This window comes from Micromonospora sp. DT229 (assembly GCF_049844505.1).
Classification (GTDB): Bacteria; Actinomycetota; Actinomycetes; order Mycobacteriales; family Micromonosporaceae; genus Micromonospora.
In genome coordinates this window covers 113,590-170,912 of sequence record NZ_JBNCLD010000010.1, presented here as the reverse complement: position 1 = coordinate 170,912, position 57,323 = coordinate 113,590, and the positions used below count along the sequence as shown (strand labels likewise).

The 57,323-nt window shown below is 69.9% G+C and carries 50 protein-coding genes and 1 pseudogene (2 of these 51 only partly in view); 33 read left to right on the top strand and 18 right to left on the bottom strand.

Annotation, left to right across the window (positions count from 1 at the left end; translation table 11 throughout):
* Positions 1-103: the 5' end (the start) of a GNAT family N-acetyltransferase gene (locus tag ACLQ2T_RS18140; RefSeq protein WP_425767530.1), read on the bottom strand. 353 nt of this gene lie to the left of the window's left edge; the window shows 103 of its 456 coding nt (coding positions 1-103); its start codon is at positions 101-103; its stop codon lies beyond the left edge, outside the window.
* 82 nt (positions 104-185) lie between these two features.
* Between ACLQ2T_RS18140 and ACLQ2T_RS18135 the strand changes: the two genes are divergently transcribed.
* From ACLQ2T_RS18135 to ACLQ2T_RS18125, 3 genes are all read left to right on the top strand, one after another.
* Positions 186-764 (top strand): TetR/AcrR family transcriptional regulator, encoded by a 579-nt coding sequence (locus ACLQ2T_RS18135; protein WP_425767529.1) that lies wholly within the window; start codon positions 186-188, stop codon positions 762-764.
* 321 nt (positions 765-1,085) lie between these two features.
* The gene (locus tag ACLQ2T_RS18130; protein ID WP_425767528.1) at positions 1,086-2,588 is read left to right on the top strand and encodes a magnesium chelatase; all 1,503 of its coding nucleotides are present in this window, start codon (positions 1,086-1,088) and stop codon (positions 2,586-2,588) included.
* A 2-nt stretch (positions 2,589-2,590) separates the two neighbouring features.
* Entirely contained in the window at positions 2,591-4,543 is a 1,953-nt protein-coding gene (locus ACLQ2T_RS18125; protein WP_425767527.1) for a vWA domain-containing protein, read from the top strand.
* A 13-nt stretch (positions 4,544-4,556) separates the two neighbouring features.
* On the opposite strand, the gene ACLQ2T_RS18120 is transcribed toward ACLQ2T_RS18125, so the two are convergent.
* Positions 4,557-5,249: an RICIN domain-containing protein gene (locus ACLQ2T_RS18120; protein WP_425767526.1), complete on the bottom strand. Its 693-nt coding sequence runs from the start codon at positions 5,247-5,249 to the stop codon at positions 4,557-4,559.
* Positions 5,250-5,306: 57 nt separating this feature from the next.
* Positions 5,307-5,536 (bottom strand): annotated as a pseudogene (locus ACLQ2T_RS18115) (DUF427 domain-containing protein).
* A gap of 106 nt (positions 5,537-5,642) precedes the next feature.
* Between ACLQ2T_RS18115 and ACLQ2T_RS18110 the strand changes: the two are divergent.
* From ACLQ2T_RS18110 to ACLQ2T_RS18070, 9 genes are all read left to right on the top strand, one after another.
* Positions 5,643-7,025 carry an FAD-binding oxidoreductase gene (locus tag ACLQ2T_RS18110; protein WP_425767525.1) on the top strand — a complete coding sequence of 461 codons (1,383 nt, stop codon included), beginning with the start codon at positions 5,643-5,645 and terminating at the stop codon, positions 7,023-7,025.
* A 52-nt stretch (positions 7,026-7,077) separates the two neighbouring features.
* Positions 7,078-8,421, top strand: coding sequence for a class I SAM-dependent methyltransferase (locus ACLQ2T_RS18105; protein ID WP_425767524.1), 1,344 nt, complete (start codon positions 7,078-7,080; stop codon positions 8,419-8,421).
* A gap of 127 nt (positions 8,422-8,548) precedes the next feature.
* A complete protein-coding gene (locus ACLQ2T_RS18100) occupies positions 8,549-9,106 on the top strand; it encodes a helix-turn-helix domain-containing protein (RefSeq protein ID WP_425767523.1) in 558 nt (185 codons plus the stop codon).
* Positions 9,099-9,938, top strand: coding sequence for an SRPBCC domain-containing protein (locus ACLQ2T_RS18095; RefSeq protein WP_425767522.1), 840 nt, complete (start codon positions 9,099-9,101; stop codon positions 9,936-9,938). Before ACLQ2T_RS18100 ends, ACLQ2T_RS18095 begins: the two co-directional genes overlap by 8 nt.
* Before the next feature lie 224 nt (positions 9,939-10,162).
* Positions 10,163-11,434, top strand: a complete 1,272-nt coding sequence (locus ACLQ2T_RS18090) for a hypothetical protein (protein WP_425767521.1) — start codon at positions 10,163-10,165, stop codon at positions 11,432-11,434.
* Positions 11,431-12,945 carry a hypothetical protein gene (locus tag ACLQ2T_RS18085; RefSeq protein WP_425767520.1) on the top strand — a complete coding sequence of 505 codons (1,515 nt, stop codon included), beginning with the start codon at positions 11,431-11,433 and terminating at the stop codon, positions 12,943-12,945. Before ACLQ2T_RS18090 ends, ACLQ2T_RS18085 begins: the two co-directional genes overlap by 4 nt.
* 201 nt (positions 12,946-13,146) lie before the next feature.
* Entirely contained in the window at positions 13,147-15,471 is a 2,325-nt protein-coding gene (locus tag ACLQ2T_RS18080; RefSeq protein WP_425767519.1) for a putative bifunctional diguanylate cyclase/phosphodiesterase, read from the top strand.
* 38 nt (positions 15,472-15,509) lie between these two features.
* Positions 15,510-16,268, top strand: coding sequence for a MerR family transcriptional regulator (locus ACLQ2T_RS18075; RefSeq protein ID WP_425767518.1), 759 nt, complete (start codon positions 15,510-15,512; stop codon positions 16,266-16,268).
* Positions 16,269-16,331: 63 nt separating this feature from the next.
* The gene (locus tag ACLQ2T_RS18070) at positions 16,332-16,649 is read left to right on the top strand and encodes a putative quinol monooxygenase (RefSeq protein WP_425767517.1); all 318 of its coding nucleotides are present in this window, start codon (positions 16,332-16,334) and stop codon (positions 16,647-16,649) included.
* Here the strand turns inward: ACLQ2T_RS18070 and ACLQ2T_RS18065 are convergent.
* A complete protein-coding gene (locus ACLQ2T_RS18065) occupies positions 16,641-16,877 on the bottom strand; it encodes a hypothetical protein (protein WP_425767516.1) in 237 nt (78 codons plus the stop codon). The two genes, ACLQ2T_RS18070 and ACLQ2T_RS18065, sit on opposite strands and share 9 nt — an antisense overlap.
* A gap of 275 nt (positions 16,878-17,152) precedes the next feature.
* Between ACLQ2T_RS18065 and ACLQ2T_RS18060 the strand changes: the two genes are divergently transcribed.
* Complete coding sequence (locus tag ACLQ2T_RS18060; protein ID WP_425767515.1) at positions 17,153-18,256, top strand: hypothetical protein; 1,104 nt, start codon at positions 17,153-17,155, stop codon at positions 18,254-18,256.
* A gap of 22 nt (positions 18,257-18,278) precedes the next feature.
* On the opposite strand, the gene ACLQ2T_RS18055 is transcribed toward ACLQ2T_RS18060, so the two are convergent.
* The gene (locus ACLQ2T_RS18055) at positions 18,279-18,647 is read right to left on the bottom strand and encodes a VOC family protein (RefSeq protein WP_425767514.1); all 369 of its coding nucleotides are present in this window, start codon (positions 18,645-18,647) and stop codon (positions 18,279-18,281) included.
* A gap of 135 nt (positions 18,648-18,782) precedes the next feature.
* Here ACLQ2T_RS18055 and ACLQ2T_RS18050 point away from each other — a divergent pair, with 135 nt between their 5' ends.
* Entirely contained in the window at positions 18,783-20,057 is a 1,275-nt protein-coding gene (locus ACLQ2T_RS18050) for an RNA polymerase sigma factor (RefSeq protein WP_425767513.1), read from the top strand.
* Positions 20,058-20,177: 120 nt separating this feature from the next.
* Positions 20,178-20,558 carry a YciI family protein gene (locus ACLQ2T_RS18045; protein ID WP_425767512.1) on the top strand — a complete coding sequence of 127 codons (381 nt, stop codon included), beginning with the start codon at positions 20,178-20,180 and terminating at the stop codon, positions 20,556-20,558.
* A 40-nt stretch (positions 20,559-20,598) separates the two neighbouring features.
* On the opposite strand, the gene ACLQ2T_RS18040 is transcribed toward ACLQ2T_RS18045, so the two are convergent.
* The gene (locus ACLQ2T_RS18040) at positions 20,599-21,042 is read right to left on the bottom strand and encodes a MarR family winged helix-turn-helix transcriptional regulator (protein WP_425767511.1); all 444 of its coding nucleotides are present in this window, start codon (positions 21,040-21,042) and stop codon (positions 20,599-20,601) included.
* Between the two features lie 54 nt (positions 21,043-21,096).
* Here ACLQ2T_RS18040 and ACLQ2T_RS18035 point away from each other — a divergent pair, with 54 nt between their 5' ends.
* Entirely contained in the window at positions 21,097-22,323 is a 1,227-nt protein-coding gene (locus ACLQ2T_RS18035; protein WP_425767510.1) for a multidrug effflux MFS transporter, read from the top strand.
* Between the two features lie 51 nt (positions 22,324-22,374).
* Here the strand turns inward: ACLQ2T_RS18035 and ACLQ2T_RS18030 are convergent, their stop codons facing one another.
* The 3 genes from ACLQ2T_RS18030 to ACLQ2T_RS18020 form a co-directional block, all read right to left on the bottom strand.
* Positions 22,375-22,728, bottom strand: a complete 354-nt coding sequence (locus ACLQ2T_RS18030; protein ID WP_425767509.1) for a nitroreductase/quinone reductase family protein — start codon at positions 22,726-22,728, stop codon at positions 22,375-22,377.
* Between the two features lie 150 nt (positions 22,729-22,878).
* Positions 22,879-25,098 (bottom strand): choice-of-anchor J domain-containing protein, encoded by a 2,220-nt coding sequence (locus ACLQ2T_RS18025; RefSeq protein ID WP_425767508.1) that lies wholly within the window; start codon positions 25,096-25,098, stop codon positions 22,879-22,881.
* A 231-nt stretch (positions 25,099-25,329) separates the two neighbouring features.
* Positions 25,330-26,016, bottom strand: coding sequence for a lytic polysaccharide monooxygenase auxiliary activity family 9 protein (locus tag ACLQ2T_RS18020; protein ID WP_393337448.1), 687 nt, complete (start codon positions 26,014-26,016; stop codon positions 25,330-25,332).
* Between the two features lie 274 nt (positions 26,017-26,290).
* On the opposite strand from ACLQ2T_RS18020, the gene ACLQ2T_RS18015 reads away from it, so the two are divergent.
* On the top strand, positions 26,291-26,893 hold the full coding sequence (locus ACLQ2T_RS18015) for a type IV toxin-antitoxin system AbiEi family antitoxin domain-containing protein (RefSeq protein WP_393337445.1): 603 nt from the start codon (positions 26,291-26,293) through the stop codon (positions 26,891-26,893).
* The gene (locus ACLQ2T_RS18010; protein ID WP_425767507.1) at positions 26,890-27,792 is read left to right on the top strand and encodes a nucleotidyl transferase AbiEii/AbiGii toxin family protein; all 903 of its coding nucleotides are present in this window, start codon (positions 26,890-26,892) and stop codon (positions 27,790-27,792) included. Before ACLQ2T_RS18015 ends, ACLQ2T_RS18010 begins: the two co-directional genes overlap by 4 nt.
* Before the next feature lie 35 nt (positions 27,793-27,827).
* Here ACLQ2T_RS18010 and ACLQ2T_RS18005 read toward each other — a convergent pair whose 3' ends face one another.
* A complete protein-coding gene (locus ACLQ2T_RS18005; RefSeq protein ID WP_425767506.1) occupies positions 27,828-30,902 on the bottom strand; it encodes a DUF3427 domain-containing protein in 3,075 nt (1,024 codons plus the stop codon).
* 266 nt (positions 30,903-31,168) lie between these two features.
* Here ACLQ2T_RS18005 and ACLQ2T_RS18000 point away from each other — a divergent pair.
* A protein-coding gene (locus tag ACLQ2T_RS18000) for an IS5 family transposase (protein ID WP_425767569.1) occupies positions 31,169-31,974 on the top strand; the annotation gives its coding sequence in 2 pieces (ribosomal slippage) (positions 31,169-31,510 and positions 31,513-31,974; 804 coding nt in all).
* Positions 31,975-32,577: 603 nt separating this feature from the next.
* Here the strand turns inward: ACLQ2T_RS18000 and ACLQ2T_RS17995 are convergent.
* From ACLQ2T_RS17995 to ACLQ2T_RS17985, 3 genes are all read right to left on the bottom strand, one after another.
* Positions 32,578-33,072, bottom strand: coding sequence for a flavoprotein (locus ACLQ2T_RS17995; RefSeq protein ID WP_425767505.1), 495 nt, complete (start codon positions 33,070-33,072; stop codon positions 32,578-32,580).
* Positions 33,073-33,151: 79 nt separating this feature from the next.
* Positions 33,152-33,973, bottom strand: a complete 822-nt coding sequence (locus ACLQ2T_RS17990) for an inositol monophosphatase family protein (RefSeq protein WP_425767504.1) — start codon at positions 33,971-33,973, stop codon at positions 33,152-33,154.
* On the bottom strand, positions 33,970-34,989 hold the full coding sequence (locus ACLQ2T_RS17985; RefSeq protein ID WP_425767503.1) for a DUF5919 domain-containing protein: 1,020 nt from the start codon (positions 34,987-34,989) through the stop codon (positions 33,970-33,972). The genes ACLQ2T_RS17990 and ACLQ2T_RS17985 overlap by 4 nt, the downstream gene beginning before the upstream one ends.
* A 239-nt stretch (positions 34,990-35,228) precedes the next feature.
* Between ACLQ2T_RS17985 and ACLQ2T_RS17980 the strand changes: the two genes are divergently transcribed.
* The 3 genes from ACLQ2T_RS17980 to ACLQ2T_RS17970 are packed head-to-tail and all read left to right on the top strand — an operon-like array spanning position 35,229 to position 36,921.
* Positions 35,229-35,474 carry a hypothetical protein gene (locus ACLQ2T_RS17980; protein ID WP_393337431.1) on the top strand — a complete coding sequence of 82 codons (246 nt, stop codon included), beginning with the start codon at positions 35,229-35,231 and terminating at the stop codon, positions 35,472-35,474.
* Positions 35,471-36,667, top strand: coding sequence for an FAD-binding oxidoreductase (locus ACLQ2T_RS17975; protein WP_393337428.1), 1,197 nt, complete (start codon positions 35,471-35,473; stop codon positions 36,665-36,667). Before ACLQ2T_RS17980 ends, ACLQ2T_RS17975 begins: the two co-directional genes overlap by 4 nt.
* Positions 36,664-36,921 carry a DivIVA domain-containing protein gene (locus ACLQ2T_RS17970; RefSeq protein WP_393337425.1) on the top strand — a complete coding sequence of 86 codons (258 nt, stop codon included), beginning with the start codon at positions 36,664-36,666 and terminating at the stop codon, positions 36,919-36,921. Before ACLQ2T_RS17975 ends, ACLQ2T_RS17970 begins: the two co-directional genes overlap by 4 nt.
* Before the next feature lie 386 nt (positions 36,922-37,307).
* Here ACLQ2T_RS17970 and ACLQ2T_RS17965 read toward each other — a convergent pair whose 3' ends face one another.
* From ACLQ2T_RS17965 to ACLQ2T_RS17945, 5 genes are all read right to left on the bottom strand, one after another.
* Positions 37,308-38,213, bottom strand: a complete 906-nt coding sequence (locus ACLQ2T_RS17965; RefSeq protein WP_393337423.1) for a cellulose binding domain-containing protein — start codon at positions 38,211-38,213, stop codon at positions 37,308-37,310.
* 33 nt (positions 38,214-38,246) lie between these two features.
* Complete coding sequence (locus tag ACLQ2T_RS17960) at positions 38,247-38,915, bottom strand: hypothetical protein (protein WP_425767502.1); 669 nt, start codon at positions 38,913-38,915, stop codon at positions 38,247-38,249.
* Between the two features lie 134 nt (positions 38,916-39,049).
* Entirely contained in the window at positions 39,050-39,370 is a 321-nt protein-coding gene (locus ACLQ2T_RS17955; RefSeq protein WP_425767501.1) for a GYD domain-containing protein, read from the bottom strand.
* Positions 39,371-39,492: 122 nt separating this feature from the next.
* Positions 39,493-41,043 (bottom strand): vWA domain-containing protein, encoded by a 1,551-nt coding sequence (locus ACLQ2T_RS17950; RefSeq protein ID WP_425767500.1) that lies wholly within the window; start codon positions 41,041-41,043, stop codon positions 39,493-39,495.
* A complete protein-coding gene (locus tag ACLQ2T_RS17945; RefSeq protein WP_425767499.1) occupies positions 41,040-42,557 on the bottom strand; it encodes a hypothetical protein in 1,518 nt (505 codons plus the stop codon). Before ACLQ2T_RS17945 ends, ACLQ2T_RS17950 begins: the two co-directional genes overlap by 4 nt.
* A 481-nt stretch (positions 42,558-43,038) precedes the next feature.
* Between ACLQ2T_RS17945 and ACLQ2T_RS17940 the strand changes: the two genes are divergently transcribed.
* The 11 genes from ACLQ2T_RS17940 to ACLQ2T_RS17890 form a co-directional block, all read left to right on the top strand.
* On the top strand, positions 43,039-43,410 hold the full coding sequence (locus ACLQ2T_RS17940; RefSeq protein WP_425767498.1) for a hypothetical protein: 372 nt from the start codon (positions 43,039-43,041) through the stop codon (positions 43,408-43,410).
* Entirely contained in the window at positions 43,407-44,108 is a 702-nt protein-coding gene (gene grpE / locus ACLQ2T_RS17935; protein ID WP_425767497.1) for a nucleotide exchange factor GrpE, read from the top strand. Before ACLQ2T_RS17940 ends, grpE begins: the two co-directional genes overlap by 4 nt.
* Positions 44,109-44,155: 47 nt before the next feature.
* Positions 44,156-45,835, top strand: coding sequence for an Hsp70 family protein (locus ACLQ2T_RS17930; protein WP_425767496.1), 1,680 nt, complete (start codon positions 44,156-44,158; stop codon positions 45,833-45,835).
* 3 nt (positions 45,836-45,838) lie between these two features.
* On the top strand, positions 45,839-48,523 hold the full coding sequence (locus ACLQ2T_RS17925; RefSeq protein ID WP_425767495.1) for a hypothetical protein: 2,685 nt from the start codon (positions 45,839-45,841) through the stop codon (positions 48,521-48,523).
* Positions 48,523-49,710 carry a hypothetical protein gene (locus ACLQ2T_RS17920; RefSeq protein ID WP_425767494.1) on the top strand — a complete coding sequence of 396 codons (1,188 nt, stop codon included), beginning with the start codon at positions 48,523-48,525 and terminating at the stop codon, positions 49,708-49,710. The genes ACLQ2T_RS17925 and ACLQ2T_RS17920 overlap by 1 nt, the downstream gene beginning before the upstream one ends.
* The gene (locus ACLQ2T_RS17915; protein ID WP_425767493.1) at positions 49,707-52,124 is read left to right on the top strand and encodes a GTPase-associated protein 1-related protein; all 2,418 of its coding nucleotides are present in this window, start codon (positions 49,707-49,709) and stop codon (positions 52,122-52,124) included. Before ACLQ2T_RS17920 ends, ACLQ2T_RS17915 begins: the two co-directional genes overlap by 4 nt.
* Position 52,125: 1 nt before the next feature.
* Positions 52,126-53,748, top strand: coding sequence for a TRAFAC clade GTPase domain-containing protein (locus tag ACLQ2T_RS17910; RefSeq protein ID WP_425767492.1), 1,623 nt, complete (start codon positions 52,126-52,128; stop codon positions 53,746-53,748).
* Positions 53,745-53,969, top strand: a complete 225-nt coding sequence (locus ACLQ2T_RS17905; RefSeq protein ID WP_425767491.1) for a hypothetical protein — start codon at positions 53,745-53,747, stop codon at positions 53,967-53,969. Before ACLQ2T_RS17910 ends, ACLQ2T_RS17905 begins: the two co-directional genes overlap by 4 nt.
* A 5-nt stretch (positions 53,970-53,974) precedes the next feature.
* Entirely contained in the window at positions 53,975-55,582 is a 1,608-nt protein-coding gene (locus ACLQ2T_RS17900) for an Hsp70 family protein (RefSeq protein ID WP_425767490.1), read from the top strand.
* A 52-nt stretch (positions 55,583-55,634) separates the two neighbouring features.
* Positions 55,635-56,261, top strand: a complete 627-nt coding sequence (locus ACLQ2T_RS17895; RefSeq protein WP_425767489.1) for a vWA domain-containing protein — start codon at positions 55,635-55,637, stop codon at positions 56,259-56,261.
* An 81-nt stretch (positions 56,262-56,342) separates the two neighbouring features.
* Positions 56,343-57,323 carry the 5' portion of an AAA domain-containing protein gene (locus ACLQ2T_RS17890; protein WP_425767488.1) on the top strand. It continues 345 nt past the right edge of the window, so the window shows 981 of its 1,326 coding nt (coding positions 1-981); it begins with the start codon at positions 56,343-56,345; its stop codon lies off the right edge, out of view.

Here is a 57,323-nt window from a genome sequence, read left to right as displayed (position 1 = left end):
CGTGGTTGTCGTTGCCGTAGCGGGCGTCGAGTTCGGCGCGCTGCGCCTCGCGCAGCCGGACCGCGTCGGTGGACTCCCACGGCTCCTGGTCGACGAGGACCATGGTGACCTTCCTTCCGCCCAGACTCCGTAACAAGCGTTACCGTAACGTACGCTACGGATCGGCTCTCCCGGAAGGGGTACGGATGGCCAGACGACGTGACCTGGTCGACCAGCAGCAGCGGCTGTCGGCGGCCACCTGGTCGGTGCTGGCCGAACGGGGTCTGCCCGGCCTGACCCTGCGGGCGGTCGCCGAGCGGGCCGGCTGCACCACCGGCATGGTCCTGCACACCTTCGCCGACAAGCAGGCGCTGCTGGTGCACGCCCGGGAACTGCTGCACCGGCGTACCGGCGAACAGGCCGACGCGGCGCAGGCGGCGGCGGACACCCCCCGGGCGGCGCTACGGGCCGTGCTGTGGCAGGCGGCCTCGCCGACCGAGGAGAAGCGGGAGCAGTCGCGGGTGTGGGTGGGTTTCCTGGCCGCCGCCCTGGCCGATCCGGTCCTGGCCGACCTGCACCGGTCCTACAACCGCCGGTTCGTCGACCGGATCGCCGCTCTGGTCGCCGAGGTGCGCCCGGACCGGTCGCCGACCGACTGTACGGCCACCGCGATCAGCCTGGTGGCCCTGGTCGAAGGGCTGAACGTGCTGGCGGCCGTCGATTCGGCCAGCTACTCCGACCAGGCCCAGCGCGAGGCCATCGACACCGCCCTGGCCACCCTCTGATCCCCTGGTCAGGGGAGGGTGAAGTTCAGCCGGACGACTCCGCCGACGGTGACGGTCACGATTCCGGTCGATTCGCCCCTGGTCAGGGGTGGTGGCGGGCCGTCGTCCGAGACCGGGCGATCGCCGCCGACCATCAGCAGGCGCGCCCCGATCAGCAGCGGCGCGGCGATCAGGAGTACGAGCGTTCGGGTTCGGACAGATCGCGTACCGCATCGATCGTCTTTGCTCTCCGCGCCGCCGTCCGGGACCCTGCGGTATCGACAATCCGACCCGGTCGGGCGAGCAGACCTGATCGCGGCGAGTGCGAGCTAGCGTGGTCTGGTGAGCAGCTTTCCGGCAACTCCGGTCCCGTCGCCCGATCTGCCCGGCACCCTCGGCGCGCTACGCACCGCCGGGTGGCGATACCGCACCGTCAAGCAGGAGTTGCGCGACAACCTGCTGGCCCGGATGCGGGCCGGCACGCCACGATTCGCCGGCATCGTCGGGTACGACGACACCGTGCTGCCCGAGGTGGAACGGGCGCTGCTGGCCGGACACGACATGGTGCTGCTCGGCGAGCGCGGCCAGGGCAAGACCCGGCTGATCAGATCCCTGGTGGAGCTGTTGGACGAGTGGACCCCGGTGATCGCCGGATCGGTGCTCAACGAGCACCCCCTGCACCCGGTCACCCCGTCGTCGCGGGCGCTGGTCGCCGAGGCCGGCGACGACCTGCCGGTCGGCTGGCTGCACCGCTCGATGCGCTACGGGGAGAAGCTGGCCACCCCGGACACCAGCGTCGGCGACCTGATCGGCGACGTCGACCCGATCCGGCTGGCGCAGGGGCGCACCCTCGGCGACCCGGAGACGATCCACTTCGGTCTGGTACCGCGTACCAATCGGGGCATCTTCGCGGTCAACGAGCTGCCCGACCTGGCCGAGCGGATCCAGGTGGCGTTGCTCAACGTGCTGGAGGAACGGGACATCCAGGTACGCGGCTACCAGTTGCGACTCCCGCTGGACCTGCTCCTGGTGGCCAGCGCCAACCCGGAGGACTACACCAACCGGGGGCGGATCATCACCCCGCTCAAGGACCGCTTCGGCGCCGAGATCCGTACCCACTACCCGACCGACCTGGAGTTGGAGCTGGCGCTGATCCGGCAGGAGGCCGACCTGGTCGCCGAGGTGCCGGAGCACGTACTGGAGGTGCTGGCCCGATTCGCCCGGGCGGTACGCGACTCGCCCTCGGTGGATCCCCGCTCGGGGGTCTCCGCCCGGTTCGCCATCGCCGCCGCGGAGACGGTCGCCGCCGCCGCGTTGCGCCGCGCCAGCCTGCTCGCCGCCGTATCGCCCGGCGATGACGAGGTGTTAACAGGGGGCCCTTCCTCTACCGGAGACGTTAATAAGGGGCCCTTCCTTACACCCGAGGCGGTCGCTCGGGTGGGGGATGCCGTGTCGGTGACCTCTACCCTGCGCGGCAAGGTGGAGTTCGAGAGCGGGGAGGAGGGCCGGGAGGCCGAGATCCTCGGCCACCTGCTGCGTACCGCCACCGCGGAGACCTTCCGGGCCCGGCTGGCCGGCCTGGACCTGTCCGGATTCACCGCCCTGGTCGAGGACGGCAAGGCCATCGAGACCGGGGAACTGGTCTCCGCGACCGACCTGCTGAGCCAGGTGGGCACGGTGCCCGGCCTGGCCAAGGTGCTGGACCGGCTCGGTGTCGGCGACGCCCCGAGTCCCGGGCAGGCCGCCGCCGCGGTCGAGTTCGTGTTGGAAGGACTGCACCTGAGCCGTCGGTTGGGCAAGGACGTGACCGACTCGGGGCGGACCCGCTACGGCAGCCGGGACTGATCATGGCCGGCAACCGGTTCCGGTACGGGCAGTGGCGCGGCGGCCCCGACCCCCTGGCCCCGCCGTACGACGTGCAGGCAGCGGTGGATCAGGTGGGCCAGGAGGTGCTGGCCGGGGGCAGCCTGCGCCAGGCCCTGCGTGACCTGCTGCGCCGAGGCCCCAAGGGGTCCCGCGGGCTCGACGAGTTGACCGCCCGGGCCCGGCGACTGCGGCGGGAGGTGCTGCGTCGGGGCGAGCTGGACGGGGCGGTGACCCGGGCCCGGGCCCTGCTCGACCAGGCCCTGGCGGCCGAACGGGACGAGTTGGCGAACCGGCAGGACGAACAGGCCCGGTTCGCCGAGACCATGCTGGGCAACCTGCCACGATCCACCGCACAGGCCGTGCGGGAGCTGGCCGGCTACCAGTGGGCCAGCGACGAGGCTCGGCAGCTCTACCAGCGGATCCTCGACGGGCTGCGGGACGAGGTGCTCAGCCAGCGGTTCGCGGGGCTGCGCGAGTCGGCGCAGTTGGCGGCCGACCCGGCCGTGCAGCAGCGGCTGGCCGAGATGATGCGGGACCTGAACGCCCTGCTGGCCCGGCACGCCCGCGCCGAGGACACCACGGACGCCTTCGCCGAGTTCATGCGTCGGCACGGCGAGTTCTTCCCGGAGCGACCGGGAAACGTCGACGAACTGATCGAGCTGCTGGCCCGCCGGGCGGCGGCCGGGCAGCGGTTGATGAACTCGCTGTCCGAGCGGCAGCGTACGGAGCTCGCCGAGCTGATGCGGCAGTCCCTCGGTGACCGGCTGGCCGGGGAGCTGGCCGCGCTGGAGCAGAACCTGCGGTCCCTGCGACCGGATCTGCGCTGGGGGCGCGGCGAGCGGACCCAGGGCGGTCAGCCCCTGGGCTACGGCGAGGCGACCGGGGTGCTCGACGAGGTGGCCGAGCTGGATGACCTGCTCGACCAACTGGGCCAGGCACATCCCGGGGCCACCCTCGACGACATCGACGTCGAGGCGGTCGCCCGGACGTTGGGCCGCGACGCCGCCGAGGACGTACGCCAGTTGCGGGAGCTGGAGCGTGAGCTGCGCCGGCAGGGGTGGGTGACCCGGGACGCCGAGGGGCTGACCCTCAGCCCGAAGGCGTTGCGCCGGCTCGGTGGTACCGCCCTGCGTCAGGTCTTCGCCGAGCTGACCGCCGGCCCACGCGGGCGGCACGACCTGCGTTCGGCGGGGGCGGCAGGCGAGGTCAGTGGGGCCTCCCGCCCCTGGGAGTACGGCGACGAGCAGCCCCTGGACGTGGTGCGTACCCTCACCCGGGCGGTGGCCCGGTCCGGGCCGGGGGTGCCGGTACGGCTGGCGGTGTCGGACTTCGAGGTGGTCGAGACCGAGCGGCGGGCCTCCGCGGCGGTGGCCCTCTGCGTGGACCTGTCGTACTCGATGATCTCGCAGGGGCGGTGGGGGCCGATGAAGCAGACCGCCCTGGCCCTGGCCCACCTGATGGCCACCCGGTTCCCGCAGGACGCCTTGCAGATCATCGGATTCGGTCGGGAGGCGGCGACGCTCAGCCAGCAGGAGTTGGCGGCGGTGGAGCCGGACCTGGCCCAGGGCACGAACCTTCAACACGCGCTGCGGTTGGCCGGTCGGCACCTGAGTCGTCATCCGGACGCCGAGCCGGTGGTGCTGGTGGTCACCGACGGGGAGCCCACCGCCCATCTGGATCCCGAGGACGGGGAGGCGGTGTTCTGCTGGCCACCGCTACCGGAGACGATCGATGCGACGATCCGGGAGGTGGACCGGCTGGGTCGGCGCGGGGCGACCCTGAACCTGTTCATGCTCGGCGACGACCCCGGGCTGCGTCGGTTCGTCGACGCGGTGGCCCGGCGCAGCGGTGGCCGGGTCTTCACCCCGGACACCGAGGACCTGGGCGAGTACGTGGTCAGCGACTATCTGCGGGCCCGTCGAGGTCGGCGCTAGCTCCTTCTCCGGCTCACTGGAGGGTCCAGCGTTGGGCGGGGTTGCCGTCGCACGGGGCCTGGACGAGGTCGTCACCGGCCGCCGCGCCGCCGCCGTTGACCTGGGCGCACTTGCCGCTGTGCACGGCCACCAGCAGGGTCGCGCCGCCGTCGACCGGCTGTAGGCGCCACTGCTGGTTGGCCTCGCCGTGGCAGCGGAACTGCAACACCCGGGCGCCGTCGTCGCCGCTGCCACCCTCGACGTCCAGGCACTGGTTGTACGCGGCACTGGTCAGGGTGACCGTGTCCGGGCCGAACCGGTTGACCACCCACTGCTGTTCCGGCCCGCCGGTGCACCCGGCCAACTCGGCCAGGGCCATCTCGCCGACACCGTCGAGCCCCAGGCACAGGCCCGAGCCGACCCCGCGGACCACCCTCGTGCCGACCACCGGGTCCGGGGCGGGGGTGGGGCTCGCCGAAGGCGTGGCCTCGGGCTCCTGGACGGGGGTCAGGGTCGGCTCGGTCTCGGTCGGGCTGGGTGCGGCCGGAATGCTCAGCACCGTGGGGGAGGGTGGCGGGTCCCCACCGCCGAGCACCCCGGTGGCGAACAGCACCCCGACCAGGACGCCGACGAGCCCGACCCCCAGGGCCGTGCTCAGCAGCGGATCGCGGAGCAGGCCCCGACGGTGGGTGCCGTAGACCCGGCCCGATCCCTCGGTTTCCGACATGCCGGCATCCTGGTCCACGCCGCCCGGGCTGGGCCAGCCGCCCCCTGCCGCGGTGACTCAGTCGACGACCCGCACGTCCTTCCAGAAGGCCACCCGGTCGCGGACCATCTCCGCCTCCGGCAGTGGTTGCGGGTAGTACCAGACCGCGTCGGCGCTGGTCCGGCCCGCGTGTTCCAGGGTGTAGTAGGAGGCGGTGCCCCCTTCCACGGGCAGAAGGTGTGGGCCTCCACCACCACGGTGTCCTCGCTCTCGGCGATGATCAGGTCGTTCCACACAGCTTTCGGCATGACTCCACGCTAGGCCCGCCCCACCGCGGGCGGATACCGCAGACACGGAGTATCCGAAATGCCCTCAGGGGCATCCCCACGCAACGCCGGCGCGTAAAGTGATCCCATGCGCGCTGTGCGTGATCACGACCGGGCGGTGACTCAGCTGCGACGGTCGTACCATGCGGTGCCACCGGGTCAGCCGGTTCGGCTGGCCAAGCGCACCTCCAACCTGTTCCGTCCGCGTAACGCACCCCGCTCGACCGGTTTGGACGTCAGCGGGCTAGACGGGGTCCTGGGTGTCGACCCGGTCGCCCGCACCGCCGAGGTGCAGGGCATGTGCACCTACGAACGGCTGGTCGAGGCGACCCTCGCGTACGGGCTGATGCCGTTGGTGGTGCCGCAGTTGCGCACCATCACCCTCGGTGGGGCGGTGACCGGGCTGGGCATCGAGTCGACCTCCTTCCGCAACGGGTTGCCGCACGAGTCCGTCATCGAGTTGGACGTGCTGACCGGCGCCGGGGAGGTGATCAGTGCCCGACCCGAGGGTGAGCACGCCGACCTGTTCGCGGCGTTCCCCAACTCGCTGGGCAGCCTCGGCTACGCCACCCGACTGCGCATCGAGTTGCAGCCGGTCCGCCGCTTCGTCGCCCTGCGCAATGTGCGGTTCACCGACCTGGCCGAGCTGACCGCCGCCATCGGCCAGATCACGGCCGACCGCAGCTGGCAGGGGCGGCCGGTGGACGCCCTGGACGGGGTGATGTTCAGCCCCGACGAGGCGTACCTGGTGCTGGGCACCTTTGCCGACGAGGTGCCGGCGGTGTCCGACTACACCGGGCAGGACATCTACTACCGCTCGTTGCGGCGGCGCCGGGAAGACGCGTTGACCACCCACGACTACCTGTGGCGCTGGGACACGGACTGGTTCTGGTGCTCGGCCGCCTTCGGGGTGCAGCATCCGGTGGTACGACGGCTGTGGCCGGCGCGGTGGCGGCGCAGCGACGTCTATCACCGCATCGTGCGCCTGGAGCACCGGCATCAGGTGGCCGCCCGGATCGACCGCTGGCGCGGCCAACCGGCCCGGGAGCGGGTCGTGCAGGACGTGGAGATTCCGCTGGACCGTACGGCGGAATTCCTGCACTGGTTCGCCGACCGGGTGCGGATGACCCCGGTGTGGTTGTGCCCGCTGCGGCTGCGCGAGCCGACGGGCGCCGGATCGGCCCGGTCCTGGCCGCTGTATCCACTACGGCCGGCACAGGACTACGTCAACATCGGGTTCTGGGGAACTGTGCCGATCGCCGAGGGCGCCGCCGACGGCGACGTCAACCGGGAGATCGAGCGCGCGGTGTCGGAGGTGGGCGGGCACAAGTCGCTCTACTCCGACGCGTACTACGACCGGGATTCGTTCGACCGGCTCTACGGCGGCGACACATGGCGTGCCGTGCGGGACCGGTACGACCCGGAGCATCGCCTCACCGGACTGTACGAAAAGGCGGTAGCACGAGCATGAGCGCACGAATCATCAGGCTCGGCGTGGATGCGGCGCGGAACGGAGTGCCGGCATGAGCCTGACGGACCGAGACCAGGGAACAGCCGGCGCCGCCGCCAACCCGCCGCCGGGGTCCGGGCGGCGTGGACCGACCGTGGCGGACGTCGTCCGGGCGGTGACCGAAGGACCGCTGCCGGTGCGGGTCACCGGCTACGACGGCAGCGCCATCGGGCCCACCGACGCCGGCATCACCCTGTCGATCCGCACCGAGCGAGGGTTGTCGTACCTGCTCACCGCCCCGGGTGACCTGGGCATGGCGCGGGCGTACGTCAGCGGGGATCTGACCATCCAGGGGGTGCACCCGGGCGACCCGTACGAGGCGCTGCGGGTGGTCAAGGACGAGTTGCGGCTGCGCCCACCGGCGCTGGCCGAGGGGTTGGCGCTGGTACGCGGGCTGGGCTGGGAGCGCCTGCTGCCGCCGCCGGCCCCGCCGCAGGAGGCGGTGCCGCGCTGGAAGCGGGTGGTGAGCGGGCTGCGGCATTCGCGCCTGCGCGACAGCAGCGCCATCTCGCACCACTACGACGTGTCCAACGCCTTCTACGAGAAGGTGTTGGGGCCGTCGATGACCTATACCTGCGCGGTGTACCGCAGCCCGGACGACACCCTGGAGCAGGCCCAGGCCAGCAAGTACGACCTGGTGGCGGGCAAGCTGGCGCTGCGCCCGGGGATGCGGCTGCTGGATGTGGGCTGCGGTTGGGGCGGCATGGTCCGGCACGCGGCCCGCGAGTACGGGGTCAAGGCCCTGGGGGTGACGCTGTCCCGAGCGCAGGCCCAGTGGGCCCAGGCCGCGATCGAGCGGGAGGGCTTGACCGGGCTGGCCGAGGTGCGGCACCTGGATTACCGGGACGCCCCGCCCGAGCAGTTCGACGCGGTCTCCTCGATCGGCCTGACCGAGCACATCGGGGTCCGTAACTACCCGGCGTACTTCGGTTCCCTCGCCGACCGGCTGCGGCCGGAGGGGCGCCTGCTCAATCACTGCATCACCCGGGCGGACAACCGGGCGCCGCACCGCTCCGGGGCCTTCATCGACCGGTACGTCTTTCCCGATGGCGAGTTGGCCGGTCCGGGTCGGCTGATCAGCGAGATCCACGACGTCGGGCTGGAGGTGCACCATGAGGAGAACCTGCGCCAGCACTATGCCCTGACCCTGGCGGCCTGGTGCCGGAACCTGGTCGAGCACTGGGATTTCTGCGTCGGCGAGGTGGGCACCGGCACGGCCCGGGTGTGGGGGCTCTACATGGCCGGTTCGCGGTTGGCGTTCGAACGCAACGGCATCCAACTGCACCAGGTGGTGGCCACCCGCAACGGCCCCGACGGGGTGAACGGGTACCCGCTGCGCCCGGACTGGCTGGCCTGACCCGTCGACCCACTGACCTCCTGACCCACTGACCTCCTGATCGACGAAGGCCGCGTCGGATCGCCCGGCGCGGCCTTCGTCGGATCGATTGACAAACAGATTTTGTACGTACAAGCTGATTTTTGCCATGAGAGATGTCCTGTACCTGGAACAGATCGAGCAGGCCGAGGTGCTGCTCAAGCCGCAGCGTGTCGAGGTGCTGCGGCAGTTGGCCGAGCCGCGCACCTGTACCGAGGTGGCCACCCGGCTGGAACAGACCCCGCAGCGGGTCTACTACCACATCAAGCAGCTGGTCGGGGCCGGGCTGGTGGAGCAGGTCGACCAGCGCAAGGTCCGCGGCATCACCGAGGGGATCTACCAGGCCGCCGCCCGGTCGTACTGGCTCTCGCCCCGGGTGGTGGGGCGGATCGGGCTGCGTCGCACCCGCGACGAGTTGAGCCTGGGCTACCTGCTGGACCTGATGGAGGAGGTCCAGGCCGACGTCGCCGCCCTCGACCGCAGCGCACCCGAACTGCCCTCGATCGGCGTCTCCGGCGAGATCCGGGTGCCGGCCGAGCGCCGGCAGGAATTCCTGCACGACCTCCAGTCCGCGTTACAGGAGTTGTTCACCCGCTACGGCGGCGCCGAAGGTGACGCCTTCAAACTCGCCGTGGCCTGCTACCCGAAGGAGACCGACCGTGACTGAACCGATGACCTTCGCCGTACGCCTGACCGCACCGATCGCGCGGGTGCACCAGGCCCTGACCGATCCGGCCGAGCTGCGGATCTGGCTGGCCGAGCATGTTGAGGTCGACCTGCCGAAGCGGTACGAGTTCTGGGGCCGCTACACCCCCGAGGGCGACGCCCCGCACCAGCGACTGCTGCACGTCGACGACGAGCGGCTGCGCTTCGCCTGGTTACTCGACGGGGAGGAGACCACCACCGAGATCACCCTGCGTCCGGACGGGCCGGATGCCACCGTGCTGCACCTGTCGCAGACCCACTACGACTTCAACGACGTCGTCAACGGCACCAGCATCCGGGGGGTGCTCCAGACCTACTGGGCGCTGGCGACCGCCAACCTGGGTGCCTACCTGGAAGGCAGTCCACTGCTGCCGAAGACGGACTTCACCAGCGCCGATTTCCGCGCTGAACTGGTCATCAACGCCCCCGCCGACAAGGTCTGGGAGTCGCTGACCGACTCGGAGCAGGCCACCGCCTGGTTCGGCTACCCGATCGGCATCGAGCCTTGGCTCGGTGGCCGGTACGCCATGGGCGGCCTTGAGCACGGTGACGCCGCCAAGATCGTCGACCTGGAGCCCGGCCGGCGGATGTCCGTCGACTGGGGGGCGCCCGGCGTGACGACCTTTGAACTGGCCGAGTCCGACGGGAAGACCAGGCTCACCTTCGTGCAGAGCGGCTTCGACGAGCAGAACCCGCCGTACGCCGCCTGGGCCGGCTCCGTCTCCGGCCTAGCCGAACTACGCCGCTACCACGAAATCCCCAACTGGCAACCCATCTGGCTCCCCACCCCCTAACCCACCCCTCCCCACCCACCCCGCCACCCCCACCCCCGTTGATCATGAGGTTGGCGGCAGTCGTTGATCTTCGCACTGCCGTCAACCTCATGATCAACGGGGTGTATCGGGCGTAAGCCGTGTATCGGCGACTGAAAGTGCAAGATCGGCGGGGTGAGGGCGGGGGTGGGGCGCGGGGGCGCGGGGGAGGGGGGTGGGGAGGGTAACGGCTAGGGTGGCGTGTCGTGACGAGCAGCGAGCAGCGGTTGGCGGCGATTCGGGGTGGATTGCCGCCGCGGCGACACAACGCGCGGACGATCGCGGCGTTGACCGGTAACCCGGGTTGCAACCGCCGGGCCATCCTGGATGGTGCCGGGGTGGACAAGCCGTCGCTGGCCGAGCGGATCGGGTTTCCCGCCAGGTTCGGCCAGTCCCGGTTCGCCATCACCCGAGGTAACGCGTTCGAGGCGCAGGTGAAGGCCGACGGGGGTGCCGAGCTGCTGCGCCTGGTGGCCGCGCGACTCGGGGTGCCGGTGCCGGCGATGGCGAGCTGGACCGATCTCGGTGACGGCGAGGAGGTGGCCGATCGGGCGCAGCGCTCCGCCGCCCTGCTCACCGCAGCCGTGACAGCACAGGCCCACGAGCCCGACGTGCCGGTCCCCGGTCAGGCGCAGGGACTCGACCCTGCGTCGACGCCCGGCCAGGCGGAGCCGGACCAGGGCGCTGACCAGGCTGCGGCGTTGTTCGATCATCCGTTGTTGGGGTTGGAGGTCGCCGGGCGGCGGGTGCATCTGGAGCCGGACCTGGTGGCCGCGCGGCTGGGCGGCCGGTTCCACGTGGTCGAGATCAAGTCCTTTCCGGTCGTCGACGGACAGGCCGACGGGGCCAAGTTGGCCGCCGCGGCGATCCAGTCGGCGGTGTACGTACTGGCCCTGCGGGAACTGCTCGCCGCGCTAGGGCACGATCCGCAGCTGGTGTCGCACGAGGTGGTGCTGATCTGCCCGCGCGACTTCACCAACCAGCCGGTGGCCCACCTGCTGGACGTCCGCAAGCAACTGCTGGTGGTACGCCGACAACTGGACCGGATGGATCAGCTCGACGAGTTGCTGGCTGCCGTACCCGCCGAGTTCACCGCTGACCCGGCCGCTGACCCGGCGACCCTGGTCGCGGCGCTGTCCCAGGTGTCGGCCCGCTACGCACCGGATTGCCTGGCCACCTGCGAGTTGGCGTACTTCTGTCGAGACGAGGCGCGCGGGCAGACCGGGGCGCTGGGGCGCCCGGTCCGCGAGGCCCTCGGCGGCATCGACCGGGTGGAGGAGGTTCTGGCGCTGGCCGCCGGTGAACCGGTGGCCGACCCCCAGCGGACCGAGGCCGCGGCCCTGCTGCGCACCGCCGCCCGCCTACGCGCCGAAGCCCTCGGCGGAGCGACCGGAGCCTTTGGCGGAGCGACCGGCACCCTCGGGGGAGCGGCAGGAGCTTTCACCGGAGCGACCGGAGCCCTCGGCGGGGCGGCGTGAGTAGCCTGCGGGCGCTGGCGGCGGCGCAGGCGGTGGCCGCCGGGGTGGCCCAACCGGTCGCCACCGTCCGGCATCTGCATCTGTCGCGGCGGCCCCTGGTGCTGGTGCCGTTGGCCATGGCGGGGGAGGCGAACGCTCCGCTGGCGGCGATGGTCGGCGCGGCACCGGGCGAGGGGCGGCTGCTGATCGTGCCGCAGCCGCGTAACCGGGATCAACGGTTCGCCTTCGTGGCCGAGTTGGCGGCCACCGTACTGCCCTATGTGGACGCGCACCGGGGCGCCAACGAGGCGGTGTCGGTCGACCGGGGGCGGGAGGTGCGGTACCGCTACCTTGATGCACCCCAGGTGCTGGTGCCGAATCCGGCCGGGGTGACCTTCCTGCGGCTGCTGGGCCGGGCCACCCGGTTCCGGCGGGTCGACGGCGATCATCCGGTGCCGCCGCAGGTGCCGTTGCTGGGCCGGTGGCTGACCTTCTTCGCCGAGCGGGCCGAGCATCCGGGCTCGTCGGCGCTGGTGGCGATGACCCAGGCGTTGAGTCTGCACTGGGCGACCGGGCAGAGCGCGGTGGAGGATCTGCACCTGCCGGCACTGCTGGGGTGGATCGCCCCGCCGGCCAGGATGACCGGTGCCGAGGCGGCGGCCTACGCCGAGGACCCGGCCCGGTGCCCGCCCGCCGGCCCGGCGACCGACCCGGGGTTCGACAACGAGCGGCTGGCCCCGGCCATCGAGGCGTACGCGGCCGCCGAGGCGGACGAGGCGGCCCGGGGTGAGGCGTACGCGGAGCTGGAGAAGTTGCTGCGCGACCAGTTGACGCCCACCTGGGAGCTGATGTGGCGCGGGGTGGGGTTGTTGCGGGCGCTGCCGCCCGGCGCCCGGGTGCCCGCCCGGTGGGAGGGTGACCGGGACGCCTTCACCGCCTACGCCGAGCATGTCGACGCCGAGGGTGCACCCCAACCGCGCCGCGACGGTGCGGTGGCGGCGGCCGCCCGGCTGCATCGGCTGGAACGGGCCGCAGCCCGGTACGCGGTGCAGCGCGCCTACGACGATCCGCTGGTGATGGCCGAGTACCGGTTGACCGGGGAGGCCTTCGTCGGGGAGGTGGTGTTGGCCGATCCGGGGCGGATCGACGACAGTGGTCGACGGCCGGTGCTGCGTCCTCGGATCCAGGTGGTCACCACCGACCCGGTGCTGGTAGGGGTCGGTGCGGCGCTGTCCAGCACCAGCCGGCCGGGGCAGAAGGCGCGGGTGGTCTTCGTGACTCCGGGGGCCGACGGCAGGACCGAGGTGGTGTTGGAGCTGTCCGGCGGGATGGGTCGCGGGCTGACCGCCACCCCGGGCAGCGTGCCTGAGGTGGGGGAGCGGCTGTGCTACACCACTCTCAGTGAGGCGTACGTGCCGGCCGGGACCTTCCCGGCGGTGGAGGAGACCCCCTGGACCCACGGGGGTCCCCCCGGCCCGACCGGCGAAGGGTGGTCGGAACATCTGCCGCGCCCCGAGGAGGACTGGAGATAGACCCCCGGGGGTGATCGTCGCCCAGCGTGGCTTCCCGCTCACCGATGACGATGACCAATTGATCGGAGAGCCGTCGGGTTGCGGACTCCGACCGGCTGGATCTGGCGGTGCGGTCGTCGGCATGGCTAGTCTCTTCCGGATTTGCCAGGACCCGTCCTCGCCGTCGAGGGTGCGCGATCGAGAGAAAGCCGGAGCCACGACGTGTCGCGGAAGGCCATCGAGCAGGCACCTGCGGGGTCGGCCGGGCAGTCCCGGTCAGCCCGCGTCGGGATGCTCACCGCGGGCGCGGTCGTTGCCGTCGAGACCATCTGGTTGGCCCTGGCCCTGCCGGGTGCGGCCCTGGTCAGTGACCTCGGTGCGCTCATCGTGGCCGGCTGGGCGGCACTGGCCTGTGTGGGTGCCGCCCGTCGGCACCCGCGCCCGTTGCGTCGGTTCTGGCTGCTGCTGGCCGCCACCATGCTGCTCTCCCTGGCCGGCCGTGCACTGTGGACCGCCCAGCGGCTGGCCGGTCAGGAGCTGCCCCACACCCTGCCGGTCGGGCTGATCTTCACGGCGAGTCTGCTCACCGGGACGGTCGCGGTGCTGTGTGCGCTGACCGCGCCGCGTACCTCCCTGGGGCGGGCGCTGGCCCTGCTCGACGGGGTGATCGTCGGGCTGGCGTTGATTCCGATCGGCTGGCTGCTGCTGTTCCGGAACGTGGCTCTGGCGGACCTGCACGAGCCGCTGCGCCACGCCGGCCTGCTGTACCCCCTGCTCGACCTGATGCAGTTGACCGTCCTGGTGGTGGTGATCGGGCCGGGGCGGCCGATATGGCGTCCACTGACCCTGCTCGGGGCCAGCCTGACCATCCGGGCGGTGGCCGACGCCATGTACGTGTCCTGGATGGCCGCCGGCACCTATCAGACCGGCACCCTCGTCGACGTGCTCTGGCCGCTGAGCTACCTGCTGATCGGGGCGGCCACCCTGCTCCCCGCCCCGCAGCGGTGCCACCAGGGCGAGGAGGCGGGCGAGGCGCCGTTGCCGCCGTGGTGGCGGGTGACCCTGCCGTACCTGCCGGTGGGTGGGGTGATCGCGGCGGCCCTGCTGGCCCGGGATATCTCCGGGCACAGCCCGCTGCCGGTCTTCCTGGCCCTGTTGGCGCTGCTGGCGGCGTTGGCGGTGCGACAGATCCTGGCGGCCAACGAGAACCTGCGTCTGGTGGGGCGGCTGCGGCAGCTCGCCTATGTCGATCAGCTCACCGGGTTGCCGAACCGGTTGGCCTTCATCCGTCGGCTGCGGTCCGCCCTGGGGGGTGCGCAGCCGGTCGCCGTCCTGCTGCTCGACCTGGACGGCTTCAAGCAGGTCAACGACCGGTTCGGGCACACCACCGGGGACAACCTGCTGACCGGCCTGTCGAGCCGGATGCGGGGGGCGGTGGCCGACGACGGCATGATCGCCCGGGTCGGTGGGGACGAGTTCGCGGTGCTGCTCACCGGGCCCGCGGCCACCCCGGAGGGGTTGGCGGAACGGTTGTTGGCCTCGCTGCGTCCCTCCGCCGGGGAGGAGGTGGTCGGGGTCCACCCCTCGGCCAGCATCGGCATCGCCGAGTACGGGCCGCAGCACGAGTCGTACACGGATCTGCTGCGCGATGCCGACATCGCGATGTACGCGGCCAAGGCGGCCGGCAAGTCGGCGTACCGGCGGTGCACCCCGGCCCTGCGGGAGTCCGCGGTCAGCCGGGCGGAGCTGATCGCCGACCTGCGGCGGGCGGTCGACGAGCAGCAGTTGCACCTGGAGTTCCAGCCGATCGTGGACCTGGCCACCGGCACGGTACGCAGCGCCGAGGCGCTGGTGCGGTGGCGTCATCCCCGGCTGGGCACCCTGACCCCGGGGCGGTTCCTGCCCCTGGCGGAGGAGACCGGGCTGATCCTGCCGATCGACCGGTGGGTGATCCACGAGGCGTGCCGGGCGGCGGCCACCTGGCAGGACCGGGTTCCGGCGGCCACGGTGGCGGTGAACATCGTGGCCTCCCATCTGCGCCGACCGGATCTCATCGCCACCGTCACCGAGGCCACCGCGGGGGCCGGGCTGGCCCCGCGGGCCCTGACCCTGGAGCTGACCGAGTCGGCGTTGATCGAGGGCAGTGCGGCGGTGCTCGACCGGCTCAGCCAACTCCGCGAGCTGGGCATCCGGATCGCCATCGACGACTTCGGCACCGGTTATTCCTCGCTGAGCTACCTGCACCGGATCCCGGCCACCGAGCTGAAGATCGATCGGTCCTTCGTGGCCCGGCTCTCCGAGGACACCCGGGCGTACGCCACGGTGGAGATGGTGACCCGACTGGCCGGGGCGTACGGCCTGGGTGTGGTGGCCGAGGGGGTGGAGACCGAGCGGCAGCACGACGCGGTAGCCGCGATCGGCTGCGTGCAGGGGCAGGGCTACCGGTACGGGCGGCCCACCGCCCTGGATGAGCTGCGTACCGTGCTGGCCCGCTCCGCCCCCGCGACCGTGGCCGATGTCGCAGAATCGGACTTGACCCTCACGTAACGGCAGGCGGGACCGTGGTTGCCGGAAGGGAGGGAACCATGGCTTACACCGTGGGTCAGGTCGCCAAGCTCGCCGGGGTGACCGTGCGGGCGCTGCACCACTACGACCAGATCGGGTTGCTGTCGCCCAGTGGGCGCACCGCCGCCGGCTACCGCCGCTACAGCGAGGCGGACCTGGAGCGGCTGCAACTGGTCCGGTACTACCGCGAGCTGGGGTTCCCGCTGGAACAGATCGCGGAGATCCTCGCCGACCCGGCCGGTGACCGGGACGCGCACCTGCGCCGCCAGCACGAGCTGCTGACGGTACGGATCAAGCGGTTGCAGGAGATGGTCACCGCGATCGAGTTTGCGATGGAGGCGAACAAGTTGAACATCCCACTGACCCCGCAGGAGCGTTTCGAGGTGTTCGGTGACTTCGAGCCGGAGGCACACGCCGAGGAGGCGGAGCAGCGCTGGGGTGGCACCGAGGCGTACCGGGAGTCGAACCGGCGCGCGTCGAGCTACTCGAAGGACGACTGGCTGCGGATCAAGGGCGAGACCGAGGACTGGGGGCGGCGGATCGTCGCGCTGATGGCCTCGGGCGCCCCGGCGGACGGGCCGGCGGCGATGGAGTTGGCCGAGGAACACCGGCAGCACATCAGCCGGTGGTTCTACGAGTGCTCGTACGAGATCCACACCGGGCTGGCCGACATGTACATGGCCGACGAGCGGTTCCTGGCCCATTACGAGGCCATGGCGCCGGGGCTGGGGGCGTACCTGCACGAGGCGATCCACGCCAACGCGATCACCCGGGCGTGACCCGGGGCGACTGATCGCCGGTTCGACGGCCGGGAAATGTCGGGGCGGGGGAGTATGACTGGCATGGTCGATGTCCCGATCCGCGGAGGTCTGAAGGTGTTGATAGTCGCCGGCACGTTGTACGTCGATCCCGCCGAGCGGGACGACTACCTGGTCACCTGTGTCGAGGTCGTCAAGCAGGCCAGGTCGGCGCCCGGCTGCGTGGATTTCGCCATCAGTGCCGATCTGGTGGAGCCGGGACGGATCAACGTCTACGAGCGGTGGGAGTCCGAGGAGCAGCTGTTGGACTTCCGCGGCTCCGGTCCGGAACCGGAGCAGCAGGTGGCCATCGTCGGCGCCGAGGTGCACCGGTTCCGCATCATCGAGGTCGAATCACCCTGACCTCCGCCGTGCGGTCTGCGGCGGGGGTCGCGGGGGACGCCGCCGGGTCAGCCGGGCCAGGAAGGCGGCCACCGCCGCGGGTTCCCCTGCGAGTTCGTGGGGGCGGGCGGGCCCGCACAGCGCCCGCAGCAGGGCGGCCAGCCGTCCGGCCCGGTTGAGGGCGTTCGGATCGCCGTCGAGGAGCAGGTCGGTGGTGTCCCGGTCGAGCCGGCGGGTCGGGATGCTCATCTCGTGGCGCCGTTCCTCATGCACCCGTCAGCCCTCGGCGACGGGTCCGTCCACTCGTTCGCTTGATTGGCGCTACCGCTGCTGGATGCGTCACACCCGGCCCTGTCCGAAGGTGGACAGGGCCGGGGCTAAACCACCAACTCGTCCTTGTTAATCCACCGATCGGGTAATTCGTCCCAGGTTAGCCGTGTCCATGGTGGTGACCTGCGCCGTTAATCGCTGTGACACCCCTCTGCTGGCCTGCGGTGGCTGACCTGCGCGGCGAAGGAGTCGGCGTGGCAAGGACTGATTCGACGGGTTCGACATGGCGGTACCGGTGGGCGCGCCGGCAGAACGAGCGCCGACGGCGGCTGTTCCGCAGCGCCGAGGGGGCCTGGCGGCGACGCGACGAGGAACTGCGCCGGCTGCGTACGCTGGCCGAGCAGTGCCACGGTTCCGCCGCAGCCGGCGAGGGTCTGCCGCTGGAACTGGGCCCCGACGAGATCGTGCTCCGGGTGGTGCCGGCGGCCCGACTGGTGGAGGTGCGGCACATCGCCGTGCTGCCCGCCCCGGAGTTGACCGTCGGGGAGGTGCCCCGCAGGATGCACCGTCGGCTGCCCGAGGGGGTACGAGCCACCGACGCCGGCATAGCGGTGATCACCAACCGGCGGCTGGTGCTGCTCGGTGGACGCGGCCGGCGGGACTGGGCGTACGGGCGGATCTCCGGCCTGGCCCACGATCCGCAGGCCCCGGTCACCCTGATCCAGGTGCTCGACCGGCGGCGTACCTCCGGGGTGCTGCTGCCCGCCGACACGGCGGCCGAGTTCCGGTTCCTGCTCACTCTGGCCTTCGCCGACGCCATCGAGCAGCGCGAGGCGGTCATCGCCGAACTCGACGAACTGATCGCCGAGCACGCCAAGGCCCGTCCGTGCCGACCGGGCATCGCCACACCGGCACAGGCCCGGCTCTCGGCCCTGCTGCCGGGCGGTCGGCGGACCGCGGTGGTAGCGGTCGCGCTGGCCGTGCTGGTGCCGCTGGCCCTGGCGAACTCCGGCCCCTCGGGCCCGACCGGCCGGGAGCGGGCGGTGGCCGCCACCCCGGCCCCGGCCGCCACCTCGAAGGCACCCAGGCACCCAGGCTCACCGCCGGCCCGCCGCGCCAGCCCCACCCCCCAGGGACGCTGCGGCGCCCCGGTCAACCCGATGGGGTACGACTTCTGCGCCGGTGAGCGGATCCGCAAGCCGGACCCCGAGGTGTGCGAACACTTCGACTGCGTGCCCGGGTTCTGGCAGGGACGGGGACACCTGGTGCAGTGCGCCAACGGCAAGATCAGCCTGGCGGGTGGCAGCCCCAAGGCCTGCGGCCTGCACGGCGGGGTCCGCCGTACCGTCTTCGACTGACCGCTGTCTTCGGGTAGCTCGTCTACTCGGGGGCGTGGCAGACCGCCTCGACGTTGTTGCCGTCGGGGTCGCGGACGAACGCGCCGTAGTAGTTCGGGTGGTACTCCGGCCAGGCCCGGGGGGAATGCAGCACCTGGGCGCCCGCCCCGACCGCCGCGTCGTGAAAGGCCCGCACCGACGCCCGGTCCACGGCGGTGAAGGCGATGTGGCTCTCGTGCCCGGCTTCCTCGCCGTCAGCCGGGCTGAGCCAGAAGTCCGGCCGGTCACTGCCATAGCCGATGGCCTGCGGATATTCCAGCATCCGGCGGACGCCCAGGGTGGCCAGGACCGTGTCGTAGAACGCGGCGTTGGCGTCGAGGTCGCGGACCTGGATGCCGAGGTGGTCGAGCATCTGCTGCCTCCAGCGGAGTGTGGGTACGAGGTGGAATGTCGCCGAGGCTAGGGCCAGAGTGTGACAAGTTCAGCGAAACACGCCTCCTTGCGGCGGATGGTTGCCCGAGGCTGACCGGTTTGGTCTGATGCGGCCATGGGAGTCGCCGAGGTCAACCGCACCATCGACGCGGTGTGGCGAATCGAGTCCGGACGTGTGATCGCCGCCCTGGCCGGGTTGGTACGCGACATCTCCTGGGCCGAGGAGTTGGCCCAGGACGCGCTGGTCGCCGCCCTGGAGCAGTGGCCGCGCGACGGCATACCGGCCAATCCGGGTGCCTGGTTGACCGCGGTGGGCAAGCGGCGGGCCATCGACGGCCTGCGGCATCGGCAGGTACGCGATCGCAAGGTCGCCGAACTCGGCCGTGACCTCGGCTCGGAGACCTTCACCCCGGACTTCGACGCGGCCTTCGAGGAGACCATCGACGACGACCTGCTCCGGCTGATCTTCACCGCCTGTCATCCGGTGCTGACCCCCCAGGCCCGCGCCGCCCTCACCCTGCGGATGGTCGGCGGCCTGAAGACCGAGGAGATCGCCCGGGCGTTCCTGGTGTCGGAGTCCACAATGGCCCAGCGGATCACCCGGGCCAAGAAGACCCTGGCCGAGGCCAAGGTGCCCTTCGAGGTGCCCGGGGTGGCCGAACGCCCGCAGCGCCTGGCCAGCGTCCTGGAGGTCACCTACCTGATCTTCAACGAGGGGTACGCCGCCACCGCCGGGCAGGACTGGATGCGCCCGGCCCTCTGCGAGGACGCCCTGCGGCTGGCCCGGATGCTCCAGGCCCTGATGCCGGACGAGCCGGAGGTGCACGGGCTGGCCGCCCTGCTGGAGATCCAGGCCTCCCGGACCGGGGCGCGCACCGACGCATCCGGGGAACCGGTGCTGTTGTTGGAGCAGGACCGCCGACGCTGGGACCGGCTGCTCATCCGCCGGGGCCTGGCGGCGCTGGAGCGGGCCCGCACGAGCGGAGACCAGCCTGGCCCGTACACCCTTCAGGCGGAGATCGTGGCCTGCCACGCCCGGGCGGGCACCCCCCAGGCGACCGACTGGGGACGGATCGCGGCGACCTACGCCGCGCTGGCACGGGTGGCACCCTCGCCGGTGGTGGAGCTGAACCGGGCGGTGGCGGTCTCCTTCGCGCAGGGGCCGGCCGCCGGCCTGGCGCTGGCCCGCACCCTGGTCGAGGACCCGGCGCTGGCCCGCTACCACCTGTTGCCTGCCGTGCTCGGTGACCTGTTGGCCAAGCTCGGCCGCTACGCGGAGGCCGCTGCGGAGTTCACCCGTGCGGCCGAACTGACCGGCAACTCCCGGGAACAGACGCTGCTGCGCGACCGGGCGGCCGACTGTGCCGCCGGAGGGCCGCCGAGGCGCTGAGAAAACTCAGGAGAAAAACTTCGGCGGCGATGTCGAATCCCGGTCGGGTCGCCCGACGCGTCAGTGACAGCCTGCCTGCCAGGCCCCACCGATCGTCGAGAACCAGAAGAGGGCAGACCGATGCGTTACATGATCATGCACAAGCTGGACGAGCAGACCCCCGAGCTGTGGCAGCCGGACGAGGCTTTCATCGCCCGGATGGGGGCCTTCATGGGGGAGGCGAACCAGGCCGGTGTCCTGCTCGCCGCTGAAGGGCTGCGGCCGAGCAGTGTGGACTCCGGTCGGATCACCGTCACCGGGGGCAAGGCGACCGTGACCGACGGGCCGTTCACCGAGACCAAGGAACTGATCGCCGGGTTCGCCCTGCTCCAGGTGCGGGACAAGGCCGAGGCGATGCAGTGGGCTCAGCGGTTCACCGACATCTTCATCGCCGCCGGTGCCGACGTCGAGGTGGATGTCCGCCGGGTGACCGAGTTCGAGGATCTGGCCCCGCCGGCCTGACCACCGTCGCAGGGGACCGGCGCGGCCACCGAGCCGGTCCTCAGCGTTGATCGGCGACCTGGTCGGCCAGCCGGGACAGCGCCGGTGCGGCGGCGAGCAGCCGCTTCCGATCGTCCGGGTCCAGCTGCGCCAGGGCGGCGGCGAGCAGGTCGCTGCGGTGCTGGCTGTAGGCGGCCATCCGCTCCCGTGCCGCGTCGGTCAGGCCCAGCCGGACGGTACGCCGGTCGCCGGGGTCCCGCTCCCGACTCAACAGCCCCGCCGTGGTCAGCCCACCCACCAGGGTGCTCACCGTGTTGGCGGCCGTACCCAGGCGTTCGGCGGCCTCCCGGACACTGATCCCGGGCTGGCGCTGCACCAGGCGCAGCACCTCCACCTGGGCGTCCGGCAGCACCCGCCGACCCGTGCGCTGGCTGGCCGTGCGCCGCAGCACCCGGTGCAGGTCGCCCAGGGCCACGCCGAGTTCGGCGAGGGTCTCCTCCGTCACAGTGCGCCCCCGTCTCCGGCAAATGCCTCTGTAGGCAGAGTTATCGTAGCCGCCATGCCGCAGACCGTCATGCCCTCCGCCCCCGCGCCGGACCGAGTCGCCGTACCCACCGGCCGGGCCGCCATCGGGCTGCTGGTACTGCTCGGCAGCCTCACCGCCATCGGGCCCCTGACGCTGGACGCCTACCTGCCGGCCCTGCCCGAGATGACCCGCGACCTGTCCACCAGCCAGGCAACCATCCAGCTCTCCCTGACCACCTGCCTGATCGGCATGGCCGTCGGTCAACTCGTCACCGGTCCACTCAGCGACCGCTGGGGGCGGCGCCGACCGGTGCTGGTCGGGGTGGCCGCGTACACCCTGATGTCGCTGCTGTGCACCCTCGCGCCGACCGCGGAGACCTTCGCCGCGGCCCGCTTCCTCCAGGGCTTCGCCGGCGGGATGGGCACGGTCGTCGCCCGCGCCATCGTGCGTGACCTCTACACCGGCCGCGCCGCCGCCAAGTACTTCTCCCGCCTCACCCTCATCTTCGGCCTGGCCCCGATGGCCGCCCCCGCCTTCGGTGGGCTGCTGCTCGGCCTGGGCAGCTGGCGGATCATCTTCGTCGCCCTGACCATCATCGGGGCCCTGCTCGGCACCGTCGTCATCTGGCGGCTTCCCGAGACCCTGCCGGTCGACCGGCGCAACACCGGGGGCCTGTCCGCGACCGCCCGGGCCGCCCGCACCCTGCTCACCGACCGCATCTACCTGGGATACACCCTGACCCAGGGCCTCGCCTTCGCCGGACTCTTCGCCTACCTCTCCGGGTCCTCCTTCGTCCTCCAGGACGTCTTCGGCCTGTCCGCCGGCGCCTTCAGTCTGATCTTCGGCCTCAACGCCCTGGCCATGCTCGCCACCGGGCAGCTAAACGCCCGACTACTCGACCGGCGTAACCCCCGCCCACTGCTGATCACCGGCCTGGGCCTCGGCCTGCTCGCCGCCCTCGGCCTGCTGGCCGGAGTCCTGCTGGACTCCCGGCCGCTGGTCCTGGCCGCGCTCTTCGTCTTCCTGGGCTCGCTCGGCATGGTGATGCCCAACGGCACCGCCCTGGCCCTGGACCGGCACGGCTCCCACGCCGGCACCGCCGCCGCCCTGCTCGGCGGCATCCAGGCCGTGATCGCCGCCGCCGCCGCGCCGCTGGTCGGTCTGGGTGGAGAGGGCACCGCCCTGCCGATGGCCGTGGTGGTCACCGGTGGCGCCGCCGGATCGCTGCTGATGGTGCTCACCCTGGCCCGCCGCCGCTGACGGCACCTGCCAGACTCAGCCGGCATCCATCCACAGCATCCCATCGCGGCCTCAGCCCAGGGGGACCTGCACCGCCACGTCGTGCTTGGGGTAGCGGGAGGCGAACTCGTCGGGGCCGTACTTGTCGCGGAACATGGCCACGATGTCCTCGACCTGCCGGGTGTCCGTGATCGGGGTGGCGCTGGAACTCAACGAGGCGCCGTCGACCGCCAGTTCGACCATCGGGAGCTGCTGGACGTTCTTGTACCACTGGGTGTCCGAGCCGGTCACCGGCACCAGGAAGACGTTGTCGTCGTCCTGCACGAACCACACCGGGCGGGCGATCTGCCGTCCGGTCCTGCGGCCGGTCACGGTCAGCTCGACCTCGCGTACCCCCGACAGTGCCTCACCGATCGCGTTGGTCATGGTGTCCTCCGGCAGCTTGCCCCCGACGATGCCCTCGCCCGTCAGGGTAGGCAGCGCGCGAGGTGCCCGCCGCCGGTTCGGGCCCCGGTCCCCGGAACGGAAACGCCCGGCGCCGCAGGTCGCGGCACCGGGCGTTCCTTCTCGGCTGGATCAGCTCAGCGTGCCGCCGCCGGGCTGGACCACGTTGTTCACCGTCAGCTTGTACGGCGCGTACTGGGTGACCTGCTCGGTCGGGTCGTCGTAGGCGACGATCGCGACCACCTTCGGGAAGGCCAGCAGGGCCAGGGTCGGCACCGCACCGAGGGTGAAGCTCGACTTGCCGTTCACCTCGTGCTGGTAGGCGATCTTGTTCTTTTCGTCGAGACCGACGAACCGCACGTTCCAGTTCGCCACCGGGGTCGGGTAGATCTCCGAGGGCGAGTCGAACGGTGCCAGGCTCGACCCGTCGCTGACCAGGGTGCCGCCCACGGTGATGTCGTCGACGAGCACGCCACCCTCGTTGACCCCACCGTCGCTGACGTACCGGAAGCTGAGCAGGATCTGCTGACCGGCGTACGCCGACAGGTCGAACGAGTGCGGCTCGAACCCGTTGGTGGTGCCGTTGAGCGCCGGGCCCAGCGGACCGCTGACGGTCTTGTCACCGGCGATCGGGGTGTACGACTTGCCGCCGTCGGTGGAGACGCTGACGTAGCCGTAGTCGTAGCCGATCTCCGCGCCGTACTTCGCCAGGAAGGTCAGCGTCGGGTCGGCGGCGGGCACGGTGACCGGGGTGACGGCGGCGGCGTCGGTGCTGTTGCCGTTGCCGGACCAGATCACCGAGTTGCCCGGACGATCCGGGTCGTTGCTCACCGTCGTCCAGGCCAGCGGGATCGCCGGCAGGGTCGTCGCGCCCTGGAACTTGATCGAACGCAGATCGCCCCGACCCAACGGCTTGCCGTTGGCCTTGCGCAACTGCACATAGTCGGCACCGTTGGGAGCCACGCCCGGCGTGGCGTACGAGGCCGGGTTGTCCAGGTTGACGGTGGCGTTGAGGCTGGCCGTGGTGACCCGCCGCTTGTCGGCGCCGAGCATGATGCCCAGCTTCGAGTTGCCCACGACCCGGTCCACCAGGTTCATCGTCTGGTAGTCGTGCAGGACCTTGTACATGTCCTTGACGCCCTCGTCGGCCAGCGCCGCCTTCAGGCTGGCCAACCCCTGGAGGTCACCGTCCTGGTGCAGCCGGGAGATGAAGTCCAGGCCGTAGCGGTCGTAGAGGAAGAGAATCAAGGAGTACGCGTTGCCGTAGTCGGCCAGCACCCCGCTGCTGGTGCTGCCCTCGTTCCACAGATTTATCGAGTTCTCCGGGCCCCCACAGTCACGTGGGTTGGTGTTGTACGGCGTCTGGACCGTACCGAAGCCCTGGAAGCAGTGGATGTGGCTGTCCGTACCGGGCTGGTCGACCCGGGCCCGGGCGTCCACATAGCCGGCCAGGGTCTGGGCGAAGTCCGCCAGCCCTTCGTTCAGCCAGATCCCCTCGAAGGGGTCGGCGTGGTAGTGCGCCAGGTGCTGCCACTCGTGGATGAAGACGCCCTCGTAGAGGTTCGGCCGGGCCGGCCGGGAGGTGCACAGGTCGTCCGTGGGCTCGTTCGGCGGGTTCTCGCCGGTGCGGTGCGCCCAGTCGAAGGCGTCCACCGTCATGATGTTGCGGTCGAGCAGCTCGTCGAAGAGCGAGAAGTGGAACCCGGCGATGTAGCTGGGGGCGGCCGGGAAGTCATAGAAGTTGTCGTCCCGGACGTTGTCGATGAGGGTGACCGTACGGTTGCCGGCCCCGGTGAAGTCACCGGCCAGCTCCGCGTTGGTGCCGTCGCGCTCCGGCGGGGTGCTGAAGGCCGCGATCGACTTCGGGTACATGTTCGTGTCGAATTCGCTGATCAGGCGGTCGACCTGGGCATCGGTGATCACCGTCGAGTTGGGGATCTGCCGACGGCAGTCGCCCTCCGGGAACTCGGTGTCGTTGGCCACCCACACCTCGATGTTGTCGCCCACCCCACGCAGGGTGTACGGCTTGAGGTACATGACACCCTGGTAGTCGTCGAGGGCCAACCAGTTGCGTACGGTCCCGACCGGCGGGGTCTCGGCCGCGGCCTGCGTCCGGCGAGACTGGGCCTGCGGCTGGTACTGGGTCGGCACCTCCACCGGCTTGCCGTTGAAGGTGAAGTCCTTGCGGGTCAGCTCGCGGATGTCGCTGACGAGCCCGCCGGTGTCGGCGGCGGCGCTGGGCGCCACCTGCGGGCCGGGAGCGGCTGACGCGGCCGCCGGTGTGGCGATGACATAGAGAAACGGTAGGACAATGGCGCTTGCTGCTATCCCCGCAAAGCGGCGACGGGCCATGGAACCTCCTCATCGATGGAAGATCCAGCCGATCCCTACGCTGGGTCGCGAACGGGATCAGTTGATCTGCGTACGCTGATTGAGCGTCTTCGTGACCTCAACACAAGGACATCGATCAGGCAAGGGGCGCGCGTCCCGGCCGCAGCGGCTTTGACGACAGAAAAAACACCGCCGGCCCAGGAGGCCAAGGTCCTGGGCCGGCGGTGTGCCGAATGCATCGGCCATTGTGGATTAGACGAAGTTCACGTCACTGCACCACATGTACGCCTGGTCGAGGTGGGACGCCTGCCAGATGACGAAGAGAATGTGGTGTCCGGTGTAGCCGGAGGTCGAGACGTTGAACGAGATGTTCTGCGCCGGCGCGTAGCGCCCGGTCTGGGTGATGAAGTCCAGGTTTCCCCACCCGAGTTGCTGGGTAGCGGGGTTGAAACCCTGCTTGCTCACGTAGACCCGGAAGTAGTCAGCGCCGTGGCTCGCCTGGTCGTGCAGTTGGACGGTGAAGTTACCGCTGATGTTCGTGGTCTTCCACGCCCCGGGCCGGTTCAGGCTGTTGTTGCGCGACAGGGCGTTGCTGCACAACTGGCCGTCCGGCGTACGGGCCTGGAACTGCCCGCCGAGACCGTCGCGCAACGCGCTCATCCAGTTCCACATGGTGTCCGGGTTGGCCTGGAAGGCCTGCCAGCACATCGGGTCCTGCTGCTGCATCTGCGGGCTCATGTGGTTGTTGCCCCAGGTCTTCCAACACTGGTACGCACGAGAGGCCGGGTTGACGATGGTGCCGTGGGCCTGGGCCGTACCGGCCCAGGGCAGCATCCCCACCACCAGGGCGAGCAGCAGGACGAGCGCTCGTGCGGGCCGGCGAGCAGCGGACCGGGACTGCCGGCCGGACTGTTCGGATTCGAGTGATCGCACTTGCATCCTCCGTTCTAGACATCCATGGACGTCGATGGGAGCGCTTGCGCTGAGTCTGCCACTCATCGCCCGATTTGGCAACGATCGTCTATTGACGTTGGGCTGGCGAGGTTTTGATCTGGCTCGTTCGCCACGGTGTGCTTCTGTCCTCGTCTGCGTCGGAAGGTGTGGGTCCGGCTTGCTACGGCCGTCGCGCGCTTGACCGGTAGTTGCCGACAACGGGCAAGGGGACGCCAAGGAAATCCACCACAGGTGGTGGTGACGTGTATAGAGTTTCCCTGTGGAGGGCGGTTTGGAAGCTGAGAGCAGGCGGCTTGGCATGCTTCCGGCCACGTTCAGCTACTCCCAAGCCCTTGATGCTGGCTTCTCCGAGTGGCAGCTTTACCGGCTGCGAGACCAGGGGCTCATCGCATCTGTTGGCCGAGGTCTCTACCGGCGTCATGACGCCGAGGTGGTAGACGTTGATCTCATCGAGGTCGCCCGTCGGGCACCGTCGGCCACCCTCTGCCTGACCACCGCCTTGGCCCGTCACGGCCTCACCGACGAGATTCCCTCCCGCATCGATGTCGCCCTGCCTCGCGGGCGACACCGACCTACCACTTCCGCGCCGATCACCTGGCACTCGTTCGACCCAACCACGTTCGACGTTGGTCGTACTGAGTTGTCACTCGACCCGGACACCTCGATCGGGCTCTATGGTCCCGAACGCAGCATCATCGACGCCGTCCGTCTGCGCCATCGGGAGGGACCGGAACTGGCGTACGAGGCGCTGCGGCGATGGCTGAGGCGTCGGGAGGCATCACCATCAAAACTGTTGATCATGGCTCGGCGGGTACCCAAGGCTGAGCGGCCGATCCGAGAGGCACTGGAGATCCTGCTGTGACCGTACGTCCGACTCGCGTCACTGTCGCTGGCCGCGTGTACCTCGACCTTCAGAACCTCGCTCGGCGCACTGGTCGTCCGACTGACGAGCTGCACCAGGCCTACGCACTGGAAGGCTTTCTCGCTCGCCTGGCTCGCTCTCCATACGCGGACAACCTCGTACTCAAGGGTGGAGTGCTGCTGGCCGCCTATGCCGCTCGACGGCCGACCCGGGACGTAGATCTTCAGGGGCGGTGGATCTCGAATGACAGTGACCAGGTACTCGGCATCGTCCGAAGCATTGCGAGCCAGCAGATCGATGATGGTCTGATGTTCGACGCGCCGGCCGCAACCGCGGAGACGATCCGGGACGACGACGTGTACGCGGGGGTGCGGGTCAACCTCACCGGCCGTCTTTCCGCCGCGCGGCTGACTTTCCACGTCGACATCAACGTCGGCGACCCGATCTGGCCCGATCCACAGCCGATCAAGCTGCCACGGCTGCTCGACGGCGAGCTGGTGGTGGCCGGATATCCGCTTCCAATGGTGTACGCGGAGAAGCTGGTGACGGCGTTACAACGGGGCGAGGCGAACACCCGCTGGCGTGACTTCGCCGACGTGTACCTCCTGGCGGGTCAGCACGATATCGACGGCAACGAACTGGCGGCAGCTGTGCACCGGGTAGCCGAATACCGTGAGGTGACGATCGAGCCGTTGAGTCAGGTCCTCGACGGCTACGCGACGATCGCGCAGTCACGGTGGGCGGCGTGGCGGCGTAAGCACCTGCTCGACGACCGCCTCCCGCAGGACTTCGGTGCGGTGCTGCAACGGGTCGTCGCGCTCGCTGATCCGGCCTTGACCGGGGCCTGTGGTGGACGTACCTGGCTAGCGGCATCTTCGGTCTGGACAATGGCCTTGTGACAGACCCAGCCGCTTAGCAGCACATTCGGCCGTCGTTAGGCGGCGATGGCGCGGGCAGCGGTGTACAGGTCGGCGGGGAGCGGGTGGTGTAGCCGCCAGATAATCCGCATCGGCCGGTCGCCGGTGTGCTCCTGGTAGGTCATTGGTCCGGCGTACAGATAGGCCGGGGCACCCAAATCACGGTCGGCGACCTTGGTTTCGCGGACGAAGAGATGCACCGTCGAGCCACGCTCGGCGTGCTGGATGTACCGCTGCCCGGTCGCCGACGCCGATGAGGTGGTGCTCTGTGACTCCCACTGGAACAGCGTCTCGGTGATCGCCCGATCGGCGTACATGGTCGTGGGGGAGTAGTGCTGCTCGGACTTGACCAGGGTGACGAAGAAGATGTCCGCCTGCTCGGACTCCAACCACTTCACACCCTCGCGCAGCGACCCCGGGTTCGGCATGCCGAACGCCGCGCAGGCTTCGTTGCGGCTGTAGCGGGCGTGCACCCGCAGCGGCACCTGATTAATCCCGACCGGCTCAGTAACCCGGTGGATCTGTTCCCGCAGCACCTCCGCGACCTGGCGCAGCTCGACGCACCGAGCTGGCTCAGCCCGCAACCGCGCCAGCCGTTCGTCTCGCTGCGACAGCGGCACGCTCGGCCCCCACAGGCTGAAGTGCAGCATGTCCAGCAATCGCCCATCGGACACGGGCTCCCCGGCCACCGCCTGCTCCCACAACGCCAACCGGTCAAGGTCGTCGGTGTGCAGCATCCGGCCGATCGCCCGCCCCAACTCCCGGTCGTACGCCCCCGGTGTCGAGGTTTCTATTCCGGCGAGCCGGCGTAGCCCGGTCCAGCCGCCCAGCGTCGCCGACCGATAAACGTCGCCAATCTCCAGGCCGGTGTCCCGCAGGAATTCGGCCAGCGTCACGTCACCGAGTTGCCGCAGTTCAGCCACCATGCTGTTCTTCGAGGATGGGATCGCTCGCTCCAGATTGCGGAGCACCACCTCCTTGGCGACCCGGTCCAGCTCGATGTGGCACCCACTCGGCAACGTCGGGAAGTCCTGCTCCACCGCGCCGTACACCTGGCGGCGGCTGACCCCGGTCAGCGCCCGCCAGCGGAGGTCAAACCGGAAGTTGGCGTGCTGCGCGCCGATGAAGTCGAGCACGGTCAGGCAGGGCTTGTCGTCGTCCAGGCGCAGGCCACGGCCGAGCTGCTGAAGGAAGATCGTGGCGCTCTCGGTGGGCCGCAGCAGGAAGATTGTGTCGACCATCGGCAGGTCGACGCCCTCGTTGAACAGATCGACGGTGAAGAGCACGCGCAGCTTGCCGGCCTTGAAGTCCCGGATCAGCCCGTGTTGCTCCGGTCGGCCGACCTCCGACGTCACGGCCGCTGCCGATACGCCCCGCTGGGTAAACCAGTCGGCCATGAACTTGGCGTGCCCGATGCTCACGCAGAACCCGAGAGCCCGCATCCGCCCCACGTCAACGAGCCTCTGGGCAGCCCGTAGCACCAGCCGTGCCCGCGCCTGGTTGCCGGTGTAGAGGTTCTCCAACTCCGATCGGTCGTAGCCCTGCCCGCGCTTCCACTGAAGATGCGACAGATCCACGTCGTCGTGCAGCCCGAAGTAGTGGAAGGGCGCCAACAACTGCCGGTCCAGCGCCTCCCGCAGGTGCAGCTCCACGGCCGCATGCCCGTCAAACCACCGCCGTACGTCGCGGCCGTCGGCCCGGTCGGGGGTCGCCGTCAAGCCAAGGAGTACGCCCGGCCGCAGCCGCTCCAACAGCCGGGCGTACGTCTTGGCCTCGGCGTGGTGGAACTCGTCCACGATGACCATGTCGAACTGCTCGGGGTCGAGTTCCTGGCGGTGCAGCGACTGGATCGAGGCGAACACATGCCGCCACTGCTTCGGCTTGTCCCCGGCGACCAACGTCTCGCCGAAGCTGCCGTCCCCCATCACCTGCCGGAAGGTCGACCGGCTCTGCCTCAGGATCTGCTCCTGGTGGGCAACAAACAGCAGCGAGTCGACGTCCCCGGCCTTGTACAGCCGGCGATAGTCCAAGGCTGCCACTACGGTCTTGCCCGTGCCGGTGGCCATGACGACGAGGTTGCGCCAGCGGCCGTGCACCCGCCGCTCCGCATCCAGGTCGGCCAGGACCTCCGCCTGATACGGGTACGGCCGCACGTCCAGATTGGCAATCTCGGTCGGGGCCTCGTCGGCGCGCTCGCCCCGCAGCGCGTAGCCCAGCCGCTCGCCATCCTTCGCTGGGTCGTACGCCTCGAACGCCGGGTCGTTCCAGTAGTCCTCGAACGTGGCGGTGAACGTGTCGATGACGTGCGGCTGCTCGACGTTCGAGATCCGTACGTTCCATTCCAACCCGTCGACCAGCGCCGACTTCGACAGGTTCGAGGAGCCGACATAGGCGGTGGTCATGCCGTTGTTGCGGCGGAACAGCCACGCCTTGGCGTGTAGGCGAGTGGTTCTGGTCTCGTAGGAGACCTTGATGTCAGCGCCCAACTCGGCGAGCCGGTCGAGGGCCCGCTGGTCGGTCGCACCCAAGTAGGTGGTGGTGATGACGCGGAGGCGGCCGCCGCGAGCGGCCAGCTCTTGGATGGCGGGCTCGATGAGGCGAAGGCCGTGCCACTTGATGAACGCGCAGAGCAGGTCGACGGAGTCCGCCGACGCCATCTCGTAGGTGACCTCGTGGCCGATGCGAGGTTGGTGACGGCCGTTGACCAGCAGCGCGCCGGTGGAAAGGGGGGTGGTCGGGCGCACCGGGAAGGCAGGCGCGGCTGTTGAGGTCGGCGGCGCGGCGATAGCATGCAGGAGGCGCTCCGCGTCGGTGACCTGGTCTTGGGTGCCAACCGCACGCGGTTCGGTCTGAGCGATGCTCCGGGCGATCTGGTTGGCTAACTCCACCTGGTGGACGAGCCTGTCGGCGCCACCACCGACGGCGAGCAGCGCGCGCCTGGTCAACGCCGCGATATGTCGAGCGAGGATCTCGTGGGCGTCGCAAGGGTCTAGCCTGCCGTGCTCTATCAGGGTGGGGTCCACGGCCTGCAGCCGTTCGGCGAGCTCGGAAGTGATGAGGCGCTCGTAAATGCCAAGCGCAAGATCGGACATCGGACGAATGTAAACCAGTTCACGGTGACCTTTGCAGGCCGCCCTGCCGCCAAACGGCAGAGCTCCTGGGCTTTCTCAGCATCGGGAGTGGACTGTACGTGTCGGATTTCCGACAGTCGCAGCAGCATCGATCGAATGTTATCGCCATGTCACCAACCGCAGGGCAAATGCGGATGCAGGCACATCCGTCTTCTCTCTTTAGAGCGTGTCTCGGGTGGCGGTTGGGCGGCCTGGTCTGGTAGATCTTTTCTACTGTGGACGAGCGGTTGATCCTGCAATGGGTGCCTGACGAGTTGTGGAGCCTGGCCGGTCCGTTGATCCCACCACCGCCTCGCCGTCCGCAGGGTGGGGGCACGCCGCCGATCGACGCGAGGGCGGTGTTCGCCGCGATCGTGTACGTGTTGACCACTGGCTGCGCGTGGCGGCACCTGCCACCCGGGTTCGGAGTGTCCAAGGCCACCGCGCACCGCCGGTTCGTTGCGTGGACCCGGGCGGGCCTGTGGCGCAGGTTGCATGTTGCGGCACTGGATCAGCTCGGCGCGAAGGGGTTGATCGACTGGTCCCGGGCCACCGCTGACGCGGCGTCGGTGCGGGCGAAAAAGGGGGCGGTCTGACCGGCCCGAGTCCGGTCGACCGGGGCAAGACCGGCAGCAAGATCCACGCCCTGTCCGACCGTAACGGGCTGCCGCTGTCCGTGGGGGTGTCCGCCGCGAACACCCACGACAGCCGCTGCCTGGAGTCCCTCGTGCAGGCCATCCCCGCCATCCGCTCCCGACGCGGACCACGACGGCGCCGGCCGGACAAGCTGCACGCCGACAAGGGATACGACTACCCCCACCTGCGGCGCATGCTCCGCGCCCGCGGCATCCGACCCCGCATCGCCCGCCGCGGCATCGAATCGCCGAACCGGCTCGGCCGACACAGGTGGGTGATCGAGCGGACCTTCGCCTGGTTCACCGGCTACCGCCGGCTGACCATCCGCTACGAACGCGACCCTGGCCTGTACTGCGCATTCGTCACCCTCGCCGCCGCCCTGACCTGCCACAAGCGCTACCTCAAACTCACCACCTGAGACACGCTCTTAGCCGAATGCCAGTTAGCTATAAGCGGGCGATCTCTGCAAACGGCTTCCAGTGCGCGTGGCGATGATCATCCCCGATTGACAGGCAGGCGGTTCCCGAACTCCGCCCTGACGCCGGTGGAGCGGCGCGTAACGTCCACTGTCGTTTTTGCGGGGCAAGGCGTTCGCCGTAGCGGGGGCAGTTCGCACGTTTCACCGGCAACCTAGCCATCTCGCGAGTGGCTGTGTCGATGGTGCTCAGTCGAACCTATTCAATTAGGCCGTTCTGCGGGCTCGCGGTATACGTGCCGCGCATATCGACGACTCCCGTGGTTCAAACTGCGGCGCGGCAGTCCTGGGCAGCCTGGCAGTACTGGATAAACACAGTGTTCATGCTGGTCCGGCTCAACCCCGGGCCGGGCGCAGCCCGGCCTCTGCCGAGCGGTGGGCCGCCCGCATTCCCGCCTGCTGACGCCGATGCCGATGCGGCCACCGCCTTCACCGATGCCCTGGTTCGCCTCTGGGATCGGATGCAACGCGCTGCGTCGGCCCGCACCGCGGGCGACTCCTCGTGGCTGCCCGCCGGTGGCACGCCCACCGCCTGAATCGGCAGCCCTACACGGAGGCTCGGAGTCGGTCTACAACCACCCGCCAGTTGAATTCCGCAGGCAGGGGTGACACGATGACGCCCCCGTCCCGAAGTAGCCGCAGGTGCCGGTCGTAGCTGGGATGAGCGGCAAGCTGTGCCTTGACGTTCGGAAACGCGTACACCGGGATGCCCGCGCCGAGTGCTTCGTTGAGGATGCCGAGTGCGAGTGTGTCGTTGATTCCCTGAGCCCACTTGTTGATGACGTTGAATGTGGCCGGTACCACCGCAACTGCGGTTGCCGAAGGATGAGGCTCCGGATCGCCGGGCATTCGCCACTCGGCCCGGACCGGATAGCCGGTCTGCCGCGCCAGCGCTTCCCGGTCGACCCAAGTCGCAGCGGTCGGCGTTGCGGTGAGGCAGACGGTCCAGCCACCTTCTTGAAGTAGTTCGATTAGCTCGCCGATCCGTAGCACCGGGGGAGCGGCGCAGACGACCAGAGCCAGCACACTCTGTCGAGTCATACGAGCAGCCCGGCCCGCTCCGGTAGGTGTTCCTGGCTGAACGCGAGGGCGTTACGCCGCTGGGAGAGGCGGCGTCGCCTCAGAGCCACGTCCGACCTTCCTCCGTCTCCACCGCCAGGGCGACCTTCTGATAGATCCCGAGGATGGGCTCCTTGAGTGAGGGTGCGACTGCGAGCGTGACGGTCGAGTGGGAGGTATGCGTAGTACCGTTTCCGTCGAGGACAATTGCTCCGGCTTCCCGTGCTACTACGACCCCTGCCGCCATGTCCCAGGCATGGTTGGACATCGTTAGCGCCGCGTCTAGCTTGCCCTCGGCAAGCCACGCTAGGTCGAGCGCAGCCGAGCCGGTCATGCGCACTCGCTGGACCTCGGCGGCAAGCTGGGCGGTCAGGGCGAGTCGTAGCCGGTTCTTGGCTGCGGCATCCGAGCCGACTGCGTAGTCGCCGAGGGCGACGATGGCATCGTTCAGGCGGATGGTGCTGCTGGCTGTGAGCTTGCGCCCGTTCGCGTAGGCGCCGCCGTCCTTGGCGGCGGTGTAGCGCGAGCCGAGAAAGGGCAGCTCGATGATGCCGACAACCGCATCGTCGTGGTGCACGAGGGCGAGCGAGACCGCGCACATCGGCAGGCCGCGCAGGAAGTTTGCTGTGCCGTCGATCGGGTCGAGGACCCACCGCATCTCGGCCGGTCCGGTCGATCCTTCCTCCTCGCCGAGGAAGCCGATCCCAGGCGTTTCTGCGGCCAGGAACGCCCGCACATCACGTTCGATGGTGAAATCCAGATCCGACGCGAGGTCGCGATCACTCTTTATCGTCAGCGAGCCTGGCGATCGGTGCCGCATTGCCTCAGCTGCGCGCCGCACGGCTTCCACCGCGATCGGCAGCAGTTCTCTGTATTGGCTCACAGGGCCCGCCCGCGCTGCCACTGCGACTCGAAGACCTGCTCGAACACCGGGTATAGCCCGGCGCCGGACAACTCTCGGCGGCTGACGAATGCGGGGGAGTCAACGCCCCGACTCTCTGCCAGGTAGGGCTGCGCCACGCACAGATCGTCCACCAGCACGATGTTGAAGCGAAGGGTTTCGTCGTAGGTCGCCAGGTTCAACCTGTCTCGCAGGTTGACAGGCAGCCGGTCGCGCACCCGAAGCAACGTCTCGATGTTGAGCTTCGTCAGTGCCGAGAGCTGTCCGTTCGGAAATCCTTCCTCTGCCTCGCGCGCCTGAATCGCCGAACCGTCCGGATCCAGGAACAGGCACCGGACCTGGGCGCCGTTCGCCAGGAGAGCCTGCCAGCGGCGGTCCGCGTAGTCCTGGCAGAGCATGTTGAGGGACAGCCCGACCGCTCTAATGTCCCGAGCGCCATCGAAGAGTTGGTCAGCCGGCAAGTGCGCGGCGAGCTGGGATCGGCTCGGGTGGACCGCTATCAGGCCGGCCAGGCCGTCGACGAGCAGCGGCGATCGGCGCTGGTCCAGCGTGTCGAGCGCGAGCATCACGTCCCCGGGCGGCGTTTCACTAGTTTCCCAGCGCAGCACCATCTCGGCACTCGGCCGCCAGCCGAGTGGCGTGGCCAGCAGTTCAGCGAACTCCTCATGCGTCCGGTCGGCAGACACCCGAGCGACGGCGACGCGTTGACGCGCCATCGCTCCCAGGTCTGAGCGGACTGCGTCAGGTGGCAACCGTGGCTCGTGGGCGTCGATCGCGAGAGTGAAACGGTCGCGGACGTCCTCGCCCGCCTTGCTCAGCGTTGTATCGAGCGCGGCCTGCATCTCTGGTCGAGGGCGGACTGCCTCCTGCCCGGCTTCCCATTTCGACACGGTCCGCTCGGCGACGCCCAGATGCGCCGAGAAGTCCTTGATGCTCATCCGCAGCGCCTGGCGCAGTGCTCGCGTCTCCCGGCCGGTCCACCGTTGCACGGTCGTCATCGTGCTGCCTCCGGTCACATCGAGATCGATCCTCGGGCAGCCTAGCGTCAGTCGGTGCAGTGCAGTTACCGACGAGGTGCAGTCCGTAGTCATGTCGCGGATTCGAGCTTCTGACCAGGGTGGACGCATGGCCCGGGGCGGGTGCTGGCTCCGGCGTACCGCGTCCCCCGATCGCGGGTGCGCCGCTCCCGCCCGCCCCGGTGCCGATCCACGCAGCACACCACCGGAGGCGCCCGCCGATGTCTGCCGTACTCGCCGACTTTCCCGTCCTCACCCCGGTCACCGACGAGGACTTGGCCCTCGCCACGCTGGCGGTTCGCGTTCACGCGCCCGAGGCTTGGCCGCACGGTCTGCTCTGCCGCAGCGAACGTGTCCCGTACCCGTGCCGCCTGGCTCGTTGGGGACACACCACCCTCGAAGCCGCCGGCCTCACCGCCGAGCAGCTCAACGGGGAGCAGCGCGAAGCCGAGGGCCGGACACGATGACCGAGGCGGAGGCACGCGAGGCGGTCGGCCGCTGGCTGAGTCTGGTGGCGGCGGACGTGGAGCTGTCCGCGTACCTGATCGGGGTGGACTGGGATCGGCTGAAAACGCACCTGGCGCGGTCGCTGACCAGCGGGACCGGCGACGAGCCCGAGGTTCCGAGCCTGGGCTGGTCGGAGGCGCAGCACCGGCGTGCGGTCGACTACCTGATGGGGGTCCTGAAAACGCGCCGGGACCTGGGTGCCGCGAGCTTTTGGGAGGCGGTGGAGGATCGCTTCCCGGGTCTGCTGCCGGAGCGGGCGGCCCCGCTGCTGCACGCCGCGTTGCGCCAGCTGACGACCAGCGTCGACGGTCCGAACAGGTTGGCGCTGCTGGCGGTGCTCGGCCGTGCGTACCGTCGATATGGTCTGCACCCGGCGCACGCCGCCGTCATCGACGATGCGCTACAGACCCGCGTGCCCTGGTCGGAGGTCGAGCGGGCCGCCGCGCGGGCGGACGACGGCCCGGCCTGGTGGCCGGCCGAGGTGATCGGCCACGACCGGCTCTGCGACGGCGTCGCCATCCTGACGGTACGGCCGTGGCGGCGGCTGCCGTACCAGTGCGGCCAGGCGGTGCCGGTGTGCACGCCGCGCCGGCCCGGCCGGTGGCGCTGGCTCTGCCCGGCGAACGCGCCGCGCCCGGACGGCACCGTCGAGCTGCACGTCCGCGCGGTCCCCGGCGGCACCGTCTCCACCAGCCTGGCCCATGAGGTACGCCCCGGAGAGCTGCTCCACCTCGGCCCGCCCACGGATACCGGGCTGAGCCTGGGCGGCGGGCGTGACCTGCTGCTGGTGGCCGGCGGCACCGGGCTGGCGCCGCTGCGGGCCCTGGTCGAGCAGGCCGCCGCCGACCCGGATGGCCGGCGGGTGATCCTGGTCGTCGGAGCCCGCTCGGTGGAGGCGTTGTACGACGCGATCACCCTCGACAAGCTGCGCCACGACTGGCTGACGATCGTGCCGACCTTCTCCCACGACGAGCTGGCCGAGCCGGGGGAGCGGGGCGATGCACTCACCGTTGCCCTCGACCATTTGCGCCCAGAGCACGAGGTGTACGTCTGCGGGCCGCCGGCGATGCTGGCCGGGTCACGGTTGCGGCTGCTCGCCGCCGGGGTGCCGGGCGAGCGGATCCACCTACCGGAACGGATCCCGTGGCGATGACGGTCTACCGCAGCCACAACGCCCTGCGCGGCCAGCTGACCCCGGACAAGATCACCGAACTCGCCCTGCCCCGCACCCGGCTGGCCCAGCGCGGCTACCAGGTCGACGAGGTCGACGCCCTGCTGCACCGGCTCGCGTACGAGCTGGGGGAGCGGTCGCGCCAGCTCGCCGAGGTACGCGCCGAGAACCGGCGGATCAAGAACGCGCTGCGGAGCTGGCAGTCGGCCGAGACAGCCCGAAGACTCAGCCCCTGATCAGTGGGTTCGTACGGTCGCCGTGAGCGCCAGTCGACGCTCGATCAGCTGATCTGCAACCTGCCCTGGCAGTACCAGGTAAACACGTCCACTGGGGTTGCCTCCGGCCCGAAGTCGGCCGTGTCCTGAGCGACCTCGATGAGCTGTTCACGGAAGTCCTCATGGGCTCCCCTGCCGGGATCCTCGGCGGTATTCGTGACGTAGAGGACAAGGAAGGTTGCCGCACGCCTGTCCTGCTTCGGGCGCTGTCACCGGAATCCGCTTCTGACGCACAGATCTTGGTACGAAACGGCCCTCGGAAGGGCGGTCTCGTACCAAGATCTACGGCGGGTGGGGGGAGAGAGTCAGTTGGTGGGTGCCGCGATCAGCGCGACGGACTGTGCGGCTTACGCGTTGGTGTCGCCGTACTCGCGGATGCCGTTGACGTCGAGGGTGATCCGGCTGTTCTCGGTCCAGCCGCCGGTGGCCTGCTGCCAGCTGCGGTCGTCACGCTCGTCGATCGCCGTCCAGTTCGGGCGGTGGTGGCGTAGCTGGATGGGGCCGGTCGACGCGCCGGGCTCAAGCGTCCCGCTGGCGAAGGTCAGCTCGATCCAGCCGGGGATCGACGTACCGTGCGGCGGCAGGACCGTCCGAGTCGGAGTCGGGGTCGGAGTGCGGGTCGGCGGCGGCGGTGGCGGTTGGGGCAGCGGGAAGAACTGGAGATGGTGTTGCACGTTGGCGCAGCCGATCGCGGCCCAGTCGCAGTTGGTGACCAGTGAGGTGTTCCCGCCCTCGAACGTCACGTGGTAACGCACCCGCACCTCGGTCAGGTCCAGCGGGGTGGTGCCCGTGTTGACGATCTGGAGGGCGTGCTGGATCTGGTTGTCGGTGGGTGACCAGTCCATGTTGTGGTAGCTCACTCTGGCCTTTCCGTACGCGGTGCGCACCGGGACCTGCGGTGAGTCGAGGGAGTATCCGCCGTTGGTGGAGGCCCAGACGGTGAGCCGGTATTCGGTGCCGGGTGCCAGGTCGGTCAGCGTGAGGTCGGTGCCGGTGGTGGTGCCGAGGCTGCGGTAGGTGTTGGGGCCGAGCCACGCCCGGACCTCGTGCCGGATTGGCGTTCCACCGGGCTCGCCGATCCAGGTCGAGGGTGCCCAGGTCAGGGTGAGCAGGTGCGACTCGTTGGTCACCACCACGGGTGCACCGGGGGTGGTCAGGATGACCGGATCGTCGGCCGCGTACGCGATGGCCGTGCCGGAGAGCCCCAGCGCGGCGGCGAGGAGTGCGACGAGGGTGAAGCGGCGAGCACGCATGGTGAGAATGCTAAAGAGTTACATGCATGTTTATCAATGATTAAGTTTTCGCGGCAGGTGTCGCACTGGTTGTCGACCGGCCGCGATAGCGGCAGCCGCCCAGGCGAGCAGTAGGCCCATGGTCAGCCCGGGCGGCAGGTACCAGAAGGTGAGGAAGCCGGCCGGCGGCGTCAGCGGCAGCGCGGCGACGAGCGCCCATGCCACCCGGCGTGGCAGCATCCCGTGACGCAGCCCCTGGAGTCCGCACCACACGGTGCCCACCAGCGCCGTCAACAGGGCCGCGAGGTCGAACACCCATCCGTACCCGGGGCTGTTGTATTCGAGGCCGATCGCGATGGTCGCGGCGAGGAGCCCGTACCTGGTGAGGCGTCGAGGTGCCGCGGTGGCGAGGCCGGTGACCGTCCAGACGAGCGGCAGTGCCAGCAGCACCGAGACGAAGAAGGGTCCGCGCCAGATCCACGCCGGTTCCGAACCGTCGAACAGCGGGAGGTTCTCGGCCATCCATCGCGCCGGAGCGGGTAGCGACCAGACGGCTCGCCCGCCGCCGACCTCCCACTGCGTAGCCATCGCGGCGCCGAGCACCACCGCGACCAGCGGCGCGAGCACCGCCAGGGCGCGCCGCCAGCGGGCGACCGGCCACCCGCCCTCGACCCCGGAGGAACCGGCCCGATCGGGTACGCGCTGCGGGTGAGCTGATCGCACCGATCGATCATCGCCGCGACACCGGCAGATCTCATCACCGAAACAGCCGAGATAGCCGGCCCCCTGCGCCTGGCGCGCAGATCTTGTATGAAACTGCCCCTGGAGGGGCGGATTCGTACCAAGATCGGGGCACTTCAGCGGCCGGGTTGTTGGTAGGCGATCGGCAGGTTGACGGCGGCGTCGATCTGCTCCGGGGTGAGCAGGGGGATGAGGCGGCCGTTCACCAGGCCGCCCGCTCGTACGGCGATGGCCATGGCGGCGGCGGTGACGTGGTCTGGCAGGTCGAACAGGACGTAGGTGTCGTACTCGCCGAACGAGAAGTACATCAGCTCCAGCCGGCCACCGGCGTTCTCGACCAGGGACCGGACGACCTCGACGCGCACCGTCCCGCCGTCCACGGTCAGCCCTTCCAGCCCACTGCCCTGATACGTCGCCGTGAGTAGGAACTTCGCCATTCCGGTACCGCCTCTCGCCTGCTCCGGCGACGCGCCTACCCGCTGGGCAGGCGATTACACGGCGGCGCCACCTCCTGGCAGAAGAGTTCCGATCTCAGGTACGACCCGACCGGCGGGGCGGCTCAGCGAGACCTGGCTGTCTTCGTCGGCGTAGCGGCGGAGGCGTTCGCGCCGGACGGCGGCTGCCAGGTGAACCTGACCTTGTTGATCACCACGGGTTTTCTCGGCTCGCACTCACCGGTGTGGCGATTCTCCACGGAGCCGTCCTGGCTGTAGGCGATCACCAGATGGATTCGCGAGGATCTGATGCTGCGCCGTCGGCCGACCACCGAACCGGACCCCTTGATGCCGAGCGACCGCGCGCTTATCACCGCCCGGCGCTTGAGCAGCGGCATCGATCCGCCAGTGACGGTCGGGTCCAGCGGCGTGGCGGTGAGGATGCCGCCGGGTACGGGGTTGGCCCGCAGCCACAGCACCAGTAGCGCCAGCCCGACGAGGGCGAGCACCATGGCGGCTGCGACCGTCCAGGGGACCGGGCTGCCCCGCTGCGCCGAAGCCGGCAGCGTCGTCGTCGCTCCCGACAGGGTCGGTCTGAAGTCGACCTTTAGTTCCCGGGCCAGCGTCTCGGACCACGACGACCCGATCCGCGCCTCCAGCGTCAGCGGTAGCTGTGTCGTCACCACCTGGGAGGGACGCCAACTGGCCGGCCCGGCGTCCCAGGTGACCGACACCGCCACCGACACCGTGCCACCGGGGGGAATGCTGGTCGTCCCGGTGGCCACCTGTGCCGACAGGCCCGGCGACTCGCTGCGCAGCACCAGATCCGACACCTCGACGGGTATGTGCTGGGCGGTGTTCTGCAAGGTCAGCGGCAGTGTGTTCGTACCGTGTCGCAGGATGGTCGCGGCCGGTGGCCATTCGACGCGTACCTCTGCCGACAGCTCCTCGGCGAGCAGCGACCGTGCCTTGGCGGCCCGTGTCGCGGCTTTCGGCAGATCGAGGCGTTCGGTCAACTGGTCTACGGTGCCGGATCGGAGGATCTGGGCGTCGGGAAAGACCTTCCGCAACAGCGGTGCGCCGTTGGCCCCTCGCAGCTGTACGGCGAAGGGAGTGATCTGTTGCGGGAGCTTGCCTGCGCGGGTGGTCAGCTCCCGCCAGGCGTACCCACCGGTGAGCGGAAAGGCGCTGCCCCGCTTCGGGTCGTGCCGGCCGTCGGTGAGCAGGACGACGCTGGCGATCGGCGAACCGCCCGGCTTCTCCAGCAGATCCACAGCCTTGGCGATACCCGCGCCGATGTCGGTGTACCGGCCGGTGGGTTTCGCCGGCAGCTTGCCCACGACGGCGTCCGGATTCCGGCCTACCGGTCCACTCCAGATGACCTCCGCCTTCTCGGCGAAGGAGATCAGGCTGATGTTGTCCCTGGGGGCGAGCGCGGCGACGAACTCCCGAAGCCCCCGTCGTACGCCGTCGTACAGGCCACCGTCCTGCATCGATCCGGACATGTCGATCAGAATCAGGTAGTCGGCGGCGACCTCGTCTATGCCGAGTTGCCCGTATACGTCGTCGAGTGACGGGGACGCTGCCCGCACCGGAGCGGCGAAGGTCGGAGCGCCCGCGAGCAGCAGGGCGGCGAGCAGGGCGCCGGCACCCGTCCGGAGAGCAGATGGCCTCATGTCTTCTCCTCTGGGCTGGTCCGATCGGTTGGTTCGGTGGCGGTGCTGCCGGGCGTGGCGGATCTCGCTTCCGGCGGCCGCTGCTCCTTCGGTGTCGACTGGCGGGTGTCCGGCGGCTGGGTAGGCTGCTCCGGGCCCAGCCCGTCGTCGTCGGAGGCGGTCGGCGGGGTCCCGAGAGCCGTCGCCACCACCCCGAGGATCCTCCGAACCTCGGCGAAGACCCACCCCGGCTCAGGATGAACCAGCGTGAACAGGGTCAGAAGGGCGATCAACACGGCGAGCCCGCCGAGCATGGCGGCGAACGACGTGGAGATCGGGACGCCGAGCCGGGGCGCCGCCAGGACGACGGCCACCGGGATCAGCGCCGCGATGAAGCGACGCACGAAGGGCCAGGTCACAGGCCTGGCGGTACGCTGCGGCGGAACGGCCGGCATGGACGACGGCAGTTTGCCGTGATCGCCGAGGCAGATCGCGATCATCGAGACGATGCAGTCACCGACGACCTTGTCATCCGACTCCGGCGCTCCCCAGAGCGGGCGACCCTCCCGGAGGACCTTGGCGGCCTGGTCCACCTTCTTGCGCAGTTCCTCGCGTTGGATCCGCTGCCACCGGCTGCCCTTGGGGTAGGGGCGGTACATGTTCTCGACGGACGCTGCCGCCACTTCGAGTCGCTTGGCGATCCGTCGACGGGCCCCGGATCCGGGTGACCACTTCTCCTTGCCGAGCAGACCGACGATCACCTCGTGCAGGTCTTCGAACGCCTTGATGTCAGGGGCGCTGATGCCCTGGTGAGTTCGACTCACCACCGCCTCGATGCCCGATGCGCCCAGTGCCACCAGCGTCATCGTCGCGACAAAGGCGGCGCCCAGCGCGATGCCTGCCGCCGCATCGCCGTCCGCGGTCCGAGCCACCGGCAGGAGAGCGGTCCAATCGAACCATCCGCGCCTGTCCGCCACCAGCAGCGCAACCACGAGCGTCGTCAGTGACATGCCAAGGGCGATGAAGACCGGTAGCAGCCGCCGGCTTCGCAACGCGTATGTCGCGGGTAACGTCAGGGCCAGCGCGGTCAGCAGATGCATCACGACCGCATACGGGCGACTGTGTGCTACCGCGACGGCGAGCACGGCCAGGCTCAGGAACACTGCCATCAGTGCGGCGATCGAGCTGGCGATGAACCTCAGTCGGCTGAAGGCGGCGCGTCGCCGTGCGGCGGACACGCAGAAGGCTTTGAAGTGTGACTCCAAGCTTGCCGACGTCAGATGGTTCAGCTTCAGCGAACTGATTTTCTCGGAGATCTTCGGCCATGCCTCGTAGAGATTCCTGGTCTCCCGATCCGCAAGCGCCTCGTAGCCCTTGCTGGTGAGGATTGCGCTCTTGTCGCGCAGCCGGAGCAACGGACCGAGGGGCCAGAGATTTGCCGGGGTGGCCGAGGAGGTTTCGTTTTCGGTGCCGCCCCGCCGGGTGGTGGAGGATGAACGTCCGGTGGGAGTTCCCCGCTTGTTCACCGCTGTCACGGAACAGCTCTATTCGCTCGTCGAGATGGGCTTGGCCTGCGGGAGACGTCGTCTCACCGGTGGTCGGCGTTATCCGTTACCTGACGCCACACGATAAGCGCGGGGCGCGGCCTTCAATGTGGTCAGTTCGGGCAGTGTCGACAATCGCCCGCGAGTCTGATTGAAGAGACCGAGTGTCTTCGATTGGTGTCCGATCGGTCGATCGGCGCAAATGCCCTGGGTGTCGGGGTCAGCCGCCCGGCTTCCGCTGCTGGTTGCACTCGGTGTCGGGCACCTGACACTTCCCTTGATCGGCCTCGCCGAGGGGCTGGCCTGCTTGGGTGCATGGGGCCCTGACCGGGCCCGGCGGTCAGCCCAGCACGGGTGCTCGGTGTCGCCCCACTGTCCCCTGCCCGAGACGGGAGCTCCGGCACGGTGGCACGGCAGCGGCGGTCAGGGCCGAGGAGAAGGGTGCCGGCTTGCGCGAATCCCCTTTCCGTACGTGTTTGCCGTGCTGTCCAACCTCGCCGTTTCGGCCTACTCTCCATACAATGTGGCGGCGATCAGAGAGGCCGGAACACCGCTTTCGCGCACGTGCGCCTGTGACCTCGGCTCGGCCAGCCGTTCAGCCTTTGTCGGAGGCGGGCTGCTCGTCAGCAACATGGTGCCGACAGTCGTGACGACGTTCATCATGGTCATCTTCGTTGCGGGTGCCTTCACCCTGTGCCGATTCGATCTGGTGCGAGCACTGCCGTTGTCGTCTGCCACCGCCGCCGGAGGTCCACTGAACAAGGAACTGTCGGCGCTCCGGCGGGGGGACACGCCGAGTCGGCTGAGCTGTGAACACCGAACTGGCGGGAGGAGACGTCGATGAACGTGCTGAACGAGTCCGAGCCGGGCTCGACCGTGAACGTGAGCGGCGAAGATCCGGAGACAGCCGGTACCGGACCGGAGCCGGTCGACACCGATTCGGCGACTGTGGATGCGGCGGCGACCGGGTCGGACGGCCTGTTGCAACGGTTGGATCGGCTGGATCTTGGCGTGCAGGAATTGCGGCGTGAATTGGCCGCCGCGCACGAGCGGGCCGCTGCCCAGGAGCGGATCATCGACCGGTTGCACGAGGACAATCAGCGGCTACGGGCCGGTGAACGGCAACTGGTGCTGCGCCCGCTCCTCACCGACCTGTACCGCCTGCACGCCGACCTGCTTCGGCAGGCCGCGTCGCTGCCGGTGGACCTGTCGGCGACGCGGGCCGCGGAGTTGCTCACCTCGTTCGCGTACAGCGCCGAACTGTCGCTCGAGCGCGGTGGGGTGCAGGTGTACCGCCCGGCGGTAGGCGAGCAGTTCGACCCGTCCCGGCATCGCGCGACCGGGGTCGTACCGGCCGCCGGGCCGAACGACGACGGTCAGATCGCCGAGGCGGTCGGTGTCGGCTATCTCGACAGCGTGACCGGTCGACCGCTGGCGCTGGCGCCGGTGCGGGTAAGTCGCTGGTCCCCGGTCGAACCGACCGGTGCCGACGATCCGGCTGGTGGAGTCATTCCGCAACAACTGTCCCCGTCCGCCGACTGACTCTTTCCCGAGCCACGCAGTGTGGTCGGTTCGTCCAGGAGGATCACATGTCTGACGATGCTGCCGTCTACTTCGGCATCGACCTCGGTACGACGTACTCCGTCGTCTCATACATAGATGAATACGGCCGGCCGGCCCTCGTCCGTGATCCGGTCTCCGGCAGTGAGACGACCCCGTCGGTGGTCTTCTTCGAGAACGCGGACAACGTCGTCGTCGGTGCCGAGGCGAGGAACAACGCGGTGCTCGACTCCGAGCGGGTGGTGCAGCGGGTCAAGCGGGAGATGGGCCGCGAGCGCCGCTGGGAGTTCGACGGCAGGACCTACACCCCGGAGTCCATCTCCGCGCTGATTCTCAAGCAGCTCGCGCAGGCCGCAGCGCAGGACACCGGCCGTGAGGTGCGCGACGTCGTCATCACGGTGCCGGCGTACTTCGGCATGCTGGAGCGGGACGCCACCCGCAAGGCCGGTGAGATAGCCGGGCTCAACGTGATCGGGATCGTGCCGGAGCCGGTCGCCGCCGCCCTGCAGTACGAGGTGGCGGACGGCGCGGCGGAGCGGTTCGTGCTCGTCTACGACCTCGGCGGCGGCACCTTCGACACCACCGTCATCCGGGTCGCGGCCGACACCGTCGAGGTCGTCTGCACCGACGGCGACCAGGAACTGGGCGGCGTGGACTGGGACGACCGGCTCGTCACCTACCTGCTCGACGAGTTCCAGAACCAGGTGGACACCGCCGAGGATCCCCGGGAAGACCCGGAGTTCATGCAGGAACTCCGCCGCAATGCCGAGGACCTCAAGCGAGGGCTGTCGAACGTCACGACGCGGACGCAGCACCTCCGGTTCGCCGGCTCGGTGGCCACGGTCGAGGTGACCCGGGAGATCTTTGAGCGGATCACCCAGGATCTGCTCGACAACACCGTCCGGCTCACCGAACGGACGCTGGAGAAGATGGCGGCCAAGCTCGCCGTGGAGAACCCGGCGGGGCACATCGACGAGGTGCTGCTGGTCGGCGGCTCCAGCAAGATGCCCGCCGTCAAGGCGGCGCTGAGCGACCGGTTCGGCTGGACACCGCGCCTGCACGACCCGGACTTCGCGGTGGCCAAGGGTGCGGCCCGATTCGCGCTCAGTCGGGCGGTCTGGAACTGGGAGGCCGGCGGCCCAACGGAGACCGAGCCGACCGTCGAGGAACGCCGCGAGCGGGTTCACGCGCTGGCCCAGCGCTTGGCGGTGGACGAGTCCGCACTGGCCCGGCTGGCCGACAAGAAGATCCAGAACGTGCTGCCCAAGGCGTTCGGGGTGCGGCTGCTGGACACCAACCAGCCCGGCTGGCAGGAGAATCCGGAGTCTGCCAGCTATGTCGAGCACCTGGTGCACGCGGACGAGACCCTGCCGCGTACGCGGAGTCTCGACGCACAGACCGTCGTACCGGACCAGCACGAGGTCGAGATCAGCATCTACGAGCAGGCAGGTGGTACGGAGAGCCCTGAGCTGTCGGACAACAAGCCGGTCGACCATGGTCGTGGGGTGATCAGCGGCCTGCCGTCGCTGCCCGCCGGTTCGCCGATCGACATCGTCATGATCGTCGACGACGAGGGCCTGCTCACGGTGCGAGCGAGCGAGCCGGTCAGCGGTCAGGAGTTGACCATCGAGGTGCGAGTCAGCGTGCTCAGTCCGGAGGAGGTCCTGGACGCGACGGCGACCGTGTCGGCCCTCTCGGTCAGGTCTTGAGGCATGGCGTTCGACCGAGCCCGCTACGAGCGTGACGTCGTGAAGCCGTTGCGCGGGCGGCACGGCCCACTCGCCGACGACGACCTGCTGCGCCGTTATGCGGTGGATCCGGAGATGTCGCCCCAGGAGCTGGAACGTCACCTTCGTGACCTGCGGACGTACTGGAACCAGACGGCCGGCGGGCCGGACAGCAAGGCCCGGGTCTGCCGGCAGTTCCTCACCGCCGACGAGGAACTGCGGCGGACGGTGGGCGCGAAGCTGCACGACCCGGCCTGGTGGCAGGTGCAGGCCCAGCGCCAGGACGAGACGGCGCGGCAGGCCATCAAGCAGCTGGTGACCGATCTGACCAGGGCGTACGGGTCGGTGCAGCAGGTGACCAGGGCGCAGCTGGCGGGAATCGCCTCGCAGTACCCGGCGCTGCGGCCCGCGCAGGTGCAGCAGGCGGCCCGCCAGGCCGGGCTGCGCCTCGTCGACACCGTCGAGCTGCCGACGGACAGCGGGCTTACCCGTACCGCCTTCCGGGAGCTGGGCCAGCGGCTGGGCGAGTTGGGCCTGCCCACCGTGGTGCACCTGCTGCATCCCGGCATCGACCGTCCCTTCACCCTGGTGCGGGATTTCGCGGTGCCGAACGGCCCCCGCCTCGAACTCTCCCCGGCGGTGCTGGCCGACGCCATGAAGGCCGCGGAACGGGCTGCCGACTCGCCGGCGTTGCGGGCTCGCAAGGCAGCGCTGCGGTTGCTGGACAGCGGCCTGCGTGCCGGGGCGGACCTGCGGACCATCGCGCTGTTCCAGATCGTGGAGCAGTTGTCCACCGCCCGCAGCGGCGGCGTGGCCGACGTGCTGCTCATCCGGACCGCGACCCGGCTCGGGGTCACCCAGGAGGACGCCGAGCTGCTGGTCGCCAGCCTGCCTCTGACCTCGGGTACGTCCGGCGGTGCCGACCGGATCCGTGATCTGCTCGCCGCCGGTGAACTGCGCGCGGCCGAACAGGCCCTGGCCGCAGTGCCGGCCGCCGATCCGCAACGGGCGGAACTCCAGCAGGCGGTCGGTGAGCGGCAGGCGGAGTTCGAGCGGCTGCTCCGTACGGCTGACACCGCCCAGCGCGAACGCCGGGAGGAGGACGCCGAGCGGGCCCTGCGCGACGCCCAACGGATCGCCGCCGATGATTCCGACCTCGACGTCCGGTTGAGTCGGCTGCCGCTGCCCCCGCCCGGGGAGGTCACCGTCACCGAGTACGGCGACGGGGTGCGACTGAGCTGGCAGCCGTCGAACACCGTCCGCACGGTGCGTTACCGGGTGGTCCGCGGTGAGGGGCGGGTGCCGGAGTTGCCGTCGGACGGGGTCGAGGTCGCCGGCACGGCAGACACCACCGTGGTCGATCCGTCGCCCCCGGTGGTGCGGGATCTGCATTACGCCGTCTTCGCCGGCACCGAGACCGGCGCCTGGTCACGCCCGGCGACCGTTGCGTTCCGTCTGGTCCCCCCGATCGGCGCGGTCACCCTGGCCGCTCGCGCCGACCAGGTCGCGGGCTCCTGGCCGGGACACCCGGACCTGGTGGAGGTGCAGGTGCGGCGTACCGCTGGACGGCCGCCGCAAGGCGCGAGCGACGGTACGGCCGTGTCGGCGAAGCGGACCGCCTTCGTCGACCGCGACGTACGCGAGGGGGAGCAGTACTACTACCAGCTCACCGCGATCTACCACGATCCGCAGGGCCGGAAGGTCCGTTCGGCGGCGAAGGTGGTGGCGGCGGTACCCCGGGCGGAGGCCCAACCGTTCGACGGCTTGACCGTTCGGCCGCTGGCGGTCCGACGCAATGTCGCCCGGGTGCAGTTGTCCTGGCCGGCTGCGGCAGGTCAGATCCAGGTCCGGTACGCGAGCGTGTCGCCCCCGTGGGAGTTCGGGACGGTGCTGCCACTTGAGGAGATTCACCGCTTCGGCCGGGAGGCCGTGGGCCTGACCGAGGCGGTCGGATCGGACCTGGTGTTGGAGACCGAGGTCCCGGCCGGCCCACTGGTGTATGTGCCCTTCACCGTCGGCGGCACCGGGGCTGTGGTCGGCCGACCGGTCGAGATGGGCCAGGTTGAGCCGGTGACCCGGCTACACGCCCAGCGCATCGGTGCTGAGGTGGTGCTGAGCTGGGTCTGGCCGAGCGAGGTGGGGCTGGTTGAGGTCGAGTGGGAGCGCCCTGACGCCGCGACCCTGGTGCGGCGCCTCACCCGTAGCCAGTACGTGGACGGCTCCGGATGCGTGCTGCGGGTCGGTCCGGCCGGCGGCAAGGCCACCGTCCGGGCGGTGTCGGTGGGTGCCAGCGGCGAGGGTCTGTCGGCGCCGGCGACGGTGGAGGTCGCCGGTCGGGCCGTCGAACTGGCCTACCGGCTGCGCCGCCCATCGGGGCTGCGGCATCGGTTGAGCCGGCACCGGCTGCTGGAGGTCGTCGCCGACCAGGACTGTGTCGGGGTCGACCTGACGGTGGTGGTGTCGTCGGGCCTGGTCATGCCGCTCCGCGTCGAGCAGGGCACCGAGGTCGACCGGTTCACCGGGCTGGCCTTCGCCCGGCAGTCCCCACTGACCTTCGAGGTCGAGATTCCCCGCACCGTACGTAAGCCGTACTGGATCCGTTGCTTCGCCGACGGCCAGGTGCAGCTGACGATGATCGATCCGCCCGTCGCAGAGTTGAAGGTGACCTGATGAGCAGAGTCTCCTGCCCGTACTGCTACCACAAGATCAACGGAAGTCGGCTGTGGTACCAGTGCACCGGCCGCGGATCACCCGGCAGGAAGGGCTGTGCTCCGGCCCGGGACGAGGCACGCGAGCGGGAAACCGGCTTCAACGAGCAGGTACGCCCGGTGTTCGGCCTGGCCAACCGGTCACCGATCTGGCCGGCGAAGGCGGAGTGCCCGACATGCGGCGCGCAGAGCGGGATCCGCGCCTGTCCGCGCTGCCACACTCCGCTGTCGTCCAACTTCGGTGCCTCGGTCAATCCACTCATCGCGATGGTCGGCGCCAAGGGCACCGGCAAGAGCGTCTACCTCACGGTGCTCGCTCACCAACTGTTGAACGATATGAGCGGCCGGTTCGACGCGGACGTGCGGATGTCCGGAATCAGCCAACGCAGGGCGCTGGGCGGCGACCAACTGGAGATCAGCACGATCTTCGACAGCCAGCGGTTGTTCGAGCAGAGCGCGCAGGCGGTGAACGGGCGGCAACCGCCCACCGTGTTCGAATGGCGCCGGGAGCACCGGATCGCGGGGATCCGCCGGTTCCGTACCTCGTTCCTCTCCTTCTACGACACCGCGGGCGAGGACCTGACCGCGCAGGAGACGACGCACGACCTGACCTATCTGGGTGCGGCCAGCGCGTTGATCCTGCTGCTCGACCCCTTCATGATCCCCCAGGCTCGGCAGTTGATCCGCCTGCCGACCGAGGCGGTCCGCTCCACCGAGGCCACCGTGGACGTGGTCAATCGGGTGACCGAGAAGCTGCGGGTCAGTCACAGCATCCGGTCCACCCGGGCGATCAGGATTCCCGTCGCCGTCGCGTTCGCGAAGATGGACGCGTTCTTCCCGGTGCTCGGCAGCGACCATCCGCTGCTGCGGCAGCCCTCTCCGACGCCCTACTACGACGATGTCGCCGGGCAGGCCACCCACGAGCAGGTCCGGGCGGTGCTCGCCGACTGGGGCGGCGACGACATCGATCGCCACCTACGCTTCAACTACGCGAACTTCCGTTACTTCGCGGTCTCCTCGCTCGGCGCTCCGCCGGACTACACCAAGGGCGCGGTGAACGAGGGCGGCGTACGACCGTTCCGGGTGGCGGAACCGTTGCTGTGGCTGTTGTCCCAGTTCAACGTGGTGCCCCGGCAGCGGCAGCGATGACCGGGGACGACGGCGGAATCGCCTTCGACACGCTGATCTACACCGACTGCCTGCCCGGCCAAGGACTCCAGGGCTCCGCCGGGCTGCAGTTCCAGGCCCGCTCCGAAGGGGCGGGTCGAGAGGCGATGTCGTTGATGCAGCGTCACCTGCTCTACGAGCCGCCGTCGAAATGGATGCGGGAGCGGCGGCCCGTCGAGGAGTACCCCGATTCCCTAGCGCACACCTGGGACGGTCTGCTGGCCACCGCTGCCGGGCGCTACCTGGGGCGGGAGGCCAACGGCGGCCGGGAGGGCAACCAGCTCACCCACGGCATCGTCACCACCGATCCCGCCGACTACGGCGAGGTCCGCCCCGCGCAACTGTTCGGGGCACCGTTCTGGACCGGCACGCCCGCCCCGACGACCGACTGCCCGCCGGTGCCGGTCGGATGGACCCCCGGCCCGATCACCGTGCCGGCGGTGCAGGAGTTCGTCCGGGACACACCGCGCGGTGTCGAGTTGCTCGTGGCACTGCTCTCCACCCTGCACCGGCTCGACGAGCCCGACGGACGCCGGGTGCTCTTCATCGCCGAGGACCCGGGCCTGGTGCTGCGCTGGATCGCGGCGGCGACCCTCCTGCTGCCGCAGCGCAGGGCGTTGGCCGTGGGGTTCAAGGTCTTCACCACCAATCCGGCGTACGCCAGCCAGCAGGTGGTGGCGGTCCATCCGGACTGGGACAGCACCAGCAGCAGCGTCGAGAACGACTCCGGGTACGCCGTCTTCGACCTGGTCCGCCACGTCTGGAGCGAGGTACCGGTCACTGCCGAGGCGGACCAGTTGGCGCGGCTCTTCGTCGAACAGGACCCGTACGATGTCGTCGATCTGGTCGAGGTGGCGGCCGAGACAGGCCTGCCGGCGGATCGGGCGCTCGTCCTTGCCGGTGCGATGATTCTGCCGGCGACCGATCTGCCGTTGGCCACCGCTCGGCTGGCAGTGAGCTGGCTGCGGGACAGCGGACCGGATCTGCTCCCCAACCACCGGGGTCTCCTGGTCGACCAGTTGGTCAGATCGATCGAGCGTTGGCCGCAGGACGTCCTGCTGTCGCTCGACGAGGTCGCCGGGACCGGACAGGTTCCCGACGACCGGGTGGCACCCGTCCGGCTGGCGTTGATCCGGGCCGAACTGGATCACGCGGCGCACTACGGGGAGGTCACCGGAGCGCGGCTGGCGGTGCTGGCGCCGGGTGTGTGGAGCGCGGAGCAGCGGCAGCTCGCCGAGGACCTGGTGGTGGATGCCCTGCGCGGGGGCCTGCGACCGGTGGGCGTCGACGCCGTCCTACGGGTGGCGACACGGTTCGGACTGACGGTCCGACTCGGCGAGGTCGAGGATGCCGTGCACGAGTTCGTCGTGGACTGGGCCGACCATCCGGAGCGCAACTACGACATCGACCTGTGGTCGTGCGGTGTCGCCCTGATGGACAGGCTGCACGACGAGTTGTACGCCCGGATCGGCGCCGGCCGGTCGAACGAGGTCGGCGACGCGTGGGGACACAAGATGCTGCCCCGCCCGTTGATCACGGACCTGCCGCTGGACGAGGTACTGCTGGCCGCACGCATGCGGCGCGGCGACACCGTGGCACGCGAGAAGCTCGTTCGGAAGCATCTGGGCGAGGTCATCGGCACCGAGCAGGCGGACGAGGCGATCCGACGCACGGTGGCAGCTTTCTGGCAGCGGGTCGAACCGACCCTGAATGAGCTACGGCTGCTCTGCGAACTGCTGCCGCCGGATGTCGAACTCGACCCGCAGATCTTCGCGGGCCTCGCGGGCCGGCTCGACGACGGTGGGCAACCGCTCACCACCGCGCTGCTGGGCGTGGCGAGGAAACTCATCCACCACGGCCTGTGGCGGCCGCCCGCTCGGGCGGTGGTGCACCGGTTGCTCCTGCTCGACGCCGAGGTCAGGGAGGCCTGCGGGGAGCTTCCCCACGCCTCGGACCCGAGGCGCTACCGACACTTCGAGCAACGTTTGACGGGGGCCGGCGAGCGGGTGCTGGCGCTGCGGCGCGACGAAGTCATCCAGGCCCTGCTGCAGGTGCGCCGGCCGGAGTGGCTGCCGCACACGCTCCAGAGTCTGCCGCCCGTCATCATGGACGGCTACTGCGTGCGGCTGATCGAAAACGTACGCAAAGGGGCCGATCCGTGGTACGTCGTCCTCGCCTTCTACCTCCTGCACACCAGGCAGGTCCCCGCCGTTCACCGTGAACGGTTGTCGTCGGGGGTGCAGGGCTGGACGACCACGGCCTCGGAGCGACGACTGAAAGCGGCCGCGAGCCGGTTGGCCGAGATCGACCCGGCGGTCGCAGAGCGCTGGGCGGCGATGCAGAACCAGGCACGGTCGACCTGGCTGCGTCGCACCCTGCGCCGGGGTGGGGGTTGACATGCAGATCGTCCTGATCGTCGTCGCCGTCCTGTTGGCTGTCGCCCTCTATCTCTATCTGGTCTTCCTCGCCCTGGTCTTCGTGGCCACGCCGTTGACCCTCATCGGTGCCGGCCTCGGTGGCGTCGCCGGAATGGGCATCGTGCTGCACCGGGCCGCAGCGGTACTGACCGGCACCGACCGCGACGTTCCCGTTCGTACGCCGGCAGAGGTCGTCTCCGGGCGGCTGGCAGGCCGGGTCCCGGCACGGTTCGTCCGCCGTGACTTCGCCTGGCCGAACTACTTCGCCGTGCAGGTACGACTCGACCTGACACATGTCGCGTCCAGGGCCCTCGCCTCCTGCCGGTTGCTGGTGACCCGCACGACCGGGCCCATCACCGCATGGGATCCGCGGGTCCTGGTCGTTGTCTGGCCGTTTCTGGTGCCTGTCGTCGGATCTCTGGCCGGACTGACCGCCGGGGTGCTGCTCGCGGTGGTTGTGCTCGCGGTGGTCTTCGCGCTGGTGACCGGCCTCGCGTGGCTGGCCGGTCTGGCCGTCGCCGCCGTGCTGACCACCGCGGACCGTGCCTGGCAGCGGGTCTTCCGAGCCACCGGTACCTGCCCACGCTGCTACGTCAACAGCGAGGTACCCGCCTACCGGTGTCCGGGCAGCCATTCCCCGCAGGATGTGCAGGAGGGGCGCGATCTCCACCGGAACCTGCGGCCCGGTCGACTCGGGGTGATCTGGCGGCGGTGTGGGTGCGGCCATCGACTCCCGACCACGGTCCTGCGGGCCGCCCGGAGTCTCGTGGCGGTGTGCCCGACCTGCCAGCAGCCGCTGCACAGGACCGCGGCCGTCGACACGGACATCCGCATACCGGTGTTCGGATCGGCCTCGGCCGGCAAGACACACCTGATCATGGCGTCCCTGGTGACTCTGGTCAGGGCGGACTCGGGCGGCGGGGGGTCCGTCGTGGCGGCCGACGAGCACGCGGAGCGGATGCTGCGAGAGTTCACGGAGATCTTCGATCGTGGTGACCGGGCACCCAAGACGAGCGCCGCCCAGCAGCCCTTGGCGGTGACGGTGCGGATCGGTGACAACCGGCGCGGTGCGCTGCTGCACGTCTTCGACGCGGCAGGTGAGGCGCTGGCGGACCCCGACGAGAATGCCCGACTCTCCTATCTCGACACCGCCCGCACCCTGCTGTTCGTCCTGGACCCGTTCTCGATACCGCAGGTCCGCGACAGTTGCATGGCGGGCTTCGAGACCGTGTTTGCCGATGCGAACGCGGCAACCGAGCACCCCGAGGTGTCCTACCAGGCGACCGCACAACGGCTGCGCGATCACGGTGTCGACACCCGGCGGCAGCGGCTGGGCTTCGTCGTCTCCAAGCGCGACCTGCTGGAGAGACTCCAGCTTGACGACTTTCCGGGTTCTGACTCGTCGGCGGTGCAGGGCTGGTTGCGGGCACGGGGACTGGTGAACCTGGTGACCGCGGCGGAGCGTGACTTCGGCGAGGTCCGCTACTTCCTGGTGTCCTCGATGAGGACGACGGACGAAGAGGACCTCTTCGCACCATTCCGGTGGCTGTTGGACAGCGAGCCGGTGACTCTGCCGACGACCACCAGAAGGGGTGCCCGGTGACCACGGTCCCGCCGAGCCACCGAAAGGCCCGCGCGGTGCTGATCGTGGTGATCGTCCTCCTCATGATCACGGCTGGCGTGCTCGTCATCCGGCAACGCCTCGTGGTGCGGCTCGTGGACAGGGGCGCGCAGATCGTCGAGCAGGTCCGCATGCTGGCGGTCGACCAGCCCGGCGCTCCGGTCGGGTCGCCCGCAGGTCGCCGGCAGCCAGGGAGGGAGTGATCGGCATGCTGATCCCGATCGGCATCGACCTCGGTACCACCTGTTCGGTGGTCGCCACCGTCGACGAGAACGGACGGCCGAGGGTGTTGCGCAACCGCCTCGGCGAGGAGATCACTCCTTCGGTGGTCTGCTTCGAGTCCCCCACCTCGGTTCTTGTGGGCACCGCTGCCAGGAACGCCGCTGCGGTTGTCCCCGATCTGACGGTCACCCTTGTCAAGCGGCAGATGGGTACGGACAGGCGTTTCGCGTATCACGGCCACGAGTACTCGCCGGAGGCGATCTCCGCCCTGATCCTCCGCGGCCTGCTCGCCGGGGTGCTGCCCGAGGACCGACCGGGGTGGACCGCCGCGGTCATCACCGTTCCCGCCTACTTCGGCATCCGGGAGCGGGAGGCCACCCAGCAGGCCGGGCTCCTGGCGGACATCGAGGTGCTCGAACTGGTCAGCGAACCGGTCGCGGCGGCGTTGCACTACGGGCTGTCGGCCGCTTCCACCCACGGCACCGTGCTCGTCTACGACCTTGGTGGTGGCACCTTCGACGTCACCGCCCTGACCTTCGACGGCGGGGTCCGGGTGGTCGCCACCGACGGGGACGCCGAACTCGGTGGCGCGGACTGGGACAGCCGACTGGCGGCGCATCTCCTGGACCGGTTCGTGCAGACCGTCGATCCCTGCGAGGACCCCGCCGACGATGCCACCTTCATGGCCGAGCTACGGGGCGCCGCCGAACGCGCCAAACACGCGCTGTCGACGAAGATGTCGCACACCGTACGGCTCGGCCACGCCGGCCGCAGCGCCGCCCTCGTGGTCGAGCGGGGGGAGTTCGAGTCGATCACCCGGGATCTCGTCGACTCCACCCTGCACTGCCTGCGTCGGCTGATGGCCACGGCCGCACTGACCCCGGAGCGGGTCAGCGGTTGCGTGCTCGTCGGCGGCTCCAGCCGGATGCCGATGATCTCGGCAGCGTTGGCCGGGGAGTTCGGCTGGACGCCGAGGCTGCACGATCCGGACCTGGCCGTGGCCAAAGGGGCCGCGTTACGCGCCAGACAGCTCGTTGACGCGCGGCAGACCTGGACTACCCCGAGCTGGGGCACCGAGGCCGTCGGAGAGCCGTCCCGGCAATCCGCGCCCGTGCCGCAGCAGCGCGAGGGGGTTCCCTTCGCCGCGACCTCGGTGGTGCCGCGCAGTTTCGGCCTGCTGATCCACGACAGCGACGACCCGGCGGGGCAACGTCGCTTCGTCGATCACGTCATCCACCAGAACGACCCGCTTCCGGTGATCGACCGGGAGACCGTGGTCGCCACCATCCTCAAAGGCCAGACGACCGTACGCATCGAGGTCTACGAGCAGGCGGGAGCGGTCCCGTCGGTCGAGGTCCACGACAATCGGCGGGCGCTGGACGGCGAGTTGTCCGGGCTGCCGGAGCATCTGCCCGCCGGCGCACCGATCCGGGTGCGCCTGAGCCTCGATCTGGCCGGCCGGTTGAGTGTGACCGCGATCGAACCGAGCAGCGGGGTGCGGATGGAACTCGCCGCGTACATCGACGGGGTTCTCGACACCGCCGAGCGTGAGCACATGGCCCGCACGCTGTCCGCGCTGGCCATCCGGCACTGACCGCGGCGTACGGCGAACCACCAAGCTGGCCACCGAACCTGGAGGAGCCGACGTGTCGGACTGGATCAGGCGTACCTACGACGCGATCGGGGTGACCCAGGCGCCGCCGGGCAGACACCTGGCCGCGCTTCAGGAGCCGTACGTGGGCAAGGTGCTGCTCTGCATCGATGTCAGTGGGTCGATGGCGGAATACGACGGGGGTCTCGTGACCCGACTGAAACGGGTGTCGACCGGCGCGAAGCAGTTCATCACCGAGGCGACGGCGGCGAACTACCGGGTCGGTCTCGTGCTGTGGAATGAAGGCGTTCGCCACCACGTACCGCTGTCCGAGGATCCCCGGGCGGCGCTGCGTGCCCTCCGGCGAGCGCGCAGCTACGGAGGTACCAGCATCCTGCCCACCCTCGAGTTGGGCATCCGCGAGCTGGGTGGGCTCACCGGCGATCGGGTGATGGCGATCTTCGGCGACGGCGACATCGGTCCCGTGCAGCCCGCCGTCGAGATGGCGCGGCACGCCGCGTCACTCGGGATCAGGATCATCGTTCGCGGGCTCGGTGACCAGGCAGCCGGGGCACTCGGCCAGCTCGCCACCGAGGAGGACGAGCAGGTGACCATCCGTAGCGCCGACCAGCTAGCCGCAGGCGTGGCATCGATGATCTCGAAGGTCACCCGGCGACGTTGACCAGCCAGTCACCAGGCGAGGACGAACGTCGGTGCCGCTGAGTAGGGTGCGGTGATCACGCGGGCGAGAAGGTGGGCGGGGATGCAGGTCGAGTGGGATGTGCCGCCGGGCGTCGAGGCGGATCGGGTGATCACCGCGGTGCTTGCCGACCTGCGCTCCGGGGACCATCGCGGGGTGGTGGTCGACTCACCGCCGGGGGCGGGCAAGTCGACCCTCGTGGTGCGGGCCGCGGTGGAGTTGGCCGGCACCGGCGAGCCCCTGATGGTCATCGCGCAGACCAACGAGCAGGTGGACGACCTGATCGACCGGCTGGCCCGTAAGGCCCCCGAGCTGCGGGTGGGGCGGCTGTCCGCGAGCGACTACCGGCCCTCGGCCCGGGTGCGGGCGCACGAGCAGGTCCGGGTCGCCGCCAAGGTCACCGACCTGGCCGCCTCGGCCGTCATCATCGGTACGGCCGCCAAGTGGGCCACGGTCACCGAGGGCTGCTGGCCGTGGGCGATCGTGGACGAGGCGTACCAGATGCGCTCGGACGCCCTGCTGCGGGTGGCCGGCAGGTTCGATCGGGCCCTGTTCGTGGGGGATCCGGGGCAGCTCGACCCGTTCTCCACGGTCGAGGTCGGCCGGTGGGCGGGGCTTACCTGGGATCCGATGCAGTCCGCGGTGACCGTGCTGCTGCGGCACAACCCGCACCTGCCGGTGCACCGGCTGCCGGTCTCCTGGCGGCTGCCCGCCTCGGCCGCCCCGGTGGTGTCCAAGGCGTTCTACCCCTTCACCGGCTTCCGGTCCGGGACAGCCCTCGCCGACCGGGCCCTGCGGCTGACCGGGGCTGGGCGCGGTGACGCCGTGGACCGGGCGGTGGAGCTGGCCACGGAGACCGGCTGGGCGCTGTACGAGCTGCCGGCGCGGCACGCCCTGCGTACCGACGGCGAGGCCGCCGCCGCGTGCGCCGCGCTCGCGTTGCGGGTGCTGGCGCGGGGGGCGGTCGCGGTCTGCGAGCAGGCCCCCGACGGCGCGCCGGTCACCCCGGACCGGATCGCCGTGGGGGCCGCGCACCGCGACCAG

Bases quoted from the DNA above. Each gene is read 5' to 3' on its own strand.
- ACLQ2T_RS17985 (WP_425767503.1), bottom strand. From the start codon at position 34,989: ATGACGACCGTGCAACGGTGGACCGGCCGGGAGACGCGAGCACTGCGC.
- ACLQ2T_RS17980 (WP_393337431.1), top strand. From the start codon at position 35,229: ATGTCTGCCGTACTCGCCGACTTTCCCGTCCTCACCCCGGTCACCGAC.
- ACLQ2T_RS18110 (WP_425767525.1), top strand. From the start codon at position 5,643: ATGCGCGCTGTGCGTGATCACGACCGGGCGGTGACTCAGCTGCGACGG.
- ACLQ2T_RS17955 (WP_425767501.1), bottom strand. From the start codon at position 39,370: ATGGCGAAGTTCCTACTCACGGCGACGTATCAGGGCAGTGGGCTGGAA.
- ACLQ2T_RS17920 (WP_425767494.1), top strand. From the start codon at position 48,523: ATGAGCAGAGTCTCCTGCCCGTACTGCTACCACAAGATCAACGGAAGT.
- ACLQ2T_RS17915 (WP_425767493.1), top strand. From the start codon at position 49,707: ATGACCGGGGACGACGGCGGAATCGCCTTCGACACGCTGATCTACACC.
- ACLQ2T_RS18045 (WP_425767512.1), top strand. From the start codon at position 20,178: ATGCGTTACATGATCATGCACAAGCTGGACGAGCAGACCCCCGAGCTG.
- ACLQ2T_RS17950 (WP_425767500.1), bottom strand. From the start codon at position 41,043: ATGAGGCCATCTGCTCTCCGGACGGGTGCCGGCGCCCTGCTCGCCGCC.
- grpE (WP_425767497.1), top strand. From the start codon at position 43,407: ATGAACGTGCTGAACGAGTCCGAGCCGGGCTCGACCGTGAACGTGAGC.
- ACLQ2T_RS18030 (WP_425767509.1), bottom strand. From the start codon at position 22,728: ATGACCAACGCGATCGGTGAGGCACTGTCGGGGGTACGCGAGGTCGAG.
- ACLQ2T_RS17900 (WP_425767490.1), top strand. From the start codon at position 53,975: ATGCTGATCCCGATCGGCATCGACCTCGGTACCACCTGTTCGGTGGTC.
- ACLQ2T_RS18025 (WP_425767508.1), bottom strand. From the start codon at position 25,098: ATGGCCCGTCGCCGCTTTGCGGGGATAGCAGCAAGCGCCATTGTCCTA.
- ACLQ2T_RS17925 (WP_425767495.1), top strand. From the start codon at position 45,839: ATGGCGTTCGACCGAGCCCGCTACGAGCGTGACGTCGTGAAGCCGTTG.
- ACLQ2T_RS17930 (WP_425767496.1), top strand. From the start codon at position 44,156: ATGTCTGACGATGCTGCCGTCTACTTCGGCATCGACCTCGGTACGACG.
- ACLQ2T_RS18065 (WP_425767516.1), bottom strand. From the start codon at position 16,877: ATGAGCATCCCGACCCGCCGGCTCGACCGGGACACCACCGACCTGCTC.
- ACLQ2T_RS18105 (WP_425767524.1), top strand. From the start codon at position 7,078: ATGAGCCTGACGGACCGAGACCAGGGAACAGCCGGCGCCGCCGCCAAC.
- ACLQ2T_RS18005 (WP_425767506.1), bottom strand. From the start codon at position 30,902: ATGTCCGATCTTGCGCTTGGCATTTACGAGCGCCTCATCACTTCCGAG.
- ACLQ2T_RS18125 (WP_425767527.1), top strand. From the start codon at position 2,591: ATGGCCGGCAACCGGTTCCGGTACGGGCAGTGGCGCGGCGGCCCCGAC.
- ACLQ2T_RS18135 (WP_425767529.1), top strand. From the start codon at position 186: ATGGCCAGACGACGTGACCTGGTCGACCAGCAGCAGCGGCTGTCGGCG.
- ACLQ2T_RS18055 (WP_425767514.1), bottom strand. From the start codon at position 18,647: ATGCTCGACCACCTCGGCATCCAGGTCCGCGACCTCGACGCCAACGCC.
- ACLQ2T_RS18020 (WP_393337448.1), bottom strand. From the start codon at position 26,016: ATGCAAGTGCGATCACTCGAATCCGAACAGTCCGGCCGGCAGTCCCGG.
- ACLQ2T_RS18075 (WP_425767518.1), top strand. From the start codon at position 15,510: ATGGCTTACACCGTGGGTCAGGTCGCCAAGCTCGCCGGGGTGACCGTG.
- ACLQ2T_RS18120 (WP_425767526.1), bottom strand. From the start codon at position 5,249: ATGTCGGAAACCGAGGGATCGGGCCGGGTCTACGGCACCCACCGTCGG.
- ACLQ2T_RS17970 (WP_393337425.1), top strand. From the start codon at position 36,664: ATGACGGTCTACCGCAGCCACAACGCCCTGCGCGGCCAGCTGACCCCG.
- ACLQ2T_RS18035 (WP_425767510.1), top strand. From the start codon at position 21,097: ATGCCGCAGACCGTCATGCCCTCCGCCCCCGCGCCGGACCGAGTCGCC.
- ACLQ2T_RS18050 (WP_425767513.1), top strand. From the start codon at position 18,783: ATGGGAGTCGCCGAGGTCAACCGCACCATCGACGCGGTGTGGCGAATC.
- ACLQ2T_RS17975 (WP_393337428.1), top strand. From the start codon at position 35,471: ATGACCGAGGCGGAGGCACGCGAGGCGGTCGGCCGCTGGCTGAGTCTG.
- ACLQ2T_RS17995 (WP_425767505.1), bottom strand. From the start codon at position 33,072: ATGACTCGACAGAGTGTGCTGGCTCTGGTCGTCTGCGCCGCTCCCCCG.
- ACLQ2T_RS18100 (WP_425767523.1), top strand. From the start codon at position 8,549: ATGAGAGATGTCCTGTACCTGGAACAGATCGAGCAGGCCGAGGTGCTG.
- ACLQ2T_RS18070 (WP_425767517.1), top strand. From the start codon at position 16,332: ATGGTCGATGTCCCGATCCGCGGAGGTCTGAAGGTGTTGATAGTCGCC.
- ACLQ2T_RS17965 (WP_393337423.1), bottom strand. From the start codon at position 38,213: ATGCGTGCTCGCCGCTTCACCCTCGTCGCACTCCTCGCCGCCGCGCTG.
- ACLQ2T_RS17910 (WP_425767492.1), top strand. From the start codon at position 52,126: ATGCAGATCGTCCTGATCGTCGTCGCCGTCCTGTTGGCTGTCGCCCTC.